This is a genomic window from Lacimonas salitolerans, from assembly GCF_042677865.1.
In the GTDB taxonomy this organism is placed as follows: domain Bacteria; phylum Pseudomonadota; class Alphaproteobacteria; order Rhodobacterales; family Rhodobacteraceae; genus Lutimaribacter; species Lutimaribacter salitolerans.
On record NZ_JBHUDD010000002.1, the window covers coordinates 1 to 54387 of the forward strand.

General features: G+C 66.3%; 58 protein-coding genes and 1 tRNA gene (1 of these 59 only partly in view). 32 read left to right on the forward strand and 27 right to left on the reverse strand.

What is annotated here, in order from left to right; all coding sequences use genetic code 11:
• Positions 1-152 precede the first annotated feature (152 nt).
• Positions 153-1079, reverse strand: coding sequence for an ornithine carbamoyltransferase (gene argF / locus ACFTOW_RS00385; protein ID WP_379911932.1), 927 nt, complete (start codon positions 1077-1079; stop codon positions 153-155).
• A 95-nt stretch (positions 1080-1174) separates the two neighbouring features.
• Positions 1175-2350 (reverse strand): aspartate aminotransferase family protein, encoded by a 1176-nt coding sequence (locus ACFTOW_RS00390; RefSeq protein ID WP_379911934.1) that lies wholly within the window; start codon positions 2348-2350, stop codon positions 1175-1177.
• A gap of 254 nt (positions 2351-2604) precedes the next feature.
• Here ACFTOW_RS00390 and ACFTOW_RS00395 point away from each other — a divergent pair, with 254 nt between their 5' ends.
• Positions 2605-3525: a DMT family transporter gene (locus ACFTOW_RS00395; protein ID WP_379911936.1), complete on the forward strand. Its 921-nt coding sequence runs from the start codon at positions 2605-2607 to the stop codon at positions 3523-3525.
• Positions 3526-3530: 5 nt separating this feature from the next.
• On the opposite strand, the gene ACFTOW_RS00400 is transcribed toward ACFTOW_RS00395, so the two are convergent.
• Positions 3531-4331, reverse strand: coding sequence for an ABC transporter permease (locus ACFTOW_RS00400; protein WP_379911938.1), 801 nt, complete (start codon positions 4329-4331; stop codon positions 3531-3533).
• Between the two features lie 130 nt (positions 4332-4461).
• Here ACFTOW_RS00400 and ACFTOW_RS00405 point away from each other — a divergent pair, with 130 nt between their 5' ends.
• Positions 4462-5055, forward strand: a complete 594-nt coding sequence (locus ACFTOW_RS00405) for a GcrA family cell cycle regulator (protein WP_379911940.1) — start codon at positions 4462-4464, stop codon at positions 5053-5055.
• A 96-nt stretch (positions 5056-5151) separates the two neighbouring features.
• On the opposite strand, the gene ACFTOW_RS00410 is transcribed toward ACFTOW_RS00405, so the two are convergent.
• Together ACFTOW_RS00410 and hrpB are read right to left on the reverse strand one after the other, a co-directional pair.
• On the reverse strand, positions 5152-6222 hold the full coding sequence (locus ACFTOW_RS00410; RefSeq protein WP_379911942.1) for a site-2 protease family protein: 1071 nt from the start codon (positions 6220-6222) through the stop codon (positions 5152-5154).
• 53 nt (positions 6223-6275) lie between these two features.
• Complete coding sequence (gene hrpB, locus ACFTOW_RS00415) at positions 6276-8726, reverse strand: ATP-dependent helicase HrpB (protein WP_379911944.1); 2451 nt, start codon at positions 8724-8726, stop codon at positions 6276-6278.
• A gap of 190 nt (positions 8727-8916) precedes the next feature.
• On the opposite strand from hrpB, the gene meaB reads away from it, so the two are divergent.
• The 5 genes from meaB (at position 8917) to ACFTOW_RS00440 (ending at position 13339) form a co-directional block, all read left to right on the forward strand.
• Positions 8917-9897, forward strand: a complete 981-nt coding sequence (gene meaB, locus ACFTOW_RS00420; protein ID WP_379911946.1) for a methylmalonyl Co-A mutase-associated GTPase MeaB — start codon at positions 8917-8919, stop codon at positions 9895-9897.
• 187 nt (positions 9898-10084) lie between these two features.
• Positions 10085-11914: an ABC transporter ATP-binding protein gene (locus tag ACFTOW_RS00425; protein ID WP_379911948.1), complete on the forward strand. Its 1830-nt coding sequence runs from the start codon at positions 10085-10087 to the stop codon at positions 11912-11914.
• A 148-nt stretch (positions 11915-12062) separates the two neighbouring features.
• Positions 12063-12353: a 50S ribosomal protein L28 gene (gene rpmB, locus ACFTOW_RS00430; RefSeq protein ID WP_379912054.1), complete on the forward strand. Its 291-nt coding sequence runs from the start codon at positions 12063-12065 to the stop codon at positions 12351-12353.
• A gap of 100 nt (positions 12354-12453) precedes the next feature.
• On the forward strand, positions 12454-12804 hold the full coding sequence (locus ACFTOW_RS00435) for a hypothetical protein (RefSeq protein ID WP_379911950.1): 351 nt from the start codon (positions 12454-12456) through the stop codon (positions 12802-12804).
• A gap of 43 nt (positions 12805-12847) precedes the next feature.
• Positions 12848-13339 carry a copper chaperone PCu(A)C gene (locus tag ACFTOW_RS00440; RefSeq protein WP_379911952.1) on the forward strand — a complete coding sequence of 164 codons (492 nt, stop codon included), beginning with the start codon at positions 12848-12850 and terminating at the stop codon, positions 13337-13339.
• Positions 13340-13390: 51 nt separating this feature from the next.
• Here ACFTOW_RS00440 and ACFTOW_RS00445 read toward each other — a convergent pair whose 3' ends face one another.
• Positions 13391-14089, reverse strand: coding sequence for an NAD-dependent deacylase (locus ACFTOW_RS00445; RefSeq protein ID WP_379911954.1), 699 nt, complete (start codon positions 14087-14089; stop codon positions 13391-13393).
• Between the two features lie 39 nt (positions 14090-14128).
• Here ACFTOW_RS00445 and ACFTOW_RS00450 point away from each other — a divergent pair, with 39 nt between their 5' ends.
• Positions 14129-14566, forward strand: coding sequence for a low molecular weight protein-tyrosine-phosphatase (locus ACFTOW_RS00450; RefSeq protein ID WP_379911956.1), 438 nt, complete (start codon positions 14129-14131; stop codon positions 14564-14566).
• A gap of 4 nt (positions 14567-14570) precedes the next feature.
• Here ACFTOW_RS00450 and ACFTOW_RS00455 read toward each other — a convergent pair whose 3' ends face one another.
• Both ACFTOW_RS00455 and ACFTOW_RS00460 read right to left on the reverse strand, forming a co-directional pair.
• A complete protein-coding gene (locus ACFTOW_RS00455; RefSeq protein WP_379911958.1) occupies positions 14571-14882 on the reverse strand; it encodes a hypothetical protein in 312 nt (103 codons plus the stop codon).
• 125 nt (positions 14883-15007) lie between these two features.
• Positions 15008-15082: transfer RNA gene (locus ACFTOW_RS00460), tRNA-Thr, on the reverse strand.
• Between the two features lie 88 nt (positions 15083-15170).
• Between ACFTOW_RS00460 and ACFTOW_RS00465 the strand changes: the two genes are divergently transcribed.
• The 6 genes from ACFTOW_RS00465 to ACFTOW_RS00490 all read left to right on the forward strand — a co-directional run bounded on the left by ACFTOW_RS00465 (position 15171) and on the right by ACFTOW_RS00490 (position 19636).
• Entirely contained in the window at positions 15171-15353 is a 183-nt protein-coding gene (locus tag ACFTOW_RS00465; RefSeq protein WP_379911960.1) for a hypothetical protein, read from the forward strand.
• Positions 15353-16621 (forward strand): UDP-N-acetylglucosamine 1-carboxyvinyltransferase, encoded by a 1269-nt coding sequence (gene murA / locus ACFTOW_RS00470; protein ID WP_379911962.1) that lies wholly within the window; start codon positions 15353-15355, stop codon positions 16619-16621. Before ACFTOW_RS00465 ends, murA begins: the two co-directional genes overlap by 1 nt.
• Positions 16618-17094, forward strand: coding sequence for a DUF2948 family protein (locus ACFTOW_RS00475; protein WP_379911965.1), 477 nt, complete (start codon positions 16618-16620; stop codon positions 17092-17094). Before murA ends, ACFTOW_RS00475 begins: the two co-directional genes overlap by 4 nt.
• A gap of 221 nt (positions 17095-17315) precedes the next feature.
• Complete coding sequence (gene hisD / locus ACFTOW_RS00480) at positions 17316-18620, forward strand: histidinol dehydrogenase (protein ID WP_379911967.1); 1305 nt, start codon at positions 17316-17318, stop codon at positions 18618-18620.
• A 74-nt stretch (positions 18621-18694) separates the two neighbouring features.
• A complete protein-coding gene (locus ACFTOW_RS00485; RefSeq protein WP_379911969.1) occupies positions 18695-19174 on the forward strand; it encodes a UPF0262 family protein in 480 nt (159 codons plus the stop codon).
• Positions 19175-19177: 3 nt separating this feature from the next.
• The gene (locus tag ACFTOW_RS00490) at positions 19178-19636 is read left to right on the forward strand and encodes an arsenate-mycothiol transferase ArsC (RefSeq protein ID WP_379911971.1); all 459 of its coding nucleotides are present in this window, start codon (positions 19178-19180) and stop codon (positions 19634-19636) included.
• 6 nt (positions 19637-19642) lie between these two features.
• Here the strand turns inward: ACFTOW_RS00490 and ACFTOW_RS00495 are convergent, their stop codons facing one another.
• On the reverse strand, positions 19643-20194 hold the full coding sequence (locus tag ACFTOW_RS00495; RefSeq protein WP_379911973.1) for a 2OG-Fe(II) oxygenase: 552 nt from the start codon (positions 20192-20194) through the stop codon (positions 19643-19645).
• A gap of 127 nt (positions 20195-20321) precedes the next feature.
• Here ACFTOW_RS00495 and ACFTOW_RS00500 point away from each other — a divergent pair, with 127 nt between their 5' ends.
• Positions 20322-20714 (forward strand): metallopeptidase family protein, encoded by a 393-nt coding sequence (locus ACFTOW_RS00500; RefSeq protein ID WP_379912056.1) that lies wholly within the window; start codon positions 20322-20324, stop codon positions 20712-20714.
• On the opposite strand, the gene ACFTOW_RS00505 is transcribed toward ACFTOW_RS00500, so the two are convergent.
• On the reverse strand, positions 20715-21230 hold the full coding sequence (locus ACFTOW_RS00505; RefSeq protein WP_379911976.1) for a hypothetical protein: 516 nt from the start codon (positions 21228-21230) through the stop codon (positions 20715-20717). It abuts the gene before it with no gap.
• Entirely contained in the window at positions 21227-22885 is a 1659-nt protein-coding gene (locus ACFTOW_RS00510) for an NAD+ synthase (RefSeq protein ID WP_379911978.1), read from the reverse strand. Before ACFTOW_RS00510 ends, ACFTOW_RS00505 begins: the two co-directional genes overlap by 4 nt.
• 179 nt (positions 22886-23064) lie before the next feature.
• Between ACFTOW_RS00510 and ACFTOW_RS00515 the strand changes: the two genes are divergently transcribed.
• Positions 23065-24465 carry an MORN repeat-containing protein gene (locus ACFTOW_RS00515; RefSeq protein ID WP_379911980.1) on the forward strand — a complete coding sequence of 467 codons (1401 nt, stop codon included), beginning with the start codon at positions 23065-23067 and terminating at the stop codon, positions 24463-24465.
• Between the two features lie 148 nt (positions 24466-24613).
• On the opposite strand, the gene truA is transcribed toward ACFTOW_RS00515, so the two are convergent.
• The 3 genes from truA to ACFTOW_RS00530 form a co-directional block, all read right to left on the reverse strand.
• Positions 24614-25381, reverse strand: coding sequence for a tRNA pseudouridine(38-40) synthase TruA (truA, locus tag ACFTOW_RS00520; RefSeq protein WP_379911982.1), 768 nt, complete (start codon positions 25379-25381; stop codon positions 24614-24616).
• 71 nt (positions 25382-25452) lie between these two features.
• Positions 25453-27222, reverse strand: coding sequence for a carboxyl transferase domain-containing protein (locus tag ACFTOW_RS00525; RefSeq protein WP_379911984.1), 1770 nt, complete (start codon positions 27220-27222; stop codon positions 25453-25455).
• Between the two features lie 21 nt (positions 27223-27243).
• On the reverse strand, positions 27244-28869 hold the full coding sequence (locus tag ACFTOW_RS00530; protein WP_379911986.1) for an AMP-binding protein: 1626 nt from the start codon (positions 28867-28869) through the stop codon (positions 27244-27246).
• Between the two features lie 87 nt (positions 28870-28956).
• Here ACFTOW_RS00530 and ACFTOW_RS00535 point away from each other — a divergent pair, with 87 nt between their 5' ends.
• Positions 28957-29874 (forward strand): DMT family transporter, encoded by a 918-nt coding sequence (locus tag ACFTOW_RS00535; protein WP_379911988.1) that lies wholly within the window; start codon positions 28957-28959, stop codon positions 29872-29874.
• A 42-nt stretch (positions 29875-29916) separates the two neighbouring features.
• Positions 29917-30567: a Type II secretory pathway, pullulanase PulA gene (locus tag ACFTOW_RS00540; protein ID WP_379911990.1), complete on the forward strand. Its 651-nt coding sequence runs from the start codon at positions 29917-29919 to the stop codon at positions 30565-30567.
• Positions 30568-30714: 147 nt separating this feature from the next.
• Here the strand turns inward: ACFTOW_RS00540 and ACFTOW_RS00545 are convergent, their stop codons facing one another.
• The 8 genes from ACFTOW_RS00545 to ACFTOW_RS00580 form a co-directional block, all read right to left on the reverse strand.
• On the reverse strand, positions 30715-32913 hold the full coding sequence (locus tag ACFTOW_RS00545) for a 3-hydroxyacyl-CoA dehydrogenase NAD-binding domain-containing protein (RefSeq protein ID WP_379911992.1): 2199 nt from the start codon (positions 32911-32913) through the stop codon (positions 30715-30717).
• A 22-nt stretch (positions 32914-32935) separates the two neighbouring features.
• On the reverse strand, positions 32936-33376 hold the full coding sequence (locus ACFTOW_RS00550; protein ID WP_379911994.1) for a hypothetical protein: 441 nt from the start codon (positions 33374-33376) through the stop codon (positions 32936-32938).
• A gap of 5 nt (positions 33377-33381) precedes the next feature.
• A complete protein-coding gene (locus tag ACFTOW_RS00555; RefSeq protein ID WP_379911996.1) occupies positions 33382-34593 on the reverse strand; it encodes an acetyl-CoA C-acetyltransferase in 1212 nt (403 codons plus the stop codon).
• A 14-nt stretch (positions 34594-34607) separates the two neighbouring features.
• A complete protein-coding gene (locus ACFTOW_RS00560; RefSeq protein ID WP_379911998.1) occupies positions 34608-35240 on the reverse strand; it encodes a glutathione S-transferase family protein in 633 nt (210 codons plus the stop codon).
• A gap of 283 nt (positions 35241-35523) precedes the next feature.
• Positions 35524-35736 (reverse strand): hypothetical protein, encoded by a 213-nt coding sequence (locus ACFTOW_RS00565; RefSeq protein WP_379912000.1) that lies wholly within the window; start codon positions 35734-35736, stop codon positions 35524-35526.
• A 50-nt stretch (positions 35737-35786) separates the two neighbouring features.
• Entirely contained in the window at positions 35787-37565 is a 1779-nt protein-coding gene (locus ACFTOW_RS00570) for an acyl-CoA dehydrogenase C-terminal domain-containing protein (RefSeq protein WP_379912002.1), read from the reverse strand.
• A gap of 33 nt (positions 37566-37598) precedes the next feature.
• A complete protein-coding gene (locus ACFTOW_RS00575) occupies positions 37599-38000 on the reverse strand; it encodes a MerR family transcriptional regulator (RefSeq protein WP_379912004.1) in 402 nt (133 codons plus the stop codon).
• A 230-nt stretch (positions 38001-38230) separates the two neighbouring features.
• A complete protein-coding gene (locus tag ACFTOW_RS00580) occupies positions 38231-38605 on the reverse strand; it encodes a MerR family transcriptional regulator (RefSeq protein WP_379912006.1) in 375 nt (124 codons plus the stop codon).
• 267 nt (positions 38606-38872) lie between these two features.
• Here ACFTOW_RS00580 and ACFTOW_RS00585 point away from each other — a divergent pair, with 267 nt between their 5' ends.
• From ACFTOW_RS00585 to ACFTOW_RS00595, 3 genes are read left to right on the forward strand one after another with little or no spacing between them, the layout of a single operon-like run.
• Positions 38873-39292 carry a PaaI family thioesterase gene (locus tag ACFTOW_RS00585; RefSeq protein ID WP_379912008.1) on the forward strand — a complete coding sequence of 140 codons (420 nt, stop codon included), beginning with the start codon at positions 38873-38875 and terminating at the stop codon, positions 39290-39292.
• Complete coding sequence (locus ACFTOW_RS00590) at positions 39289-39798, forward strand: PaaI family thioesterase (protein WP_379912010.1); 510 nt, start codon at positions 39289-39291, stop codon at positions 39796-39798. Before ACFTOW_RS00585 ends, ACFTOW_RS00590 begins: the two co-directional genes overlap by 4 nt.
• On the forward strand, positions 39791-41113 hold the full coding sequence (locus tag ACFTOW_RS00595; protein ID WP_379912012.1) for an MATE family efflux transporter: 1323 nt from the start codon (positions 39791-39793) through the stop codon (positions 41111-41113). Before ACFTOW_RS00590 ends, ACFTOW_RS00595 begins: the two co-directional genes overlap by 8 nt.
• Before the next feature lie 133 nt (positions 41114-41246).
• Here ACFTOW_RS00595 and arsC read toward each other — a convergent pair whose 3' ends face one another.
• The 3 genes from arsC to ACFTOW_RS00610 are packed head-to-tail and all read right to left on the reverse strand — an operon-like array spanning position 41247 to position 42972.
• A complete protein-coding gene (gene arsC, locus ACFTOW_RS00600) occupies positions 41247-41588 on the reverse strand; it encodes an arsenate reductase (glutaredoxin) (protein WP_379912058.1) in 342 nt (113 codons plus the stop codon).
• Entirely contained in the window at positions 41579-42637 is a 1059-nt protein-coding gene (locus ACFTOW_RS00605; protein WP_379912014.1) for a quinone-dependent dihydroorotate dehydrogenase, read from the reverse strand. Before ACFTOW_RS00605 ends, arsC begins: the two co-directional genes overlap by 10 nt.
• A complete protein-coding gene (locus tag ACFTOW_RS00610; RefSeq protein WP_379912016.1) occupies positions 42634-42972 on the reverse strand; it encodes a DUF952 domain-containing protein in 339 nt (112 codons plus the stop codon). Before ACFTOW_RS00610 ends, ACFTOW_RS00605 begins: the two co-directional genes overlap by 4 nt.
• A gap of 125 nt (positions 42973-43097) precedes the next feature.
• On the opposite strand from ACFTOW_RS00610, the gene ACFTOW_RS00615 reads away from it, so the two are divergent.
• Together ACFTOW_RS00615 and ACFTOW_RS00620 are read left to right on the forward strand one after the other, a co-directional pair.
• Positions 43098-44669 carry a bifunctional metallophosphatase/5'-nucleotidase gene (locus ACFTOW_RS00615; protein ID WP_379912018.1) on the forward strand — a complete coding sequence of 524 codons (1572 nt, stop codon included), beginning with the start codon at positions 43098-43100 and terminating at the stop codon, positions 44667-44669.
• Positions 44670-44733: 64 nt separating this feature from the next.
• Positions 44734-45720 (forward strand): NADPH:quinone reductase, encoded by a 987-nt coding sequence (locus ACFTOW_RS00620; RefSeq protein WP_379912020.1) that lies wholly within the window; start codon positions 44734-44736, stop codon positions 45718-45720.
• A 112-nt stretch (positions 45721-45832) separates the two neighbouring features.
• Here the strand turns inward: ACFTOW_RS00620 and ACFTOW_RS00625 are convergent, their stop codons facing one another.
• Positions 45833-46261: an FKBP-type peptidyl-prolyl cis-trans isomerase gene (locus ACFTOW_RS00625; RefSeq protein WP_379912022.1), complete on the reverse strand. Its 429-nt coding sequence runs from the start codon at positions 46259-46261 to the stop codon at positions 45833-45835.
• A 186-nt stretch (positions 46262-46447) separates the two neighbouring features.
• Between ACFTOW_RS00625 and ACFTOW_RS00630 the strand changes: the two genes are divergently transcribed.
• The 4 genes from ACFTOW_RS00630 to ACFTOW_RS00645 all read left to right on the forward strand — a co-directional run bounded on the left by ACFTOW_RS00630 (position 46448) and on the right by ACFTOW_RS00645 (position 49410).
• Positions 46448-47134 (forward strand): haloacid dehalogenase type II, encoded by a 687-nt coding sequence (locus ACFTOW_RS00630; protein ID WP_379912024.1) that lies wholly within the window; start codon positions 46448-46450, stop codon positions 47132-47134.
• Positions 47134-47958 (forward strand): alpha/beta fold hydrolase, encoded by an 825-nt coding sequence (locus ACFTOW_RS00635; RefSeq protein ID WP_379912026.1) that lies wholly within the window; start codon positions 47134-47136, stop codon positions 47956-47958. The genes ACFTOW_RS00630 and ACFTOW_RS00635 overlap by 1 nt, the downstream gene beginning before the upstream one ends.
• Positions 47955-48926, forward strand: a complete 972-nt coding sequence (locus ACFTOW_RS00640) for a threonine ammonia-lyase (protein WP_379912028.1) — start codon at positions 47955-47957, stop codon at positions 48924-48926. Before ACFTOW_RS00635 ends, ACFTOW_RS00640 begins: the two co-directional genes overlap by 4 nt.
• A gap of 154 nt (positions 48927-49080) precedes the next feature.
• Positions 49081-49410 (forward strand): 5-aminolevulinate synthase, encoded by a 330-nt coding sequence (locus ACFTOW_RS00645; protein ID WP_379912030.1) that lies wholly within the window; start codon positions 49081-49083, stop codon positions 49408-49410.
• A 68-nt stretch (positions 49411-49478) separates the two neighbouring features.
• Here the strand turns inward: ACFTOW_RS00645 and irrA are convergent, their stop codons facing one another.
• Positions 49479-49901, reverse strand: coding sequence for an iron response transcriptional regulator IrrA (gene irrA, locus ACFTOW_RS00650; protein ID WP_379912032.1), 423 nt, complete (start codon positions 49899-49901; stop codon positions 49479-49481).
• Positions 49902-50060: 159 nt separating this feature from the next.
• On the opposite strand from irrA, the gene fabA reads away from it, so the two are divergent.
• The 5 genes from fabA to ACFTOW_RS00675 all read left to right on the forward strand — a co-directional run.
• A complete protein-coding gene (gene fabA, locus ACFTOW_RS00655) occupies positions 50061-50570 on the forward strand; it encodes a bifunctional 3-hydroxydecanoyl-ACP dehydratase/trans-2-decenoyl-ACP isomerase (RefSeq protein ID WP_379912034.1) in 510 nt (169 codons plus the stop codon).
• Between the two features lie 91 nt (positions 50571-50661).
• Entirely contained in the window at positions 50662-51891 is a 1230-nt protein-coding gene (gene fabB, locus ACFTOW_RS00660) for a beta-ketoacyl-ACP synthase I (protein WP_379912036.1), read from the forward strand.
• Between the two features lie 6 nt (positions 51892-51897).
• The gene (locus tag ACFTOW_RS00665) at positions 51898-52689 is read left to right on the forward strand and encodes an enoyl-ACP reductase FabI (RefSeq protein ID WP_379912038.1); all 792 of its coding nucleotides are present in this window, start codon (positions 51898-51900) and stop codon (positions 52687-52689) included.
• A 141-nt stretch (positions 52690-52830) separates the two neighbouring features.
• Positions 52831-53643, forward strand: a complete 813-nt coding sequence (locus ACFTOW_RS00670) for a TIGR00282 family metallophosphoesterase (RefSeq protein ID WP_379912040.1) — start codon at positions 52831-52833, stop codon at positions 53641-53643.
• A gap of 129 nt (positions 53644-53772) precedes the next feature.
• Positions 53773-54387: the start of an SLC13 family permease gene (locus ACFTOW_RS00675; RefSeq protein ID WP_379912042.1), read on the forward strand. Its footprint extends 1164 nt past the window's final position; 615 of the gene's 1779 nt are visible here — the first part of the coding sequence; the start codon lies at positions 53773-53775; its stop codon lies off the right edge, out of view.

The window sequence follows — 54387 nt, forward strand, 5'->3', positions numbered from 1 at the left end:
GGCGGCATCTTCTCAAGCGTCGCGACCAAGGATTCTCATCCTGATTGACGCGCTCTTCTCATCAAGTTTGTCGCGCTACAGGCTGCTGCGGCTGTTCGAATAATGGCGCCTGTCGGCCCGTTTTCAGGGCCGACTGATGTGCGTTTTGCGGGTCAGACCCCCAAGCACCAGCGCATGATCGCCTTTTGCGCATGCAAGCGGTTCTCGGCCTCGTCGAAGATCACAGAATGGGGGCCGTCCATCACCTCGGATGTGGCCTCGTCATCGCGATGCGCGGGCAGGCAGTGCATGAACAGCGCGTCGGGCTTGGCGTGGCGCATCAGTTCGGCATTGACCTGATAGGGGCGCAGCTGGTTGTGGCGACGCTCGCGCGCGCTTTGCGGGTCATGCATTGACACCCAGGTGTCGGTGACCACCAGATCCGCGCCCTGGACCGCGGCCACCGGATCGCGCACGATCTCGACCCTGGCGCCCTTGTCGCGGGCCTCTTGCACGAAGGCCATTTCAGGGTCGAGTGGCGGCGGGCCGGTGAAGGTCAGATCGAACCCGAACTGCCCGGCGGCATGGGCAAAGCTGGCAAAGACGTTGTTGCCATCGCCCGACCACACCACCTTGCGCCCGGCGATGGGGCCGCGATGTTCCTCGAACGTCAGGATGTCGGCCATGATCTGGCAGGGGTGGCTGCGGTTGGTCAGCCCGTTGATCACCGGAACGGTGGCGTGCTCGGCCATTTCCAGCAGGGTCTGTTCCTCGAATGTGCGGATCATGATCATGTCGACATAGCGCGACAGCACGCGGGCGGTGTCGGCGATGGTTTCGCCATGGCCCAGCTGCATGTCGGTGCCCGACAGCACCATGGTCTGCCCGCCCATCTGGCGCACGCCGATGTCGAAGCTGACACGGGTGCGGGTTGAGGGCTTTTCGAATATCAGCGCGACCATCTGCCCCGCCAGCGGCTGCGCGTCGTCGGGCGTGCCCTTGGGGCGACCGTTGCGGGCCAGCTTCATGGCGCGGGCCCCGTCGATCATGGCGCGCAGGTCGGCCGGTTCAGTCCTGTTGATATCCAGAAAATGCTGCATGTCGGGTCTTTCTTATTGGTGCGGGGGAAGGGGGCGCTGCCCCCTCTTGGCCCGTCGGGCCAATTCACCCCCGGGATATTTGGGGAGAGAGGAAATCAGGATGGGACAAGTGCACTGGCGGCGCGGTCCAGCCGGGCCAGCGCCTCGGTTGCTTCGTCCTCGGTCAGGGTCAGGGGCGGCAGCAGGCGGATCACGTTGTCGGCGGCGGGCACGGTGATCAGGTCGTTGTCATAGCCCGCCTTGACCACATCCGCATTCGGGGCCACGCATTTCAGCCCCAGCATCAGGCCGGTGCCGCGCACTTCGGCGAAAACACCCGGATGACTGGCCACCAGCCCCTCAAGCCCCTGTCGCAACTGGCCTGCGACGCGGTTCACATTGGCCAGAAACGCCGGATCGGCCACATGATCCATCACCGCGCAGCCGACCGCACAGGCCAAAGGGTTGCCGCCATAGGTCGAGCCGTGGCTGCCCGAGGTCATGCCTGCGGCGGCGGCTTCGGTCGCCAGCACCGCGCCAAGGGGAAAGCCGCCGCCGATGCCCTTTGCCACCATCATGATGTCAGGCTCGACCCCTGCCCATTCATGGGCAAACAGCTTGCCGGTGCGGCCCATGCCGCATTGCACCTCGTCCAGGATCAGCAGCGCGCCGGTCTCATCGCACAGGTCGCGCAACCCCTTGAGGCACTGATCGGGCAAGGGGCGGATGCCGCCTTCGCCCTGAACGGGTTCGATCAGGATGGCCGCCGTGCGGTCGGTCACGGCGGCGCGCAGGGCGTCGTGATCGCCCCAGTCCAGGTGGGTGAACCCCGGCATCAAGGGGCCAAAGCCCTTGGTCATCTTTTCCGATCCGGCGGCGGCGATCGCCGCCGTGGACCGGCCATGGAACGATCCGGCGAAGGTGACGATCTCGATACGCTCGGGGTCGCCTGCCTCGTACCAGTATTTGCGGGCCATCTTGACCGCCAGTTCGCAGGACTCCGTGCCGGAATTGGTAAAGAACACCGTGTCGGCAAAGCTGTGCTCGACCAGCTTGTCGGCCAGCGCCTGCTGCTGCGGGATCTGGTAAAGGTTCGAGACATGCCACAGCTTTTCCGCCTGATCGGTCAGCGCCTTGACCAGCGCGGGATGCGCGTGCCCCAGCGCATTGACCGCGATGCCGGCCCCCATGTCCAGCAGGCGTCGCCCGTCCGCCGTGATCAGCCAGGCCCCTTCGCCCTTGACGAATTCAAGGGAGGCACGGGAATAGGTCGGCAGAATGCTGGGGATCATGGCGATCATCCTTTGGCAAAGAAACCGTATCGGTGCATCACACCGGTGGTTTCGTCAAGTTCAAGAAGAGTTTGCGCAATCCAGCGCGGGTGACAACGGCAAAAAGACGTCAGGCGCGGGTGCGTCGGCGTCGGATCGCGGGGATATGGGCGTCGGTTGTCATGCCATGGCGGATAAGCGGTTTTGCGGGTTTTGCCAAGAGGGTATCGCGCCGGGGCTTGCCAGCGCAGCCAAAGACGCGGATAGCAGGGCGCATGTTTATCCCGCGCGCGCAAAACCCCGGCCTTACGGTCGCCTTCATGCTGGCGGCCAGCGGATTCATTGCGGGCAGCACTCTGTTCGCCAAGGCGGTTGGGGCGGGGCATCTGGGCGAGGGGCTGCATCCGCTTCAGGTCAGTCACGGGCGGTTCGTGTTTGCCTTCATGGCGCTGTCGGCGGTGATGGCGGTGGTGCGCCCGCGGCTGACGCGGGTGCACTGGCGGCTGCATCTGGGGCGCACCGGGCTTGGCTGGGCCGGCGTGTCGCTGATGTTCGCGGCGGTGGCGTTCATCCCGCTGGGCGATGCCACGGCGATCAGTTTCCTGAACCCGGTCTTTGCCATGGTGCTGGCGATCCCGCTGCTGGGCGAGACGGTCGGGCGCATCCGCTGGGCGGCGGCGGCCATCGCCATGGCGGGCGCGCTGATCCTGCTGCGCCCCGGCAGCGAGGCGTTTCAGCCCGCCGCATTGCTGGCGCTGGCGGCGGCGCTGATGATGGGGTTCGAGCTGATCTTCATCAAGAAGCTGTCGGGCCGCGAGGGGCCCTTGCAGATCCTCTTCGTCAACAATGCCATCGGCCTGTGCATCGCCAGCGCCGCGGTCTGGCCGGTCTGGACCCCGCCCACGGGGGCGGAATGGCTGGGGCTGGCGGGGGTGGGCCTGTGCATGGCCTGCGCGCAGGCCTGTTTCGTCAACGCCATGGCGCGGGCGGATGCGTCCTTCGTGACGCCCTTCAGCTATGTGACACTGGTGTTCGCGGGCTGCTATGATTTCGCGGCCTTTGGCGTGGTGCCGGATGCGGTCTCGGTGCTGGGCGCGGGCGTGATCGTGGCGGGGGCGGCCCTGTTGGCCTGGCGGCAGGCCCGCGCGGGCAGCGTGCGCCCGGCGGTGCCGCCGACCGGCGGGGGCGTGGGCTAGGTGCTTCAGGCCTTCAGGCGATAGCCGCGGCGGAACATCGACCAGGCGACCCAGATCACCAGCAGCGTGCAGACGGTCACCACCGCCAGACCCAGCCAGGGCGAGCTGTCGGACACGCCCAGCATGCCATAGCGCCCGCCGTCGATGATGTAGAACACCGGGTTCACATGGGTGATCTGGCGCAGCACCGGCGGCATCGCATGCACCGAGTAGAAGGTGCCCGACAGGAACGCCAGGGGCGTGACCACGAAATTGGTGATCGCGGCCATCTGGTCGAATTTCTGCGCAAAGACGCCCGCGACCACGCCGATCGCCCCCATCAGCGCCGATCCCAGCACAATAAAGGCCAGCATCATCACCGGATGCTGCGGCACGATACCCAGGAACACCCAGACCCCCAGCGCGATCGGCACCGCCACGAACAAGCCGCGTCCGACACCGCCCGCGATGTAGCCCAGCACCAGTTCCAGCGGTGACAACGGCGGCATCAGCGTGTCGACGATGTTGCCCTGCACCTTGGATGCGATCAGCGAGGACGAGGTGTTGCCGAACGAGTTCTGGATCACCGTCATCATCATCAGCCCCGGCGCGATGAAGGTGGTGAAGGCCACGCCCATCACATCGCTGCGCGACGGGCCGATGGCGATGGTGAAGATCACCAGGAACAGCCCGGCGGTCACCAGCGGCGCCACCAGCGTCTGCATCCAGATCGCGGTGAACCGCTGCACCTCGCGCCCGGCGAGGGTATAGAGCCCCAGCCAGTTGACGCGGCCAAACCGCCGCGTGCCCATGCCTGTGATGTTCATCCTGCGCGCCCCTTTGATTCGGTGCCTTGTAACTCTGTGTGGGATGCTTAGAATATGCGCAGTCGAATTTGAACAGGGCGGTCGGCAGATGCGGACCGCCCTTTGACCCTTGATAGACCGGATGAACCTGATGTCCTGGACCGATGAACGTGTCGAATTGCTGAAGAAAATGTGGGGCGAGGGCCAGTCGGCCAGCCAGATCGCCAAGGAACTGGGCGGTGTGACGCGCAATGCGGTGATCGGCAAGGTGCATCGGCTGGGGCTGTCCAACCGTGCCGGCGGGGCAGCCCCGGCGGCGGCGGCGGCGGACAAGCCCGAAGCCAAGCCAAAGCCCGAGACCAAGGTGAAACCGGCGCCAAAACCCGCTCCCAAGCCCGAGGTCGAGCCCGAAGACCAGCCCGAACCCGTGGTCGAGGTGCGCGCGCCCGCGCCCTTGCCGGCGCGAAAGGCGATCATCCCCGCCGGTCAGCCCCTGCCGCCGCAACCCTCGGCAAACGAGATCGACCCGGCCGCGCTGGCCAAGGTCAGCGAGATCGAGAAGAAGGCCAAGAAACTGACGCTGATGGAGCTGACCGAAAAGACCTGCAAATGGCCCGTGGGCGATCCGGCCACGCCGGATTTCTGGTTCTGCGGTCTGCCGGTCCAGCAGGGCAAGCCCTATTGCGAGGCGCATGTCGGCGTGGCCTTCCAACCCATGAGCAGCCGCCGCGACCGCCGCCGCTGATATCGGTCGCGCCTGTGGCAAAAGCGCCAAGCGATTTCCTGAGAAGGAAATCGGGCCGGAAACTTTATTCAAGTTTCCGGGGGCGGTGGCCAGAGGTCAGTGCCGCGACAGGATCAGCCATTCTCCGATGTTCTCGCGGGTGATGTAGCCCACGAAATGCCCGGTCCGGTCGGTGACGGCCACGCCTGGCGGGCTGTCTTGCATGGCACGCAGAACCGCCTCCATCGGGGTGGTCAGCTGCACGCCGGGAATGTCGGTGGTCATCGCCGTCTCGACCCGTGCGGTGCGGCGGTCGGCCTGCACCTCGGTGATGATGCTGGCGCGGGTCAGGATACCCACCAGCCGCCCGTCTGCCCCGATCACCGGAAACTCGGCCTGCGTGCTGCGCAGCACCGCCTGCGCGGCGGTGTCCACCGTGTCATGGGGCGACAGCGCCTCGTAGGCGGTGATCATCGCGTCGCGCGCCATCGCCCCCTTGGCGCGGTCCTGAAGCGCGGTGTCCGAGCTTTCGGCCCCGGCGGCGAAAAAGATGAACACCGCGATCAGCACCAGCCACGGGTTGCCGCTGGTCAGTCCCAGAAAGCCAAAGCCGAAGGCCAGCGCCTGCCCGGTGCGCGCGGCGATCCGTGTTGCGCGGACCCGGTCGGTGAATAGCGCCAGAACCGCCCGGAACACCCGGCCGCCATCCATGGGAAAGGCCGGGATCATGTTGAACAGCACAAGGATAAGGTTGACCATCGCCAGCCGCTGGACAAAGCCCTGATCGGGGTCTTCCAGCGTTTCGATCGCATCGGTCTGGACGGTCGCGCCCAGCACCAGCGTCAGGATCAGCCAGATCACCACGTTCACCGCAGGCCCGGCCAGTGCGACGGCGATCTCCTGCTTTGGGTCTTCGGGCATGCGCTCCAGCCGGGCCAGACCGCCGATCGGCAGCAGCGTGATATCCGGCGTGCGGATGCCATAACGGCGGGCCATGAAGACATGGCCCAGCTCGTGCAGTACGACGCAGGCGAACAGCGCAAGGATGAACACAAGGTTCTCGACCGCCGCAGCCGCACCGCCCGCCATGCCGGCCACGGCCACGATCCAGGCCAGCAGCAGGAAAAACGTGGCATGGATGCGGATTTCGGTGCCGCGAATCGTGCCGATGGGAAAGGACCAACTCATGTGTCTATCCTGTGCGTGCCTGCCGGATTTGCAAGTGTGATGCGCGGCAGGCTCTAGCCCTGTCCCCGGCGCTTGGCGCGCAGGGTGGGGTCGGCCTGTGTCGGATCCTCGGGCCAGGGATGGCGGGGATAGCGCGCGCGCATGTCCTTGCGCACATCGGCATAAGAGCCCGACCAGAAGCCCGGCAGGTCCATCGTGGTCTGCACGGGGCGACCCGCAGGCGACAGCAGCGTGACGCGCAGCGGCTGGCCCGCGACCGCCGGGTGGGTGGTCTGGCCGAACATCTCTTGCAGGCGCAACTGGATTTCCGGGGCCTCGCCCGCGTAATCGATCGGGATGCGACGGCCCAGCGGGGTGGTGAAATGGCCGGGCACCGCGCGGTCCAGCGCCTGCATCTGGTCCCAGCTCAGCATCGCGCGCAGGGCGTCGTGGATGTCAAAGCGTTTCCAGTCCTCGGCGGATTTCACGCCCGCCAGATGCGGCAGCAGCCAGTCGTCAAGGGTGTCCATCAGGGCAGACGCGGACATATCCGGCAGGTCATGCCTGTCTGCCCGCGCCAAGGCCACGCGCGCGATGAACCGCCGCGCAGCAGCCGAGGGGGCAAGCCCCAGATCGCGCACCCCGTCCAGCATGGCGCGGGCGATGGCCTCGGGGGCTGCGTCCTTCCATGTCCGGTCGTCCAGCACGACCGCGCCCAGCCGCTCCTGCCGTCGTGCGATCACGCGGCGGTCGCGTTTGGACCATTCGCAGATGTCCTCCCACGCGATCCGGTCGGGGAACAGCCCGCGCAGTTCGGCCTCGGAAATCGCGATGGCCTGCCGGATGCGGGCCTCGCGCGGGTTGCCGTCGGTGTCGGTGACGACGATCAGCCGCGCATTGGCCAGCGGGTCGGAATCGTCCAGCACGGCGCCCTTGCCACCCGACAGCACAAAGCGCGGCGCATCGCCGCTGCGGCGCTGGCCGATACGGTCGGGATAGGCCAGTGCGGCCATCTCGGCCACGCCGAGACTGCCCTGGCGGGCGCTTTTGGCGGCTTTCGACAGGCGCTTTGCCTCGGTCCGGATGCGCTCGGTCACGCCACGGTTGGCCGCGTGGGGGCGGGTTTCGGCGTAGCGGCGGGGATCTGTCACCGCCTCGATCCGCAGGGTCAGATCGACGGGTGCTGCGCGCGGCAGCGGGTCGCGTTCGGACAGCAACGCCGCCAGCGGCGCGGCCTGCGGGCCTGCAAGGGTCAGCATGTGGCCCAGACGCGGATGCAAGGGCAGGGCGGCCAGCGCGCGGCCATGATCGGTGATCAGCCCGCGATCGTCCAGCGCGCCCAGCATCGCCAGCAGCGCCTGCGCCTCGGCATAGGCACCGGGGTTGGGCGGGGTCAGGAATGGCAGATCGGCGGGCGCGGCCCCCCAGAGCGCCAGTTCCAGCGCCAGCGCGGCCAGATCCGCCGCCTCGATCTCGGCCGGGGGAAAGGCGGCCATTGCGCCATCCTCGCCCCTGGTCCACAGCCGGTAACAGGTGCCTGCCGCGACCCGGCCCGCGCGGCCCGCGCGCTGCGTCGCCTCGGCCCGGGTCACCCGTTCGGTCACCAGCCGCGACATGCCCGCACCGGGATCGAACCGCGCGCGGCGGGCGCGTCCTGCATCGACGACCACGCGGATATCCTCGATCGTCAGCGAGGTTTCCGCGATGGCCGTTGCCAGCACCACCTTGCGCCCCTGCGCCACAGGGGCGATGGCGGCGCGCTGCTCGGCAAAGGGCATCGCGCCGAACAGGGGCCGGATCGTGCAATCCGGCGGCAGGCGCGATTGCAGCAACGATTGCGTGCGGCGGATCTCGCCCTCGCCCGGCAGAAACACCAGCACGCCGCCCGTTGTCTCGGCCACCGCCTGCGTCACCAGATCGGCGGTGGCCGGTTCCAGCCGCGCGCCCTTGGGCAGCGGGCGGTCCAGCCAGCGGGTATCGACGTCAAAGGCGCGCCCCTGCGAGGTCAAGATGGGGGCGGCCATCAGATCGGCCACCGGCTGCGCGTCCAGCGTGGCGGACATCGCCAGCAGGATCAGGTCGTCACGCAGCGCGCCCGTCACTTCAAGACACAGGGCCAGCCCCAGATCGGCGTTGAGAGAACGCTCGTGGAATTCGTCAAAGATCACCGCACCCACGCCGGGCAGGTCGGGGGCCGATTGCAGCATCCGGGTCAGGATGCCTTCGGTCACCACCTCGATCCGGGTGGCAGCATTGCTGCGCGCCTCGCCGCGCATGCGGTAGCCGACGGTCTGGCCCACGGGTTCGCCCAGGGTTTCGGCCATCCGCTCGGCCGCGGCGCGCGCGGCCAGGCGGCGCGGCTCCAGCATGACTATGCGGCCCGGTGTCAGCCCGGCGCGCAGGATTTCCAGCGGCACCACGGTGGTCTTGCCCGCGCCGGGGGGCGCTTGCAGCACGGCGCGACCTGATTGGCGCAGGGCAGCCAGCAAGTCGGGGATGACATCGTGGATGGGCAGGCGGGTCATGGCCGTGTTATCGCGCGCTTTTGGCGGGCGGGAAAGGGGGGCTGTCTGCCCCCCTCTTGGCCCGATGGGCCAATTCACTCCNCCCGATGGGCCAATTCACCCCCCGAGGATATTTCCAGAGAGAGGAAGCCCGGGCTGGACTTTGACGGGCGTGCTGGGCATCACGTCGCCCAAGGCAAGGAGGTTGGGCATGGAGATCGCGGAACTGGCAGGCAGGATCGTGGCAGGCGACCGGCGGGCGCTGGCGCGGGCGATCACGCTGGTGGAAAGCCGCCGGGCGGATCACCGGGCACAGGCGGCGGAGCTGATCGAGGATCTGCGCGTGCGCAGCGACGCGCAGGCCATACGGATCGGGCTGTCAGGCACGCCGGGGGTGGGCAAATCGACCTTTATCGAAAGCTTCGGCATGATGTTGCTGGCGCAGGGGTTGCGCGTGGCGGTTCTGGCGGTCGACCCCAGTTCGGCCCGATCGGGCGGGTCCATCCTGGGCGACAAGACCCGGATGGAACGGCTGAGCCGCGAGCCCGGCGCGTTCATCCGCCCCTCGCCCAGCCAGACCCATCTGGGCGGTGTCGCCCGGCGCACCCGCGAGGCGGTGGCCCTGTGCGAGGCGGCGGGCTTTGACGTGGTGCTGATCGAAACCGTGGGCGTGGGGCAATCCGAAACCGTGGTGGCCGAGATGTCGGACCTGTTCGTTCTGCTGCTGGCCCCGGCGGGCGGCGACGAGTTGCAGGGCGTCAAGCGCGGCATCATGGAGATGGCCGACCTGATCCTTGTCAACAAGGCCGATGGCGATCTGAAGCCCGCCGCGATGCGCACGCAGGCCGATTACGCCGGGGCGCTGCGGCTGTTGCGCAAGCGACCGCAGGATCCCGAGGGCTATCCAAAGGCGGTCTGCGTCTCGGCCTTGCAGGAGGACGGTCTGGCCAAGGCTTGGGAAGACATGCGCCATCTGGTCGACTGGCGGCGCGAGACCGGGCATTTCGAGGGCCGCCGCGCGGAACAGGCGCGCTACTGGTTCGCGCAGGAGGTGCGCCACGCCCTGCTGGCGCAGCTTGAGACTCCGCAGGCCCGCGCGCAGATGGACGATCTGGCGCGGGCGGTGGCCGAGGGGCAGATCACCCCGACGGTGGCGGCAACGCGGATGATGGAGGACCTGCGCGGTGACTAGGCCAATCCACAGGGTGACAGCCCGGTTCGCCCGCGCTATCATCCTCGCGCAACATGGAGGATGCAGAATGTATCGTGGGGTCTGGCTGATCTGATCCGATCCCGCCCGAAGGGGTCGGGTGCGCGCCGGTGGTGCGACCTGTTCCCGTGCGATATGCCCAGCGATGCAGCCTGTGAAAGCCCAGACCATGTTCCGTTACTTCGAAAACCTCGTCGATCCCTACACGTCCTATGCCCGCACCGATCACCCGCCGCAAACCCTGTGGCGGTTCATGTGGGACTACTCGCAGCCGTTCAAGAGCGTGTTCGCGCTGACCGCCTTCATGTCGGTGCTGGTGGCGGGGGTCGAGATTGCGCTGATCTACTACATGGGCTGGATCGTTGACATCCTTCAGGGCGATCCCGCGCAGGTCTGGGAACGCCACGGCACCGCGCTGATTGCGTTGGCGCTGTTCATCCTGCTGCTGCGCCCGGCGATTCAGGCGTTTGACGTGCTGCTGCTGAACAACACGATCATGCCGAATTTCGCCACGCTGATCCGCTGGCGGGCGCATGCCCACGTGCTGCGGCAATCGGTGGGCTGGTTCGAGAACGATTTTGCCGGCCGCATCGCCAACCGGATCGTCCAGACGCCCCCGGCGGCGGGCGAGGCGGTGTTTCAGGTGTTCGACGCGGTCACCTTCTCGCTGGCCTATGCGGCGGGGGCGGTGATCGTGCTGGGCGGGGCGGACGCGCGTCTGATGCTGCCGCTGCTGGCCTGGATGCTGGCTTATGGCCTGCTGATGCGCTGGGCGATCACCCGGGTCAGCCCGGCCAGTCAGGCCGCAGCGGACGCGCGCAGCGCGGTGACGGGGCGCGTGGTGGACAGCTATACCAACATCCATTCGGTCAAGATGTTCGCGCGCCACGAACAGGAACTGGCCTTTGCGCAAGAGGCGATCGAGGATGCGCGCCGCACCTTTCAGGCGGAAATGCGGCTGTATACGAAGATGGATTTCGGGCTGGTGCTGCTGAACGGTCTGCTGATCGTGGCGGTGGTCGGCTGGGCCGTCTGGCTGTGGATGCAGGGACAGGCCAGCGTGGGTGCGGTGGCGGCGGCGACGGCGCTGACCCTGCGGCTGAACGCGATGACCGGCTGGATCATGTGGGCGCTGACCACGCTGTTCCGGCAGTTGGGCGTGGTGTCCGAAGGGATGGAGACGATTGCCCAGCCCATCACCCTGCCGGATGCGCCGGAAGCTGGAGCCTTGCAGGTTACGCGTGGCGAGATCAGTTTCGAGAACCTGCACCACAGCTATGGCCGCGACAGCGGCGGGCTGGAGGGTCTGGATCTGGCCGTGGCACCGGGCGAAAAGGTCGGGCTGGTGGGCCGGTCGGGTGCCGGCAAATCCACGCTGATGAAGCTGCTGCTGCGGTTCTATGCGGCCGAAGGCGGTCGCATCGTGATCGACGGGCAGGACATCGCCGATGTGGCGCAGGACAGCCTGCGCCGCCAGATCGGCATGGTCAGCCAGGACACGGCCTTGCTGCACCGTTCGGTGCGCGACAACCTGGCCTATGGTCGTCCCGATGCAACCGAAGAGCAGATGATCCGCGCTGTCGAACAGGCGCAGGCGCTGGAGTTCATCGCCGATCTGCAGGACCCGCAGGGGCGGCGGGGCCTTGATGCCCATGTGGGCGAGCGTGGCGTGAAACTGTCGGGCGGGCAGCGGCAACGCATCGCGCTGGCCCGGGTGATCCTGAAGAATGCGCCGATCTTGTTGCTGGACGAGGCGACAAGCGCGCTGGATTCCGAGGTCGAGGCGGCGGTGCAGGACACGCTGTACACGATGATGGAGGGCAAGACCGTGATCGCCATCGCGCACCGCCTGTCCACCATCGCGCGGATGGACCGGATCGTGGTGCTGGATCAGGGCCGCATCGTCGAGCAGGGCAGCCACGCCGGGTTGCTGGCGCAGGGCGGGCTGTATGCCACGCTTTGGGCGCATCAGTCGGGCGGGTTTCTGGGCGAAGGCTGATAGGGGGCGATCCGGGCAAATCCCCCTTGACGCCCCCGGTGATTCCGCCTAATCACCCACAACGATTTTCAGGGCGCTGCCCATGGCAGTGCCCTTATATGTTGCAGGGGCCGGACACGGTCCCCCGATCCAGAACGAGGTAACAGATATGTCGCGCCGCTGCGAACTGACCGGGAAAGGCCCGATGACTGGCAACAACGTCAGCCATGCCAACAACAAGACACGGCGTCGCTTTCTGCCGAACCTGAACGACACCACGCTGCAATCCGAAGCGTTGAACCGTGGCGTCAAGCTGCGCATTTCCGCCTCGGCGCTGCGGTCCGTCGATCACCGCGGTGGTCTGGACGCGTTCCTGATCAAGGCCAAGGATGCCGAGCTGTCGACCAACGCGCTGAAGCTGAAGAAAGAGATCATGAAGGCGCAGGCCGACAACGCCTGATCCTTTTCGACCGAGTGTCACGCAGCCCCGTCGGCATACCGGCGGGGCTGTTTCGTTTTGCCGCTTTCCGCCGCCGCGCCGCAAAGCTATATCCGGTGGCATGATCGCGTTTCGTCATCCCCTGCTGAGTGCCGTTCTGGTGCTGGTTCTGGCCCTGACGGGCCAGTCCATGGCGATCGCGCGCGGGATGCCCGGCCCGGCCGGGCAGATGGTGCTGTGCACCGGATCGGGGCCCGTCACCGTTCTGGTCGATGAGGATGGCCAGCCCACCAGCCCGCCGCATATCTGCCCCGAGTGCACGCAGTCGCTGTTTGCCGCGCATTGGGATGCACCCGCGCCACAGTCCCACGCAGCGCCCCGGCTGATCGCCCTGAGCCCCGGCGCGCAGGCTGCCATCGCCTGCGCTCTGGCCCCGCTGCCACAGGCGCGTGGCCCGCCTGTGCTGTCCTGACCCAACCTACGGATCACGACAGATACAGGAAAGGACCATTCAGATGTCGATCAAATCCAGCCTTCTGGCCGCCGCCGCCGCGGTCGCCCTTGCCATGCCTGCTTTTGCAGCCGATATCGAGGTGCAAGACCCCTACGCGCGGGTGTCCTCGATGATGTCCAGCTCGGGCGCGGCCTTCATGATCATCCGCAATCACGGCGACACCGATGATCACCTTGTCAGTGCCACATCCGACGTGGCCGAAAAGGTCGAACTGCACACCCATGACGAGGACGCCAACGGTGTCATGCGCATGATCCACATCGAGGAAGGGCTTGCCCTGCCTGCGGATGGAGAGATCGAAATGGTGCGCGGGGGCAATCACGTGATGTTCCTGGGCCTGAACCGGGAACTGGCGCAGGGCGACATGGTGACCGTGACGCTGCAATTCGAAAAGGCGGGCGCCATCACGGTCGAGGTGCCGGTGGACATGGAGCGCAAGCCGGCGCATGGCCACGCAGGGCACGGCCACGGCCAGATGAAAAAGGCCGACTGAGCCGGTTTTGAATACCGAAAGGCCGCCCCGAAACGGGCGGTCTTGTCCGCTTCAGGCGCGGCGCGACAGCACGGTCTCGACCCAGTCGGGCACGATCTGAGTGGCCGCGCCGAACCGCGTCTCGGCGAAGTCCGACACGGTGGCCGAGGGTTCGAGGTTCAGCTCGACCGTGTGCGCGCCGGCCTGTGCGGCCTCCTGCACGAACCCGGCGGCTGGATAGACATTGCCCGAGGTGCCGATGGCCGCAAACAGCCCGGCCCCGGCCAGATGGTCGGCGATGTCCTCCATGTGATAGGGAAACTCGCCGAACCACACCACGTCCGGCCGGGTGGCAGGGGCGTGACAGGCCGGGCAGGGATCGTCGGGTGCCATCACCGCAGCTGCGTCCCAGCGGTGATCGCAGGCGTCGCACAGTGCGCGCGCCAGTTGCCCGTGCATGTGGATGACATCGCGCGCGCCCGCCGCCTCGTGCAGGTGGTCGACGTTCTGGGTGACGATCACCACCGTGCCCGCATATTCGGCCTGCAACCGCGCCAAGGCGTCATGCGCCGCATTGGGCGTGGCCTGTGCGGCATGGGCGCGGCGCTGGTTGTAGAAATCATGCACCAGCGCGGGGTTGCGCGCGAATCCTTCGGGCGTCGCCACATCCTCGATCGGATAGCGGGTCCACAACCCGTCCTTGTCCCGAAACGTGCCCAGCCCGCTTTCGGCGGAAATGCCGGCACCTGTCAGGATCACGATCTTGTCCATGGCTTGCCCTTCGTTCCGTTTCGCGCAACACCTGCGTACATGACCCAGCGTATTCTCTTTGTCTGCATTGGCAACATCTGCCGCTCACCCTCGGCCCATGCCGTGTTGCGCGCGTTGCGGCCCGACTGGCAGATCGACAGCGCGGGCACGTCGGACTGGCACGCGGGCGAGGCACCCTATGCGCCGATGCAGACCGCGGCAAAGGCGCGCGGCATCTCAATGGCCGACCTGCGCGCGCGGCAGGTCGCGTCCGCCGATTTTGACCGTTTCGACCTGATCCTTGCGATGGATGCGCAGAACCTGACCCGGACCGAGGCGCTGCGCCCCACGGGCAATGACACGCCGGTGCATCTGTTCACAGACTATGAGGGAATTGCGGACGATCATGTGCCCGACCCGTATTACACTCGCGATTTCGAGGGCTGTCTGGACCTGATCGAGGCCTGCGCCAAGGGGCTGGTCGCGCGGCTGGGATGACCCGTCAGCTACAACGCTGCTCGGCCTGTGCACCGAAGGCGCGATAGCGCAGCCAGAAACGCTTGTTGTCTGCACTGCTGGATTGCCGCATTTCCTGCGCGCGATGGGGATCGCGAAAGAACCTGGCCGCCTGCCGTTGCTCCCGTCGCGTCAGGGACTGATCGGCCACCGCCTGAATGCAGGCGCACAGGGCGGGTGATTTCTGCTTGCGCGGGGACGAGTTGCAGGCCCGGTCGATGGGACCGGCCAAAACGGCTGCCGGGGCCAAGGATACCAGAAAACCCGCGAGGATCGAGCCGATGACTGCCTGTCTCATGTCTGTTCTGCCTGATCTGCCGCGCGTTCCGCGCTGATTATGGCTCCGATCATGACGCAGATGACGGCAGTTTTCAATCGTGCCTTGGGCGCAAGGCGCCTCACATTCCGGTCATTCGGGGATAATGGTGCTGCTGGACAGGATTGAACTGTCGACCTCTCCCTTACCAAGGGAGTGCTCTACCACTGAGCTACAGCAGCGCCTTGCGTGGGCGGCTGATTAGACGCAATTGCAAACAGGCGCAAGCGCAATCTGGACGGTTTTTTCGCCCTACTGTAGACAGGGGGCATGACCAGCAAGAGCATCGGCAAAAATCAGGCCAAAAAGGACGCCGAGCGAGACGCGCGGTTGAAGGCGGCGCTGAAGGCCAATATGGCAAGGCGCAAGGCACAGGCCCGCGCCCGCGCAGGGCAGGACGCGGACAACAAGACCGACACAGGCACAGATACAGGCGAAAAGGGGCAGGGCTGATGGATTCGATTATCGTGCGCGGAAATGGCGCGCTGAACGGGCAGATCCCGATCGCAGGGGCCAAGAACGCCTGCCTGACGCTGATGCCCGCCACCTTGCTAAGCGACGAGCCGTTGACGCTGACCAACGCGCCGCGCCTGTCGGACATCCGCACCATGACCACCCTGCTGCAATCGCTGGGTGCCGAAGTGGTGTCGATGCAGGACGGGCAGGTACTGGCGCTGTCCAGCCACAAGCTGGCCAGCACGCGGGCCGAATATGACATCGTGCGCAAGATGCGGGCGTCGATCCTTGTGCTGGGCCCGTTGCTGGCGCGCGAGGGACAGGCGCAGGTGTCGCTGCCCGGTGGCTGTGCCATCGGCGCACGGCCCGTGGACCTGCATCTGCGCGCGATGGAGGCGCTGGGTGCCGAGATGGAACTGCGCGACGGCTATGTTCATGCCCGCGCGCCGGGCGGGCTGAAAGGCGGGGCGTTCGAGTTTCCGCTGGTGTCGGTCGGGGCCACGGAAAACGCGCTGATGGCGGCGACACTGGCGCGCGGCACCACGGTGCTGAAGAACGCCGCGCGTGAGCCTGAAATCGTGGATCTGGCGCAATGCCTGCGCCGCATGGGCGCGCAGATCGAGGGTGAGGGCACCGGCACGATCACCATTCAGGGCGTCGATCGCCTGGGCGGTGCCACGCATCCGGTCGTGACCGACCGGATCGAACTGGGCACCTACATGCTGGCCCCGGCAATCTGCGGCGGCGAGGTCGAGTTGCTGGGCGGGCGGATCGACCTTGTGGGCGCGTTCTGCGAAAAGCTGGACGCGGCGGGAATCTCGGTGGAACAGACCAACGTGGGGCTGAAGGTTGCGCGCAAGAATGGCCGCGTGCGGGCGGTCGATGTCACGACCGAGCCGTTTCCGGGCTTTCCCACCGATCTGCAGGCGCAGATGATGGCGCTGCTGTGCACCGCCGAGGGCACCAGCGTGCTGCAGGAGCGGATTTTCGAGAACCGGTTCATGCATGCGCCGGAGCTGATGCGCATGGGGGCACGGATCGAGGTGTCGGGCGGCACGGCCACGGTGCACGGGGTCGAGCGGCTGAAAGGCGCGCCGGTGATGGCGACCGATCTGCGCGCCAGCGTGTCGCTGATCCTTGCGGGTCTGGCCGCCGAGGGCGAGACCATCGTGAACCGCGTCTACCATCTGGATCGCGGCTACGAGCGGGTCGAGGACAAGCTGAGCGCGGTGGGGGCCCATATCGAACGGGTGACCGGCCAGTGACCAGCGATGCGCGATTCGAGGACGGGCGCGAGGGGCCGTTGAACCTGGGCGCGCTGGACGCGGATGATCTGCGTGTGATCTCGGCGCTTGTGCAGGACGCAGTGTTCCCGGCCTCGGAAATGACGTGGCGGGGCAAGGACCGGCGCTTTGCGCTGCTGCTGAACCGGTTTCGCTGGGAGGATCGCGGCCGTGACCGGCACGGGCCGGAACGGGTGCGCTCGCTGCTGGTGTTCGGCAACGTGCAGCGCGTGGCCAGCCAGGGCGTGCCGCGCGGCGATGCAGAAACCGTGCTTTCGCTGCTGGCGCTGGACTGGCAACCGGGCGACGCCCCGGGCGGTGTGCTGGAGCTGCAGCTTGCCGGGGATGGCGCGATCCGGCTGGAGGTCGAGGCGCTGGAAGTGAACCTGCGCGATGTGACGCGGCCTTACCGCGCGCCTTCGGGACGGGTGCCTGGGCATCCTGACGATCTGTGATCAGATGGAACGCGGCTGCGCCGCGTGCTGATACCTCGGCCCGTGGCTTGCGCCACGAACCTCGGGCCGCGTGTGGCGATCGTGGTGGGTCAGGTCCTGTGGCGTGCCTGTGGTGCGGACGGGAGCCTCCGGCGGGAGTTTATCTGGCAAGATGAAGCAGGGGCGGCTTGAGCACCGCACGCCGGGGCGCTATGTGGCAGGCCAGCCCTGAAGGATGAATGATGCCCCAGTTTCTTGACGCCACCGCCCCGGATTTCGACGCTGCCTTTGCCGCGCTGCTGAGCGCCAAGCGCGAGGACAACGTGGATGTCGATGACGTGGTCGCGGGCATCATCGCCGATGTGCGCAACCGGGGCGACCAGGCAGTGATCGAGCTGACGGCGCGGTTTGACCGGCTGGAGCTGACGCCCGAAACCCTGCGGTTTTCGCAAGACGAGATCGAGGCGCTGATCGCGCAGGTGCCCGCGCATGAGCGCGACGCGCTGGAACTGGCGGCGGCGCGAATCCGCGACTATCACGCGCGGCAGATGCCGCAGGATCAAAGCTGGACCGATGCGCAGGGGGCAACACTGGGCTGGCGGTGGACGCCTGTTTCCGCAGCGGGGCTGTATGTGCCCGGTGGGCTGGCGTCTTACCCGTCCTCGGTGCTGATGAACGCGATTCCGGCCAAGGTGGCCGGGGTGGAGCGTCTGGCCATCGTGGTGCCGACGCCCGACGGGGTGGCCAATCCGCTGGTGCTGCTGGCGGCCCGCATCGCCGGTGTCGACGAGATCTATCGCATCGGCGGCGCGCAGGCGATTGCGGCGCTGGCCTATGGCACTGAAACCATCTCCCCGGTGGACAAGATCACCGGGCCGGGCAACGCCTTTGTCGCGGCGGCCAAGCGGCGGGTGTTCGGCAAGGTCGGCATCGACATGATCGCCGGGCCGTCGGAGATCCTGGTGATCGCGGATGGCGACAACGATCCCGACTGGCTGGCGCTGGATCTGCTGAGCCAGGCCGAGCATGATGAAAGCGCGCAGTCCATCCTGATCACCGACAGCCCGGCCATGGCGCGAGCGGTGGCGGCGGCGGTCGAGAGGTATCTGACCACGCTGGAGCGGCGCGAGATTGCTGCCGCAAGCTGGCGTGATTTTGGCGCGATCATCACCGTGCCTGATCTGGACACCGCCGCCGCCCTGTCGAACCGCGTGGCGCCCGAGCACCTGGAACTGTGCGTGGCCGATGCCGATGCGCTGTCCGACAAGATCACCCATGCGGGGGCGATCTTCCTGGGGGCGTGGACGCCCGAGGCAATCGGCGATTACGTCGGCGGGCCGAACCATGTGCTGCCCACCGCGCGCTCGGCCCGGTTTTCATCCGGCCTGTCGGTGATGGATTTCGTCAAGCGCACGACGCTGGCGCGGATGACGCCGGGCGCGCTGGCCGCGATCGGTGCGGCGGCGGAGACGCTGGCGATATCCGAGGGGCTGGAAGCGCATGGCCTGTCCGTGCGCGCGCGTCTGAACCGTCTGAACGAAGGGTAAGCCGGCAACTGGCGCATTGCCCAATGCCCGTTGCTGCGCTAGGCACGTCGCAGACCACTGCGAAGAGATGCCACATGTCCCATATCAGCCATATCGAGCTGGACGACGCCAATCTGCCGCCGCCCACACCGGAAATCGAACAGGAACGGCAGGTCGCCATGTTCGATCTGCTGGAAGCCAACAGCTTTTCCCTGCCCAGGCGCGATGACCGCGTGGTACCCGATGGCCCCTACAAGGTGGGCCTGTCGATCCGCGAAAAGCGGCTGGTGTTCGACGTGCTGACGGACAGCGGCGAAAAGGCGGCCGAGTTCCATCTGTCGCTGTCGCCCTTCCGGCAGGTGGTCAAGGATTACTGGGCGATCTGCGAAAGTTATTACGACGCGGTCAAGAACTCGGCCCCCAGCCAGATCGAGACGATCGACATGGCGCGGCGGGGCATCCACAACGAAGGCGCGCGCATTTTGGCGGAACGGCTGGAGGGCAAGGCCGATATCGACAATGACACCGCGCGCCGCCTGTTCACCCTGATCTGCGTCCTGCACTTCGGGGGCTGATGCGTGCCGCAGACATTGCCCCAATCGGTGCTGTATTGCTGCGATCACAACGCGGTCCGGTCCCCCATGGCCGAGGGGATCATGAAAAAGTTCTATGGCTCGGACACCTATGTGCAGTCGGTCGGCGTGAAAAGCGATCTTGAGATCGACGGCTTTGCCATCGCGGTCTGCGCCGAGATCGGGGTAGAGCTGGCGCGCCACCGCAGCCGCAGTTTCGAGCAGTTGCAGGAATGGGGCGACGACCTGTCGGCGTTCGATCTGGTGGTGGCGCTGTCGCCGGCCAGCCAGCGGCAGGCGCTGGAACTGACGCGGGTGTATCACCTCGAGGTCGAGTACTGGCCGATCATGGACCCGACGGGCCTGGGCGAGACGCGCGAGGCCAAGCTGGCCGCCTATCGCCAGAGCCGTGACCAGATCGTGGCGCATCTGACCCGGCGCTGGGGCCCGCCGCGTCTGGGCTGATCCGGTTCAGCGAAACGCGGGCCCGTGCGCCCAGACCGTCAGCGAATGGCGCGCGCCTCGGGTGACCGGGGTGACACGGTGCAGCAAATAGCTGCCGAACAGCGTGGCGCTGCCCTGCGTGCGCTTGGCGGTTGCGACATTGGCCGAGGGCATCACCTCGAGCGCGCCGCCGTCGTAGGCATCGGCGGGCGACAGTTGCACCACGAAGGTCAGCTTGCGTTTGCGCGCCAGCATCGCGTCGCCAATGTCGGCGTGCCAGTCGAAATGCCCCTCTCGCTCGGCTCCGTAGCGGGCGACCTGCGGGCTTTCGGCGAATTCCGTCAGGTCGAAACCGAAGGCATCGCGATTGGCCGAGCGCACCACGTCGATGATCCGGTCCATCACCCAGCCGGTGCCCGGCACATCGTCCAGCCAGACCAAGTCGGCGCGGCGCAGGTTGTGATCGCGCATCTGCCCCACCAGCCGGGCATCCTGTGCGCTGTGCCCCGATGCTGCCGCGACGATGGCGGCGCATTCGGCGGGTGTGAAGGCCGCTGTGACGGTGTGGATGTGGATCACGTGTGCTGCCCTGACATTCCTGCGATAGACGGGCTTAGCGCGAGGCGCAGGCCGTTGCTTGCCCGTTTTCGCCGTGCGCGTCGCTTTCGGGCTTTTCGTCGCGCGCGCCGGGGCCCATATCGGCGGGATGGAACAGGTGCTGGACATCGGCGGTTTTGAACAGGTGGCGCGCGAAACGGTTGCGGGCCTGCCTGCGCCCTTTGCGGCGTTGGCGCAGGATGTGGCGCTGCGCGTGGCCGACTGGCCGCCCGACGACATGTTGCGCGAGATGGAGATCGACGATCGGCTGGACCTGACCGGGCTGTATGATGGCATCCCGGTGACGGAAAAATCGGTCTGGGATCAGCCGATGGGGCCGGATGTGGTGTGGCTGTTCCGGCAGCCCATTCTGGCGGAATGGCGCGATCGGGGGGATGTGACGCTGGAGCGGTTGATCGCCCATGTCACCGTGCACGAATTCGCGCATCATTTCGGTTGGTCCGATGATGATATCGCCACCATCGACCGTTGGTGGGAGTGATCAAGCGCGGATGACCCAGCGTTTGTCGACCCAAAGGCCGCGAAAGTGCCGTGTAGGTGTCGATGCGCGCGAGAGCCCTTGTTCGGCCAGTGCCGTATCCACGGCCTCGAGAACGGCCTCGACGCGCTGGTCGATGTGGCGGGGCGCGATGAGCGCCGCCCAGCCGTCTTGAGGATGAAACAGCACCAAATCAAGCGGGCCATAGCCTGCAAGCATCGTCCGATGGCTGACCGCTGTCAGCGCGTCCCAGGGGATGGTGCGGTCGCGCAGCGTAACGCCCGCGCCATCAAAGTGAAGAACAGGCGGCTTTGCCTGCAACTCCCGCCAACCCCATACCCCGATCAGCAGCGCCAGCAGCAGGGGCGCGCCAATCGGTATCAAGGCTGCGGGGTGCCAAAGCTGCTCGATCCCGAAGCGCGCGATGGCAATAGTTGCGAACAGCGCCAGCGCCGCAAAAACCGCGGCGATCCCCAGCAGAATCCAGGCTGCCGCACGATAACGCCGAAGTGCCGTCATGACCGGTCGCGCCAGCCGTTGACGATGGGATAGCGCCGGTCCAGCCAGAACGCCTTTTTCGACAGGCGCGCGCCGGGGGCGGACTGGAACCGCTTGTATTCGCTGATATAGAGCAGGGTCTCGACCTTTTCGACGGTGGCGCGGTCGAACCCTTCGGCCACGCAATCGGCCACGCTGGCATCCTCGTCCACCAGAAGTTCCAGTATCCGGTCCAGCACGTCATAGGGCGGCAGGCTGTCGTCGTCGCGCTGATCGGGGCGCAGCTCGGCCGAAGGGGGCTTGTCGATCACGCGCGGGGGGATCACGGTGCCCGCAGGCCCCATCATCCAGTCGCGGTGCGTGTCATTGCGCCAGCGGCACAGGGCGAACACGCGTGTCTTGTAGACATCCTTGATCGGGTTGTAGCCGCCCGCCATGTCGCCATAGATCGTGGCATAGCCCACCGCGACCTCGGACTTGTTGCCGGTGGTCAGCAGTATTTCACCGAACTTGTTGGACAGCGCCATCAACAGCAGCCCGCGCAGGCGCGACTGAATGTTTTCCTCGGTCAGGTCGGGACTGGTGCCCTGAAACAGCGGGGCCAGCGTGTTGGTGATCGCCTGCCGCCCTTCGGCAATGGGCACGAAATCATAGCGGCAGCCCAAGTTTTCGGCCACGGCCCTGGCATCGTCAAGCGAGGCTTCCGAAGTGTATTCCGATGGCAGCATGACGCAGCGCACGTTCTGCGGCCCCAGCGCATCGGCGGCGATGGTCGCGACGATGGCACTGTCGATGCCGCCCGACAGGCCCAGCAGCACCTTTTTGAACCCGGTCTTGGCCATGTAGTCGCGCAGGGCCAGCACCATGACGTGGTAATCCTGCTCCATCGTGTCGGGAATATGTGCCAGCGGGCCCTGCTCGATCCGCCAGCCATCGGGGGTGCGGGTCAGGTCGAGATGCTGAATCGCCTCGGCCATCACGGGCATCTGCAGCGCCAGCGCCCCGCCGGGGTTCAGCGCAAAAGAGCCGCCATCGAACACCTGGTCATCCTGCCCACCCACAAGGTTGAGGTAGATTGCCGGCAGACCCGTCTCCACCACGCGTGACACCATCACGTTCTGCCGCATCTCCATCTTGTTGCGGAAATAGGGCGAGCCGTTGGGCACCAGCAGGATCTCGGCGCCCGTCTCGGCCAGGGTTTCGGAGACATCCTCGTACCAGGCATCCTCGCACACCGGGCTGCCGATGCGCACGCCGTTGATCACGTAAGGGCCGGTCACATCGCCGGCCTCGAACGTGCGTTCCTCGTCGAAGACGTTGAAATTGGGCAGGTGGTGCTTCAGCACCTCGGCCTTGATCTGACCGTCTTGCAGGATGTAATAGGCGTTGTGCAGGCGCACACCGTCCAGAGTGGGGCCGCCGATGGCCATGGCGGGGCCGTCCGCGCACTCGACCGCCAACTGCCGGATGCGGGTGATCGCGGTCTGATGGAACACCGGTTTCAGGATCAGATCCTGCATGTTGTAGCCGGTGATGAACATCTCGGGCAGGGCCACCAGATCGGCCCCTGCGTCGCGCGCTGCACGCCAGGCGGTCAGTGCCTTCTGGGCATTGCCCTCGATATCGCCCACGGTGGCGTTCAACTGGGCCAAAGTGATACGAAACCGGTCGGCCATCTGCTGCATTCCCCTGCCTGTTCTGAAGGTGATGTAACAGATCGCGGACAAAGGAAAAGGGCAAGCGCCCGCGCCAAGTCGCCCACCGGGCCAAAAGGCGTTGCGACACACCGGTGGCTTCTTTAGATTTCCGCCAAGCGCAACAGGCAGGCGCCGGGGGCAAGGCAGGAATGCAGACCATGACGATCAGCACCGCGAAATTGGCATATCTGGCATTGGGCATCGCACTGGCGACGGCCCAACCCGCCCTGGCGCAGGATGACAGCCAGACCAAGGAATATGACGATGGCGGCGTCTACGAGGGCGAATTCCGCAACGGGGTACAGCACGGGCAGGGCACCTATCGCCTGCCAAACGGCTACGAATACACCGGCGAGTGGGTCGATGGCGAGATTCGCGGCAAGGGCGTGGCGCGGTTTCCCAACGGCTCGGTCTATGAGGGCGAGTTCGAAAAGGGCAAGCCGCATGGCGTCGGCCGGATCGTGTTCTCTGATGGCGGCACCTTCGAGGGCGACTGGGTCGAGGGGCAGATCACCGGACGCGGCGTGGCGGTCTATGCCAACGGCGTGCGCTACGAAGGCGGGTTTCGCAACGCCATGCATCACGGTCAGGGCACGATGGAATCGCCCGGCGGCTATGTCTACGAGGGTGACTGGGTCAATGGCGTCAAGGACGGGCGCGGCACGATCACCTATCCCGACGGCTCGGTCTATGACGGCGAGATGGTGCGCGGCGCCCGCGAGGGGCGCGGCACCCTGACCCTGCCCGACGGTCTGATCTACGAGGGCGACTGGCGCGGCGGGCAGATGACCGGGCAGGGCAAGCTGACCCAGCCCAATGGCGATGTCTATGAAGGGGCTTTCGTGTCGGGCCGGCGCGAGGGGCTGGGCAAGCTGACCTATGCCAACAGCGATGTCTACGAGGGCGAGTTCGACGACGATCGCCGCCACGGGCAGGGTGTGTTCACCGGGACCGACGGGTACCGCTACGAGGGCAACTGGGTCGCGGGCCAGATCGAGGGGCAGGGCAAGGTCACCTATCCCGACGGCTCGGTCTACGAGGGTCAGTTCCGCAACGATCTGGCCGATGGCGAGGGCAAGATCACCTATCCCGACGGCTCGACCTACGAAGGCCAGTGGCGCGCGGGCGTGATCGAGGGGCAGGGCAAGGCGGTCTATGCCAACGGTCTGGTCTATGAGGGCGCCTATCGCGAGGCCAAGAACCATGGGTTCGGCGTGATGACCTATCCCGACGGCTACCGCTACGAGGGCGAGTGGCGCGAGGGCCAGCGCCACGGCGAGGGCCGCGCGATCTATCCTGACGGCACGATCTACGAGGGGCAGTTCGCAGATGGACAGCGCGCCGGGATGGGCACGATCACCATGCCGGACGGGTTCAAGTACGTAGGCGAGTGGCAGGCGGGCGAGATCGCCGGGCAAGGCGTGGCCACCTATGCCAATGGCGATGTCTACGAGGGCAATTTCAGCGCGGGCAAGCGGCAGGGCGAGGGCACCATGCGCTATGCCAGCGGTGAAGAGGAAAGCGGCACCTGGGAAAACGGCGCGCTGACGCAGCAGTGAGCTGCGGGTGCGCGCCTGGCCGTTGCAGCATGGAAAAATGAGCGCGGCGTTGCCGCGCGCCCNGCGGCGGTTTTCGGGCCGGTCACGTGTTTGGCGCGGCGGGTGCCTCCGGCGGGAGTTTACCTGGCAAGATGAAGCAGCGGACCGGTCAGGAAAACGGATCGTCGTGATAGCTGACACCTGACAGGTAGAGCCCCTGCGGCGGGCAGACCGGGCCGCAGGCGGCGCGGTCGCGGGCGGCAAGGGCGTGTTTGACATCCTCTGGCTGCCAGTGGCCTGTACCCACCCGTTCCAGCGTGCCGACGATGGAGCGGACCTGGTTGTGCAGGAAGGACCGCGCGCGCAGGCGAAAGTGGATTTCCGGGCCGTTGAGTCCCGGGGCGGTTTCGATCGTGATGTCGTCGAGCGTTTTCACCGGGCTGTTGGCCTGACAAATGGTGGAACGGAAGGTGGTGAAATCATGATGCCCGATCAGATGCGCGGCACCGGCGCGCATCGCGTCGAGATCGAGCGGGGATTTGACCTGCCAGACGCGCCCGGCCTCGTGCGTGGCGGGGGCGCGGCGGGCCAGCAGGCGGAACAGGTAGCGCCGTTCGGTGGCCGAAAAGCGCGCGTGCCAGTCCTCGGCCACCTCTGCGGCGGCGGTGATCGCGACAGGCAGGGGTTTGAGGTGGTAGTTGAGCGCCTCGGACAGGCGGTACGCCCCCCAGTCGCGGGAGGTGTCGCAATGGGCCACCTGCGCCAGCGCATGCACGCCGGCATCTGTGCGCCCGGCCCCCTGAATGCGGTGCGGCCCCGGCTCCAGCCGGGCAAGGGCGGATTCGATGGCTCCCTGCACCGAGGGGTGATCGGTCTGCCGTTGCCAGCCCGCGAAGGGCGCGCCGTCATATTCGATTTTCAGGGCATAGCGGGGCATTGCGCGATCCTGTGGGCGGTCGTGTTTTCGCGCCTTATGCAACAGGGTCGGGCAGGGGTCCAGCCTGTGGTCTAGAACGCATCGACATAGCGGGGACCGGGTTTGGCGGGGCCTGCGGTGGCCAGCACGCGGTCGATCGCATCGGCTGTGTCGGCAGGGTCGATCACCGCGTCGAACTCCAGCAGGCTGGCGGCGTTGAGGGCGCGGCCGCGGGCGTAAAGCTGATCGACGAGGCGGTGGAACTCGGCCTCGCGCTCCTGCGGGTCGGTGATGGCGGCCAGATGATCGCGGTGGCCCAGCCGGACCGCGCCTTCAAGGCCCATCGCGCCAACCTCGCCCGTGGGCCAGGCGCAGCACAGTTGCGGGCGGTCGAACCCGCCGCCGGCCATGGCCATCGCGCCCAGGCCATAGGCCTTGCGCAGGATCACCGTGACGAGGGGTTGGCTGAAATGCGCGCCTGCCAGAAACAACCGCGAGACATGGGCGACCTGACCTGCCGCCTCGACCTGCGGACCGACCATGAAGCCCGGCGTGTCGCAGAGCGTGACCATGGGCAGGCCCCAGGCATCGCAGAGTTGCAGGAACCGCGCGCCCTTGTCGGCGGCGGAGGGATCGATGGCCCCACCCAGATGCAGCGGGTTGTTTGCCATCAGCCCAACGGCGCGGCCCCGGATGCGCGCGACCCCGGTGATCAGCCCCGCCCCGAAGTCGCGGCGCAATTCCTGAAACGTGTCGGGATCGGCCAGCGTGGCGATGGCCGCGCGCATGTCATAGGCGCGGGTGCGGTCGGGCGGGACGGCGTGGCGCAGGGCATCTGCATCCGTTTGGGGGGCGTCGGCGGGCTGTGGCAGGGCCAGCAGGGTCTTGGTGGCGGCAACCGCCGCGGCCTCGTCCGCAACAGCCAGGTCGATCACGCCATTGGCGGTCTGCACCTCTGCGGGGCCGATTTCGGTGGCGGCAACCGTGCCCAGCCCGCCGCCTTCGATCATCGCGGGGCCGCCCATGCCGATATGGCTGTCCGTCGTGGCGATGCGCAGGTCGCACACCCCGAAGAGGGCCGCGTTGCCGGCAAAGCAATATCCCGTCACGATGCCGATCTTTTGCCCCCTGTGGGCGGCGAAATGGCGAAACGAGGTGACGTTGAGCCAGGCCGCCATGATGTCGGCCACATCGGTATCGTTGGGCCGCCCGCCGCCGCCTTCGGCAAAGAGCACGATGGGCAGGTTGGCGCGCGCGGCGACCTCGATCAGGCGGTCCATCTTGCGGTGATGGTTGAACCCCTGGGTGCCCGCCAGAACGGTGTAATCCACCGCCATGGCGGCGACTGGCCGCCCGCCCACGGTGCCGGTGCCGCAGATGATGCCATCGCCCGGTGTGCGCGCCTGAAGATCGGCCAGAGGCCGCGTGCCGCGTTGCGCGGCCACGGCCAGCGCGCCGTATTCGGTAAAGCTGTCGTCGTCGAACAGATCCGCGATATTCTCGCGCGCGCTGCGCTGGCCGCGTGCGTGGCGCCGGGCCATCGCGTCAGGCCGGGCCGCGTCGTCCAGCAGGGCCATGCGGGCGGTGAATTCGGCCATGTCGGGGCGGGCGGTGTCGTCCGTGCCGGCGGCAGCCGCAGCCACATCGGCCGGCTCCAGCGTCATCAGCGGTGTTCCCGGCCCCACCTCGTCGCCCGGGCTGACATGCACCGTGACAACGCGTGCCCCGAACGGCGCGCGGATGTCGTGGCGCATCTTCATCAACTCGGTGGTCAGCAGCACGGCACCTTGGGCCACGGTGTCGCCCGGTGCGGCGTGCAGGTCCGCGATGATCGCGGCCCCGTCGGCGGTGATCGTGGTCATGGGTGTCTCCGGCGGGTCAGGTTACAGGTCGCGGGCGATGGCGCGCAGCTGGAACTTCTGGATCTTGCCGGTCGATGTCTTGGGCAATTCCTGAAACACCACCTTTTTCGGGGTCTTGAAGCCCGCCAGCCGCTCGCGCGCATAGGCGATCAGCGCGGCCTCGTCGCCGGTGCGCCCGTCCTTGAGTTCGACAAAGGCGCAGGGCACTTCGCCCCATTTTTCATCGGGCTTGGCCACCACGGCGCAGAGCAGCACATCGGCATGGCCCATCAGCACGCCCTCGACCTCGACGCTGCTGATGTTCTCGCCGCCCGAGATGATGATGTCCTTGGCCCGGTCGGCGATCTGCACATAGGTGTTGGGGTGCTGCACGGCGAGATCGCCGGAATGGTAGTAGTCGCCGGCAAAGGCCTCGGCGGTGGCGGTGGGGTTCTTGAGATACCCTTTCATCACGCCGTTGCCGCGAAACACGATTTCGCCCTGCGTGGTGCCATCCATCGGCACCGGCTGGTTGCGGTCGTCCCAGACCTGCACCGGCTCCATGAAGGGCATGGCCACGCCCTGCCGGGATTTTACCGCCGCGCGGTCGGCCCCCTGCAACCCGTCCCATTCGGATTGCCATGTGCATTCGGTGGCGGGGCCATAGGTTTCGGTCAGGCCATACACGTGCGTCACGTTGAAGCCCATCGGTTCGATCGCGGCCAGCGTTGCGGGGGCCGGGGGGGCGCCTGCGGTGAACACCTCGACCAAGTGATCGAAATCGCGGCGCTGGTTGGCGGGCGCATTGATCAGCGTGTTCAGCACGATGGGCGCGCCGCCGAAATGCGTGGCCTTTTCATCGGCGATGGCGTCGAAGATGGGTTTGGCCGCGATGTCGCGACAGCAGATCAGCGTGCCGCCGACCACGGGCATCATCCATGTGTGGCACCAGCCGTTGCAGTGAAACAGCGGCACGATGGTCAGGTAGCGCGGATGCAGCGTGATGCGCCAGCTTATCACCTGTCCCATGGCGTTCAGATGCGCGCCGCGGTGGTGATAGACCACGCCCTTGGGCCGCCCCGTGGTGCCCGAGGTATAGTTGAGCGCGATGCTTTCCCATTCGTCCTGCGGCATGATCCAGGCGAAGTCGGGATCGCCGGTGTCCAGCAGCGCCTCGTACTCCATGTAATGGCCGTGGGCATGGACGCCCGCGTGATCGTCGGCCACCTCGATCACGATGGGGGCGGCCCCCTCCATCCGGTCGATGGCTTCGGCGGCCATGGGCAGGAATTGCGGATCGCACAGCAGCACGCGCGCCTCGCCATGGTCGAGGATATAGGTCACGGTGTCGGCCTCGAGCCGGGTGTTGATCGTGTTCAGGACCGCGCCGCAGGCGGGTACGCCGAAATGCGCTTCGGCCTGGGCGGGGATGTTGGGCAGCAGGGTCGCCACCACGTCGCCCGGACGCACCCCCAGCTTGACCAGCGCCGAGGCCAGCCGGGTGACGCGGGTGTGATACTCGGCATAGGTCATGCGGTGGGGGCCATAGACCACCGCCTCGTGCCCGGCAAAGACCTGGGCCGCGCGATGCAGAAAGGACAGCGGCGTGAGCGGCACGTAATTCGCCGCGCATTTGTCCAATCCTGTCTCGTCCCTCATCCAGCCCATGGTTTTTCCCCCTCGCAAGAATATTTCACTGGCTTGCCGCCCAAGGCGCAGAGTATTGCGCGTTGTGGGCAAATGAAAAGGGCCGGAATGACGGAAAATCAAAATGCCCCGGTGGCGTCGGCGCTGTGGATGCTGGGGGCGATGGTCATCATCGGCTTCATCGACAATTTCGTCAGCGTCATCGCGCGCGAAATGGGGCTGTGGCAGTTCCTGATCCTGCGCGGGCTGATCGCGGTGCCGCTGGTCTGTGCGCTGTCATGGACGGGGCTGGGCACGGTCTGGCCGCGCCGCTGGCGGCCGGTTCTGGGGCGCGGGGTGGTCCTGACGCTGGCGATGCTGTGCTACTTCGGGGCGCTGGGGATCATGCCGATCGCCCAGGGGCTGGCGGGGATGTACACCGCGCCTATCTTTGTGCTGCTGCTGGGCTGGGCCTTTCAGGGGCAGGGGTTCGGCGCGTGGCGCGCGATGGCCGTGCTGTTGGGCTTTGGCGGCGTGCTGCTGGTGCTGCAACCCGATGGCGGGGGCCTGTCGGGCTGGCTGATCCTGCCGGTGGCGGGGGGTGCGTTCTATGCCATGGCGGCGCTGGCCACGCGGGCCTATTGCACGGGCGAAAGCACCATGTGCCTGCTGGTCTGGATGCTGGTGATCCAGATCATCGCCTCGGGTGCGGTGCTGTGGGGGTTGAGCCTTGGCGGGGTGACCGAAGGCAGTTTCCTGACGCGCGGCTGGGTCTGGCCCGTGACCGAGAGCTGGGGGCTGATCTGGTTGCAGGCCGTGGGGTCGGTGGCGGGCGTGTTCGGCATCATCCGGGCGTATCAACTGGCCGAGGCCAGCCATGCCTCGGTCTTCGAGTATTCGGTGATGATCTGGGGGCCGCTGTTCGGCTGGCTGCTGTTCGGGCAGGTGTTGGGGCCGTGGCAGGGCCTTGGCATTGCGCTGATCATCCTGGCGGGGCTGCTGATCGCGTGGCGCGGGCACCGGCTGGTGGTGCCCGATCCGGTGTAGCGCGGACTTGTGGCGCGCGCGGGCGGGTCTATGGTGGCGGGCATGATCCTGTCGCGTGGCCGCAAGTACCTGTTCATCCACATCCCCAAGACCGGGGGCACCGCGCTGGCGCTGGCGCTGGAGGCCCGCGCGATGAAGGATGACATCATGCTGGGCGACACGCCCAAGGCGCGGCGGCGGCGCGGGCGACTGAAGGATGTGCAGGCGGCGGGGCGGTTGTGGAAACACGCGACACTGGCCGATCTGGATGGGTTGGTGACCCGCGAGGAACTGCCGGGGCTGTTCGTCTTTACGCTGGTGCGCAATCCCTGGGACCGGATGGTCAGCTATTACCACTGGCTGCGCGGGCAGGGGTTCGATCACCCGGCGGTGCGGCTGGCCAAGAGCCTCGATTTCGCGGCGTTCCTGGCGCATCCGCAGACGCAGGCCAGCATCCGCGCCAATCCCGCGCGCGCCTATGTCACCGATGCCGCCGGCGTGGAGCGGTGCGATGCCTTTGTCCGGCTGGAGCATTTCGAGGCGGATGCCGCCCCGCTGGTGGCGCACCTGGGCTTTCCGCTGGTGCTGGACCGGGTGAACGAAAGCGCGCGCGCCCGCGACTGGCGCGGGTTCTATGACGATGCCACGGCAGCACTGGTGGCCGATCTGTGCGCCGAGGATATCGCGCGGTTCGGCTATACCTTCGACCCCTGAGCACAAGGAAACCGCCCCCAAGGGGGCGGTTGCAGGGTTCGCACGGGCCGTTGGCCCGTGCGGTTTTGGGGGCGCTGCCCCCCCTTGGGCCTTGCGGCCCAATTCCCCCCCGGAGTTTATCCGGCAAGATGAAGGGGGACCGGCGCCTTATGCGGCCTTGTCGGCCTGTGTGCCGAAGCGGCCATAGAAGGTTTCGCCCTTGTCGGCCATCTCGCGCAGCAGCGGCGGGCAGGTGAAACGGTCGCCAAAGGCGGCCTGCAACTGGTCGCACCGCTCGGCGGCGTATTCCGCGCCCAGGATGTCGAGCCAGCTGAACGGACCGCCCGACCACGGCGCAAAGCCCCAGGCGAGGATCGCGCCGACGTCGCCTTCGCGGATGTCCATCAGCACGCCCTCTTCCAGCGCGCGCACCGCTTCGAGCACCTGCGCGAACATCAGGCGGTGCTGCACCTCGGTCAGGTCGGGCTGGGTGTCGAGCGGCGGGTACTTGTCGGCCAGACCGGGCCAGTAGCCCTGCCGCTTGCCGGCATCGTCATAGGTGAAGAAGCCGGCGTTGGCCTTGCGTCCCATGCGGCCCTCGCCCTCCATCCAGAAGATGATCTCGTCGACCTCGGCATCGGGATAGGCGTTGCCCATCGCGGCCTTGGTGGCGCGGGCGATCTTGGCGCCGAGGTCGATCGAGGTTTCATCGACCAGTTGCAGCGGCCCGACCGGAAAGCCCAGCATGCGCGCGGCCTGATCGATCATCGCGGGGGCGACGCCCTCCTGCACCATGCGCATGCCTTCGTTGATGTAGGGAATGATGCAGCGGTTGCAGTAGAAGAACCGCGCGTCGTTCACCACGATCGGCGTCTTGCGGATTTGCCGCACGTAATCCAGCGCCTTGGCGGTGGCGCGGTCGCCGGTCTGGTCGCCCTTGATGATCTCGACCAGCAGCATCTTTTCGACGGGCGAGAAGAAGTGGATGCCGATGAACTGCTCTGGTTTGTCGGATGCCTTGGCCAGTTCGGTGATCGGCAGGGTCGAGGTGTTGGAGGCATAGATGCAGTCGGGGCCGACGGCGGCCAGCGCCTTTTTGGTGACCTCGGCCTTGACGCCGATATCCTCGAACACGGCCTCGATGATCAGGTCGCAGCCGTCCAGCGCGGCATAATCGGTGGTGGGGGTGATCAGGCCCAGCATCTGTGCCTTCTTGTCCTCGGTCACCTTGCCGCGCTTGATGCCCTTGTCGAGATAGGTTTCGGTATAGGCCTTGCCCTTGTCCGCCGCCTCTTGCCTGGCGTCGATCAGCACCACCTCGATGCCGGCCTGCGCGCTGACCAGCGCGATGCCCGCGCCCATCATGCCGGCGCCCAGAACGCCCAGTTTCCTGACGCGCTGATCGGGGGCCTCGGGGCGGTTGGCACCTTTCTCAAGCGCCTCCTTGTTGAGAAACAGCGAGCGGATCATCGCCGAGGAGCTTGGGTTCATCAGCACGTTGGTAAACCAGCGCGCCTCGATCTTGAGTGCTGTGTCAAACGGCACCAGCGCGCCTTCGTAGACGGCCGACAGCAGCGCCTTGGCGGCAGGAAACGCGCCCTTGGTCTTGCCATGCACCATCGCCGATGCGCCGACGAAGGTCATGAAACCCGCCGGATGGTAGGGCGCGCCGCCGGGCATCTTGTAGCCCTTGGCATCCCAGGGCTTGACCAGATCGGCCTCCCTGGCGGCCAGCACCCAGTCGCGCGCGGCGGCCACGGGGTCAGCGACCACCTCGTCGATGATGCCTGCACCCTTGGCTTTTTTCGGATCCAGCAGCTTGCCCTCGAGCAGATAGGGGCTGGCGGCCATCGCCCCCAGCTTGCGCACCATCCGCGTGGTGCCGCCAGCACCGGGGAAGATGCCGACCATGATTTCGGGCAGGCCGATCTTGGCCTTTGGATTGTCGGCGGCAAAGATGCGGTGCGTGGCCAGCGGCAGTTCCAGACCGATGCCCACGGCGGTGCCCGGCAGGGCGGCGGCGATCGGCTTGCCGCCCTTCTTGGTCTTGAAGTCCATGCCTGCCAGCTCGATCTTGCGCAGCAGGGCGTGCATCTGCATGATCCCGTCGAACAGGCCCTGTGCCGGGCTGTCGCCGGCCTGCGCCTTCATTTCCGCCAGCACGTTCAGGTCCATCCCGCCTGCGAAATCGGGCTTGGCCGAGGTGATCACGATGCCCTTGACGGCATCATCGGCGAGTGCGTCGTCGATACAGCTGTTCAGCTCTTCCAGCGCCTCGCCGGTCATCACGTTCATCGACTTGTCCGGGCAATCCCAGGTGATGGTGGCAATGCCGTCGGCATCCTTTGCAATGGTAAAATCGGTCATGGTTGTCATCCTGTTGACGGGGTCAGCGGTCGTGAAAACGGTCATCCACGATGTCCGCGCGCCCCAAGGTCCAGTTGATATGCCCCAGCGACGAGCGCAGGATGGCGATGCGCCACTCTGCCCCCTCGGGCTGGAGCACGAATTGCGTCTTGAACGGATCGACGATGCGCTGGGCGTGGCGCAGCATGTTGGTTTCCACCGTCACCTCGATCCGGTCAGGCTCGATCTCGGCGATGCCAAGAACCTCGCGCACGATATCGGTGACACCCTGGATCAGGATCGCATCGCGATACAGCTGCCAGTCCTTGCGCAGCGCGTCGTCATCGGCCAGCACATAGGGCACCCCGCCGCGCGGCTCGACCCGCAGGGGCAGCAGGAAAGCCGACCTGTAGGTGTCGTACTTTCCCTCCAGCAACCCGCTGGTGATGCGTTCGGCGATCTGCTCGAAACCGGCCTGATCCATGGGGCCTATACCCGCTCGATGATCGTGGCGGCCCCCATGCCCGAGGCGATGCAGAGCGTGGCCAATCCGGTGCTTTTGCCGGTCCGCTCAAGCTCGTCCAGCAGGGTGCCGATGATGATGGCCCCGGTGGCACCCAGCGGGTGGCCCATGGCGATTGAACCGCCGTTGACGTTGACGCGGTCGGTGTCCACGTCGAACGCCTGACAGAACCGCAGCACGACGCTGGCAAAGGCCTCGTTCACCTCGAACAGGTCGATGTCGCCGATGGACATGCCGCTGTCGCGCAGGATCTTTTCGGTGGCAGGCACCGGGCCGGTCAGCATGATCGTGGGGTCGGTGCCGATCTTGGCGGTCTGCACGATGCGCGCGCGAGGGGTCAGCCCGTATTTCTCGCCGAACGCCTTCGAGCCGACCAGAACCCCGGCCGAGCCATCGACGATCCCGCTGGAATTGCCCGCGTGATGGATGTGGTTGATCCGCTCCAGATGCGGGTACTTCATCAGCGCGATCGCATCGAAGCCAGGCATGGTCTCGCCCATGTCCTTGAAGGCAGGCTTGAGCGCGCCCAAGCTTTGCATGTCGGTGCCCGGGCGCATGTATTCGTCGTGATCCAGGATGCTCAGGCCGTTCTGGTCCCGGACCTCGATGATGGATTTTCCGAACCTCTTGTCGGCCCAGGCGGCGGCGGCGCGTTTCTGCGATTCGACCGCCAGCGCATCCGCCTGATCGCGGGTAAAGCCGTATTCGGTGGCGATGATGTCGGCGCTGATGCCCTGCGGCACGAAATAGCTGTCCATCGCGACGGTCGGATCGACGGCCATCGCCGCCCCGTCGCTGCCCATGGCCACGCGGCCCATCATTTCGACCCCGCCGGCGATATAGGCATCGCCCGCTCCGCCGCGCACCTGGTTGGCGGCAAGGTTCACCGCCTCCATGCCCGAGGCGCAAAAGCGGTTGATTGCCAGACCGGGGATCGATTCATCCAGATCCGAGGCCAGAACGGCGGTGCGCGCAAGGCAACCGCCCTGTTCCATCACCTGTGTGACATTGCCCCAGATCACGTCCTCGACCGCGTGGCCATCCAGCCCGTTGCGGTTCTTCAGCGCGTTCAGCACCTGCGCGGACAGCCGCACCGATGTGACCTCGTGCATGCTGCCGTCGGGGCGGCCCTTGCCGCGCGGGGTGCGCACGGCGTCATAGATATAGGCTTCGGTCATCGTTGTCTCCTTTGTCAGGCCCGATCCGACGGCTTGCCGGGCATCAGGTCATAGGGGTGTTTCCAGCCGTTCAGCGCTTCGATGTTGGACATCCAGCGATCGATATTGGCCCAGTCGGCGCGCACGAACCCGAACGGCTCGGGGTAGAAGAGGTAGCCGCAGCAGGAAAAATCGGCGTTGGTGGCCCCGTCGCCCACGATCCAGTCGCGCCCCGCAAGGTGGGTGTCCAGCGTCTGGTAGGCAGATTTCAACCGGCCCTGGTTAAAGCCGATCACCTCTTTGGGCTGCCTGTCCTCGGGCAGGAAATTTATCAGGAACCGCGTCATCCCGGCCATCGAGGACAGCTTGTGATTGTCCCACAGGACCCAGCGCAGAACCTCGTACTTCTGATCCGGCATGCCACCGAACTTGCCCGATTTCTCGGTGACATAGGCCTGGATCGCGCCCGATTGTGTCAGGCGCATGTCGCCGTCGATCAGCACCGGCGCCTCGCCCATCACGTTGATCGCGCGGTATTCGGGGCTGCGGGTGGTGCCGCCGAAAAAGTCGACAAAGACCGGCTCCCACTCCAGCCCCGACAGTTCCAGCGACAGCGCCGCCTTGTAGGCGTTGCCCGATTCCCCGAAGCAATGCAGCTTGATCGTCATTTCGTTCCTCCCTTTGGCTGAGGGCGGAATGGGGGTTTTGCACCCCCACACCCCCGCAGAGTTTACCTGGCAAGATGAAGTTGGACGCCTTTACCCACCATTAACCTTAACCACCCTATCCTGACCTTGCATGGCAGACTGGAGAGTTGCGCCATGTGCAAGGTGACGCCCCGTTCCCGGCCGGATGCGAAGTCGCCAGTGCCGGGGGCGGGGTGGACCCCCTGCTTCATCTTGCCAGATAAACTCCCGCCGGAGGCTCCCGCACTCTCGGCCCGCACGTTCATCAGCGTTTTCTCCCGTCCAGTTCGGAATTGAACAGCCGCAGGCGATGGCTGAACGTGTCCTCGTCGATCACGCTGTCGAAATGCTCGAACAGGAACGACAAAGCCTCGCCCTCGTCCAGACCGGCCTCGCGGGCAAAGCGTTTCAGGCGGCGATAGCCATCTTCGGTCATGGCAACCGGAAACCGGCGGGTCAGGCGGAAACGTTTGGGCATCGGACCTCTCGGGGCAGCAGGTGTAGGGTGGGTGCCAACCCACCCTGCGCTCAGAAATTCGCGGCCTCAAGCTCCATCACGGTATCCGCGCCGGAATTGATCCGGGCGAGGTGCAGCGCGGTGGCGGGCAGGCGGCGGGCCATGTAGTAGCGCCCGGTGGCCACCTTGGTGCGGTAGAACGCCTCGTCCTGCGTGCCGGCCTCCAGCGCGGCATGGGCGGCCTTGGCCATCTCGGCCCACATCAGCCCAAGGCAGACGTGCCCGAACAGGTGCATGAAGTCATACGATCCGGCCAGCGCCGCATTGGGGTTCTTCATCCCGTTCTGCATGAAGAACATGCCGGCTGCCTGAAGATCCTTTGACGCCGCTTTCAGCGGATCAAGGAAATCGGCTTTCAGCGCCTCGTTGCCCTCGTTGTCCTTGAGGAAGGTCTTGACCAGGTCAAAGAACGCCATCACGTGCTTGCCACCGTCCTGCGCCAGTTTGCGGCCCACAAGGTCGAGCGCCTGCACGCCGTTGGCGCCTTCGTATATCATCGCGATCCGGGCGTCGCGGGCGTATTGCGACATGCCCCATTCCTCGATGTAGCCATGCCCGCCATAGACCTGCTGGGCGAGAATGGTCATGTCAAAGCCTTCGTCGGTCAGAAAGCCCTTGATCACCGGGGTCATCAGGCTGATCAGCCCGTCGGCATCCGCGTCCGTGTTGCGATGCGCCCGGTCGATCAGGTACGCGCCCCACAGCATGAAGGCGCGCGCGCCTTCGGCAAAGCTTTTCTGGTCCATCAGCGAGCGGCGGATGTCGGGATGCACGATCAGCGGATCGGCCGGGCCATCGGGGTTTTTCGTGCCGGTCACGTCGCGGCCCTGCAGGCGGTCCTTGGCATAGTCCAATGCGTTCTGATACGCCACGTCGGCCTGCGCCAGACCCTGCATGCCCACGCCGATCCGCGCCTCGTTCATCATGGTGAACATCGCGCGCATGCCCTTGTGCTCTGCGCCCAGCAGATACCCGGTGGCCCCGTCATAGTTCATCACGCAGGTCGAGTTGCCGTGGATGCCCATCTTTTCCTCGATCTTGCCGCAGGTGACGCCGTTGCGCGCGCCAAGGCTGCCATCCTCGTTGACCAGGAACTTGGGCACGATGAACAGCGACACGCCCTTGATGCCCTCGGGGCCGCCGGGAATTTTTGCCAGCACCAGGTGGATGATGTTGTCGGCCATGTCATGCTCGCCGGCCGAGATGAAGATCTTCTGCCCGGTGATGCTGTAGCTGCCATCGTCCTGCGGTTCGGCCTTGGTGCGCATCATGCCCAGATCGGTGCCGCAATGCGGCTCGGTCAGGTTCATCGTGCCGGTCCAGTCGCAGCTGACCATCTTGGGCAGATAGGTGTCTTTCTGTTGCTCTGTACCATGCGCCAGGATGGCCGAGGCCGCGCCATGGGTCAGGCCCTGATACATGGTGAACGCCTGATTGGCGGCGGAAAAGAACTCGCCCACCGCCGTGCCGATCACATAGGGCATGCCCTGACCGCCGTATTGCTCGGGCATGTCCAGCCCCGGCCAGCCGCCTTCGCGGACCTGATCGAACGCCGCCTTGAACCCGGTGGGGGTGCGCACGACGCCGTTTTCCATGTAGCAGCCCTCGGTATCGCCGACTTGGTTCAGAGGCGCCAGCACGCTCGAGGCCAGCTTGCCCGCCTCTTCCAGAATGGCCGAGGTGAAATCGGCCTCAAGCTCGGAATATCCGGGCACGTCCTGCGAGGTGATCTTCAACACGTCATGCAGAATGAACTGCATGTCCTTCACGGGGGCGGTATAGCTTGGCATCTGTCTCTCCCTAAGGTCGGTGACGCGCCGCGATCACTCGGCGGCGCGGGTCTGGTTCTTTTGCGAGGCGATGATCTTTTCGCCCCACTTCATCTGTTCCTGCAAATCCGCGATCGCGGTGTCCAGCTCGTCGCGCTGGCGGATCAGGTCATCCAGCCGCTGCTGGGCAATTTCATAGGTGCGCGACAGCTGCGTCTGCTGCTGGTCGCCCACGTGATACAGGTCCAGCAACTGCCGGATCTCTTCAAGGCTGAAGCCAAAGCGCTTGCCGCGCAGGATCAGTTTCAGTCGCGCCCGGTCGCGCCGGGTGAACAGCCGTTTCTGGCCGTCCCGGATCGGGAACAGCAGTTCCTTGGCTTCGTAGAACCGCAAGGTGCGGGGCGTCACGTCAAAGGCGTCGCACATCTCGCGGATGGTCATGGTCTTGTCGGTCATTTCAATCACTCTCGGGGCTGATGTCATGACGCTCACCTGTTCTGGTTGCAGCAGCGTTACAACAGGGAATCAAGTTGACGTAAGCGGTACGTCACGTCACTTTCATGCTTGACGTAAGATCAGGTCGCGTCAACCGGTCTGCCGCGCAACTTCGTTACCCTTGCGTCAGGCGCGCGCGGATGTCCGGGTCAGGGAAACCTGACCCTTTGGGCGTCTCAGAAGGATGTGGATCAGCCCAGCCCCAACGCGCGGGCCGTTTCGCCGCGCAGGGCGCGCAGCTCTTCCAGCGCCTCTTCCAACTGGGCCTTCTGCTCGGCCAGTTCCACCAGTTGCCGGTCGGCCATGTCGATCCAGGCGTGCATCTGCGCCTCCGTGCCCTCTTTTTCACGGATCAGCAGCCATTGGCGGATATCTTCCAGCGGAAAGCCGAACCTGCGACCGCGCAGAATCAGGGTCATGCGTGCGCATTCCTTGGCACCATAAACGCGCGACCTGCCTTCGCGTTCGGGCGACAGCAGTTCGATGTATTCGTAATAGCGAAGGGTGCGCGGCGTCACATCGAACTTCGCGCACATTTCCTTGAATGTCAGTCGGATCTCGGACATCTGGCCTCCCCTCCGCGTCGGGGCGACATTACTCCCGTGAACCGTGGCGTCAATGCCGCAGCGTCAGTTCCGAATACACCCCGTCCCGGGGACGCCGGATGCGGCGTGCCGATCCACCTTTCAGGCGCCAAGGCGTCGGGTCTGCGCGATCCTCCGGGGTGGGTCATGCAATTGCAAGTGGCTATCACTTGCACAGATTGCCCTTGCAGCGCGGCGTCCAAGCCCGAATAACGCAAGGGTTACACAGACACCGAAGGGGCAGGGCAGATGGACAAGGTCAGGATGGCGCGCCAGTTCACCGAGGCGATCCCCCATGCCAAGGCGCTGGGGATGCAATTCACCGATATCGGCGATGGCACGGCGGAAATGCGCATGCCCTATGATGAACGCTTCGTCGGCGATCCCGAAACGCGGGTCATTCACGGCGGCGCGGTCTATGCGCTGCTGGATACCACCTGCGGGGCGGCGGTGATCTCGCATCCCGCCAACCCCGGGGCCACCGCCACCATCGGCCTGCGCATCGACTACATGCGCGCCGCCACGCCGGGGCAGGCGATCCGCACGCGTGCCACCTGCTATCACCTGACGCGCACAGTAGCCTTTGTGCGCGCCGAGGCGCTGGATGACGACGATGAGAACCCGGTCGCCACCGCCACCGGCACCTTTACCGTGGAGGGCGTGAAATGAGCCGTAGACGCCCCGACCCCGTGCAGGTTGTCAAGCAACGCCGCGACGACGCGCTGGCCGCGCTGGTGAACGGTGTGCCCTACAGCAAGTTCCTGGGCATCTCCTTCGATCGGCGGGGGGATGAGCTGACCGGCGTGCTGTCCTATGACGACAAGCTGATCGGCAACCCGCTGCTGCCCGCGCTGCATGGCGGTGTGACGGCGGCGTTTCTCGAGGTGACGGCGGTGATCGGCCTCAGCTGGTCAGTGCTGTGGGAAGAGCTGGAGCGTGGCGAGCTTGACCCCGACGAGCTGATCTCGGGCCACCTGCCGCGCCTGCCCAAGACGATCGATTTCACCGTCGATTACCTGCGCTCGGGTCTGCCGCGCGACGCCTATGCGCGGGCCAAGGTCAACCGTTCGGGGCGGCGCTATGCCTCGGTGCATGTCGAGGCATGGCAGGACAACCGCGCACGCACGTATGCGCAGGCCACGGGCCATTTCCTGATGCCCCGCCGGGATGGATGAGGCCGCCCGACCGCTGACCCATGGCCGCGTGCTCAGGATCGCGGTGCCGATCCTGCTGGCCAATGTCACCGTGCCGATCCTGGGCGCGGTGGACACCGCCGTCGTGGGCCAGCTGGGGCAGGCCGCCCCGATCGGGGCCGTCGGCGTGGGGGCGGTGATCCTGTCCGCTGTCTACTGGATCTTCGGCTTCCTGCGCATGGGCACCACCGGGCTGACCGCGCAGGCGCTGGGGCAGGACAACGCACCCGAGGTCGCGGCCCTGCTGACCCGCGCGCTGGCCATCGGGTTTGCGGGGGGCGCGCTGCTGATTGTGCTGCACCCGGCGATCCTGCTGGGCGGGTTCGCCGCCGCGCCGGCCAGTGCCGAGGTCGAGGATCTGGCCGCCACCTACATGCGCATCCGCATCTGGTCGGCCCCCGCGGCCATCGCCGTCTTCGGCATCACCGGCTGGCTGATCGCGCAGGAGCGCACCGCCGCGGTGCTGGTGCTGCAACTGTGGATGAACGGGCTGAACGTGGGGCTGGACCTGTGGTTCGTGCTGGGCCTTGGCTGGGGCGTGGGCGGCGTGGCCACCGCCACCGCGCTGGCCGAATGGTCGGGCCTTGCGCTGGGGCTCTGGCTGTGCCGCGCGGCCTTCGGCGTGCCCGCCTGGCGCGACTGGGCGCGTGTGTTCGACGGTGCGAAACTCAAACACATGGCGGCGGTGAACGGCGACATCCTGATCCGCTCGGCCCTGTTGCAGGCCATCGTCGTGTCGTTTCTGCTGCTGGGCGCGCGGTTCGGCGATGTGACGCTGGCCGCCAATCAGGTATTGCTGCAGTTCCTGAACATCACCAGCTACGCCATGGACGGCTTCGCTTTTGCCGCCGAGGCGCTGGTGGGCCACGCGGTCGGTCGGCGCTGCGTGGCGCTGGTGCGCCGGGCGTCGCTGATGGCCAGCTTCTGGGGCGTGGTCACGGCGCTGCTGATGGCGGCCGGCTTTGCGCTGCTCGGTCCCGTCCTGATCGACACCATGACCACGGCCCCGCTGGTCCGGGCCGAGGCGCGCGCCTTTCTGCCCTGGCTGGTGGCCGCCCCGCTGCTCAGCCTGTGGCCCTTCATGCTCGACGGTATCTTCATCGGGGCCACCCGCACCGCCGACATGCGCAACATGATGGCGCTGTCGGCCGTGGTCTATGCTGCTGCCGTTGCGCTTCTGATCGGGCCGCTGGGCAACCATGGCCTGTGGCTGGCGCTGCTGATCTCCTTCGCGGCGCGCGGCGTGACCCTCGGGCTGCGCTACCCCGCGCTGGAGCGCGCGACGGGCAGGGCATAGCACACCCCGGTCCCCTTCATCTTGCCAGGTAAACTCTGGGGGGTCGTCATTGTCGCGCCATTGGTCCGAGAGACATTGACGGCGGGGCAACGGCCCCCAGCCGGTCGGATCGGCAACGCCGATCCGAAACCCCTTACAAAAGCGCCAGCACCGCCTCGGGCGGGCGACCGATCACGGCACGGCCCGCCGCTATGGCGACCGGTCGCTCGATCAGCCGGGGATGCGCGGCCATGGCGGCAAACAGCGCGTCATCATTGGCCCCGGCCAGTGCCAGATCGCGAAACTCGGCCTTGCCCCGGCGCAGCATCTCGGCCACCGGGCGAGTCAGCAGGGCATGAACCCGGCGCAGTTCCGCCTCGTCCGGCGCGTCCTCCAGATAGCGGCGCACCTGCACCTCGGCCCGGCCTTCCAGCAGCGCCAGCGCCGCGCGCGATTTCGCGCAGCGCGGATTGTGCCACAGCGTGATCACAGCCAGTCCTCGCGCCCCGTGCCCACCGCATCCGCCACGGTGGCAAACCCGTCCCGCGCCAGCAGATCATCCAGCCCGCGCGCGATGCGCCCGGCCAGCGACAGCCCTTCAAAGACCAGCGCGGTGTAAAGCTGCACCGCCGATGCGCCTGCCCGGATCTTGGCATAGGCCTGCTCTGCCGATCCCACGCCGCCCACGCCGATCAGCGGCATCTGCCCGTCGGTCAGCACGCTCAGCCGTGCCAGAACGCGGGTCGAGCGGTCGAACAGCGGCGCGCCCGACAGCCCGCCGGCCTGATCCTTTTGCGCGTCGGTCAGCCCCTCGCGCGACAGGGTGGTATTGGTGGAGATGATCGCATCCACCCCGTTCGCGCGGGCCACATCGGCCACCTCCGACAGTTCGGCATCCGACAAATCCGGCGCGATCTTCAGGAACACCGGGATGCGGCGCGGCAGCCAGTCGCGCGCCTCCATCACGCCGGCCAGCAGCGCGGCCAGCGCCTCGGCCCCCTGCAATTCGCGCAGGCGTTCGGTATTGGGCGAGGACACGTTGACCGTGGCAAAGTCCAGATGCTTGCCGCAATGGGCCAGCACACGGGCGAAATCCTCGGCCCGGTCGGCGCTGTCCTTGTTCGCCCCAAGGTTCAGCCCCAGCACCATGCCCCTGGGGCGCTGTGCCAGACGGGCGGCAATCGCCTCCATCCCGTCGTTGTTGAAGCCGAAACGGTTGATCGCGGCGCGATCGGGCACCAGCCGGAACAGGCGCGGGCGCGGATTGCCTGCCTGCGGGCGCGGCGTGGCTGCCCCCACCTCGACAAAGCCGAAACCAGACCGCGCCAGGGGCGCCAGCGCGACCGCGTTCTTGTCAAACCCGGCGGCCAGCCCCACGGGGTTCGGCAGCTCCAGCCCCGCTACAACAGTTTTCAAGCGAGGTGAGGTCACAACACCCGGCAGCGGTACCAGCCCTGCGCGCAAGCCCGCCAGCGCCAGACCATGCGCGCGCTCGGGATCGACCCGGCGCAGGGCGGCCAGCCCCAGCCGTTCCAGCGTGCTCATGCCACGCCCGCGGGAAACTGGTGCACCCCGTCATGCAGGGGCAAAGGCGCCGACCATGCCACATCGTCAAATTGCATTTCGCGGTACAAATGCGGGAACAGCGCGCCACCGCGTGACGGCTCCCATACCAGCGCCTCGCCCATGGTGTCGGCCTCGCAGGCGACCAGCACCAGCGCATCTTCTCCGGCGAAGTGTTTTGCCGCGGTCTCGGCCACTGTCGCGGCGGTCGAGAAATGCACGAAGCCATCGGCCAGATCGACCGGCGCGCCACGGGTCTTGCCCGCCTCGGCCAGCTCTGCCCATTCATCGGCGCGGAATATCTTGTAAATCAGCATGCGCGCTTGTTGCCCGCCCTTGCCCGCGCGGTCAAGCCACCATGACGGACCTTGCAACAGGCTTTGACAGGTGGCCTTGGGCGCGGCACCATGACTGTCATTCAATTTTTCCAGTAGGATCTGATATGCGCACTTCATTTCTCTTTGCTGCCATTCTGGCGCTGACCGCCGGGATTTCGCAGGCCGACACCACGTTGACCATCCTGCATACCAACGACATGCACGCCCGGTTCGAGCCGATCAACCGTTTTGACAGCACCTGCCCGCCCGAGGACAACGCCGCAGGCGAATGCTTCGGCGGCATCGCCCGGCTGGCCACCGCCATCGCGCAGGCGCGGGCCGAACAGGGCGCAACGCTGCTGGTCGATGCGGGCGATCCGTTTCAGGGCACGCTGTTCTACACCTACTACAAGGGCCAGATGGCCGCCGAGATGATGACCGGGCTGGGATACGAGGCGATGGCTGTCGGCAACCATGAATTCGACGACGGCCCTGCGGTGCTGCGCGACTTCGCCGATGCCGTGCCCTTTCCGCTGCTGATGGCCAATGCCGATACCGGGGCCGAGGCCGATCTGGACGGGGCCACCCGCAAATCCGTGGTCATCGAAAAGGACGGCATGCGGCTGGGCCTGATCGGGCTGACCCCCCAGAACAACGGTGAACTGGCCAGCCCGGGGCCCAACATCGTCTTCACCGACCCGGTTCAGGCCACCCAGGCCGAGATCGACCGGCTGACCGCCGACGGCGTGACCCGGATCATCCTGCTGTCGCATTCGGGGATCGAGGTTGACCGCCGCGTCGCGCGCGAAACCGCCGGGCTGGACGTGATCGTGGGCGGGCACAGCCACACGTTCCTGTCCAACACGGACGACAGCGCCGATGGTCCCTATCCGCTGATGGAGAACGGCGTCGCGCTGGTGCAGGCCTATGCCTATGGCAAGTATCTGGGCCAACTGACCGTCACCTTTGACGATGCGGGCCGGGTGACGCAGGCCACGGGCGATCCGATCCTGCTGGATGCGACGGTGGCCGAAGACCCGGACTATGTTGCGCGCGTGGCAGAACTGGCCGAACCGCTGGAAGAAATCCGCAACCGCGTGGTGGCCGAAACCGCCGAGGCGATAGACGGCGACCGTGGTGCCTGCCGTGCGGGCGAATGCCTGATGGGCAATCTGGTGGCCGATGCGATGCTGGCGCGGGTGCGGGATCAGGGCATTCAGGTCGCGCTCCAGAACGGGGGTGGCTTGCGCGCCTCGATCGACGCAGGCGCGGTGACGATGGGCGAGGTGCTGACGGTGCTGCCGTTCCAGAACACGCTGTCCACCTTTCGGGTGACGGGGGCGACCCTGCTGGCCGCGCTGGAAAACGGGTTCAGCCAGATCGAGGATGGCGCGGGCCGCTTCCCGCAGGTGGCCGGGCTGCGCGTGGTCTTTGATCCGCATGCCGCACCGGGCAGCCGTGTCGTGTCGGTCGAGGTGGCGGGCGAGGACGGGTTCGCCCCGCTCGATCCCGACGCGGTCTATGGCATGGTGTCCAACAACTATGTGCGGGGCGGCGGCGACGGCTATGCCATGTTCGCTACGCAAGCGCGCGATGTCTATGATTTCGGCCCGGATCTGGCGGATGTGCTGGCCGAGTATCTGGCCGAAAACACGCCCTATCAGCCATACCTCGACGGGCGCATCGCGGCGCGGTAGGTGTGGCGGGACAGGCGGGCACCCCTGCAGGCCTCCGCCACCCACATATAGACAGGACGCACCCATGAAAGCCATCAGCTACACCCGTTTCGGCCCCGCAAGCGAGGTGCTGGAGCTGACCGATCTGCCGACCCCCGATCCCGCCCCCGGCGAGGTGCTGGTGCGTTTGACGTATTCCGGGGCCAACCCGTCGGATGTCAAGTCGCGCGCGGGTGGCCGGCCCGGGGTGACCCGGCTGGCCTTCGACCGCATCGTGCCCCATTCCGATGGCGCGGGCGAGGTGGTGGCCGTGGGGCAGGGGGTGGACCCGCTGCGCGTGGGCCAGCCTGTCTGGATATGGAATGGCCAATGGCGGCGGGCCTTGGGCACGGCGGCGGAATACATCGCGCTGCCTGCGGCACAGGCCGTGCCGCGCCCCGACTGGATCGGCGCCGAGGCCGGTGCCACGCTGGGCATTCCCGGCCTGACGGCGGCCCATGCGGTGCTGGGCGGCGGTGATGTGGCAGGCCAGACCTTGCTGATTTCCGGCGGTGGCGGCGCGGTGGGTCACAACGCGGTGCAACTGGCCGCATGGGCCGGGGCGCGGGTGATCGCCACCTGTTCGCCCCGCGACACCGACCGCGTGCGCGCAGCGGGGGCCGCCGAGGTGCTGGATTACCGCGATCCCGACCTGTCGGGCAAGCTGCTGGACCTGACCCAAGGCCGCGGCATCGACCGCGTGATAGAGACCGAGTTCGGCGTGAACGCCGCGCTGCTGGCCGAGGTGATGGCCGAGAACAGCACCATTGCCGCCTATGGCTCGGCGCTGGACATGAAGCCTGTGCTGCCTTTTGGACCCTATCTGTTCAAGGCGATCACCATCGACATCGTGTTGATCTATCTGCTGGGTGACGCTGCGCGCGTGGTGGCCATCGACGCGCTGCACAAGGCCAGCGCCGAGGGCGCGCTGCGCCCGGCGATCCATGCGACCTATCCGCTGGCCGATTGCGTGGTTGCCCATGAATGCATCGAGGCCGGGGGGCGCGCCGGGGCGGTCCTGCTGGAAATGTGAGACGCAGCAAGACGGAATGGTTGGCCGCGATTCCGGCAACAGAGCACGGTGACGAGAAAGGGCGCGCAGATCGACTCTGCGCGCCCTGATTTTTGTCCGACCCTTTGGAGGCTCACCCGATTTCAACGACCTCGATCGCGAATTTCAGGTCACGACCCGCCAGCGGGTGATTGGCGTCCAGCGTCACCTCGGTTTCCGAGACCTCGGCCACGGTGACCGGCATAACCTGCCCCTGCGGTGTCTGCACCTGCAGTTGCGTGCCGATATCCAGCGGGATTTCCGCCGGGATCTCGGTGCGGGGCACGGCCTGGCGCGCGCTTGGATCGGGCTGGCCATAGGCCTCGTCGCAGGGCACTTCGACGACTTTCTTTTCGCCGACAGCCATGCCCGGCACGGCCTTGTCCAGACCCGGGATGATCTGGCCCGAGCCCACGGTGAATTCCAGCGGATCGCGGCCTTCGGAGCTGTCGAAGGTTGATCCGTCTGCCAGCGTTCCGGTATAGTGAATACGGACGGTGTCGCCCGTTTTGACCTGCGTCATCGGTATATCCTGTCATGTGGAGGGGGTGAATTCAGAGGCCGCGTATCTGCGCGGGTGCTCTTGCGTATCGATTCATCATAACCCAGCCGCATCCAAGTCGCAAACACCTCGCTTTTTGCGCGCTTTTGCGCTTTTCCCGCGTCTGTGCCCGTGCTTACCTGCGCAGGCGAACGGGAAAGGGGCAGCATGGCCATCACCACATGCATCTTTGACGCCTATGGCACGTTGTTCGATGTCGCTGCCGCTGCCCGGCAGGCGGCGGGCGAACCGGGCGGCGAGAGACTGGCCGCGCATTGGCCGCAACTGGCCGCAGACTGGCGCGCCAAGCAGCTGCAATACAGCTGGCTGCGTGCGATCACTGGCGATCATGTCGATTTCTGGACCGTTACGCAAAACGGTCTGGACTGGGCGCTGGACGCGCAGGGATTGGCAGGTGACAGCGCCCTGCGCGACCGTTTGCTTGCGCTCTACTGGCAATTGCAGGCCTATCCCGAGGTGCCCGCGATGCTGACCGCGCTGAAATCGGCCGGGATGAACACCGCGATCCTGTCCAACGGCAGCCCCGACATGCTGTCGGGCGCGGTGCAGTCGGCGGCCCTGACCGAACTGCTGGATGACGTGCTGTCGGTCGAAAGCGTGGGCATCTTCAAGCCCGCGCCGCAGGTCTATGACATGGTGCTGCAACGCTTTGGCGTCGCCAAGGAACATGTGCTGTTCGTGTCGTCCAACGGCTGGGATGCCGGGGCGGCGGCGGCCTATGGCTTTGTCACCGCATGGGTCAACCGCGACGGCGCGCCGGTGGATCGCCTGCCGGGCGTGCCCGATCATATCCTGCCCGACCTGTCCACCATTCCCGACATCGCGAGGGGCTGATGCCGCATTTCACCACGTCCGACGGGCTGCGCCTGTATTTCGAGGATCAGGGCGATGGCCTGCCCCTGCTGTGCCTGTCGGGGCTGACGCGCAACGCGCGCGATTTCGATTTCGTGGCCCCGCATCTGACGGGGGTACGCCTGATCCGGCTGGATTACCGGGGCCGGGGGCAGTCGGGCTGGGCCGATCCCGCCACCTACACCGTCCCGCGCGAGGCGCAGGATGCGGTCGAGCTGCTGGACCATCTGGGGCTGTCTCGGGCGGCGGTGCTGGGCACCTCGCGCGGGGGGCTGATCGGGATTTTCCTGGCGGCCACGGCCAAAGCCCGGCTGCTGGGCGTGGCGATGAACGACATCGGCCCGGTGCTGGAGCCTGCCGGTCTGGAGACGATCATGGGCTATCTGGGCCGCGATCCCGGCTTTGGCGATTTCGACAGCATGGCGCAGGCGCGGCTGGCCGCCATGGCCGACACGTTTCCGGGCGTGCCGTCCGAACGCTGGCGGCAGGAGGTGACGCACACCCACACCGAAACGCCGCAGGGGATCGCCATCAACTACGACCCACGGCTGCGCGACGCGGTGGAACAGGCCGGCGCGACAGGTGCGCCAGATCTCTGGCCGCTGTATGATGCCATCGCCCCGCTGCCTGCGGCGGTGATCCACGGGGCCAATTCCGACATCCTGAGCGCGGAAACCGTGACCGAAATGGCCCGGCGCAATCCGGCGCTGATCGTCGGGCGCGTGCCCGACCGTGCGCATATCCCGTTTCTCGATGAACCTGCGGCACTGGCCGCCCTGACCGCGTGGATCGCTGCAATGCAATGAATATCGACATGATCCGCGCCGCTGATGCGCGGCTGGCAGGCCAGAAACGCATCACGCCCCTGCTGTCGGCCCCGCTGCTGGACCAGATCGCGGGACGTCGCCTGCTGGTCAAGGCCGAGTGCCTGCAACTGACCGGAAGCTTCAAGTTTCGCGGCGGGTTTTCCGCCGTCTCGGCGCTGGACGCGGCGACGCGCGAACGGGGCGTTCTGGCGTTTTCCAGCGGCAATCACGCGCAGGGCGTGGCGCTGGCGGCGGCGATGCACGGCGCCCCCGCCACCATCATCATGCCCGCCGACGCCCCCGAGATGAAGATCGCCAACACCCGCGCCTATGGCGCGCAGGTGGTGCTCTATGACCGCGCGGGCGGCGAAAGCCGCGAGGAACTGGGCGATGCCTTGCAGGCCCGGCATGGCCTGACCCTGATCAAACCCTATGACGAGCCGCAGGTGATCGCGGGTCAGGGCACCACGGGGCTGGAAATCGCCGAACAGGCCGCGCAGGCCGGGGTGGAGCAAGCGGATGTGCTGGTCTGCTGCGGTGGCGGCGGGCTGACATCGGGGATCGCGCTGGCGCTGGCGGCCGAGGCCCCGGGTCTGCGCGCCCGCCCCTGCGAGCCCGAAGGGTTCGACGATGCCACCCGCTCGCTGGCCACGGGCACGATCCAGCGCAACGCGCGACCCTCGGGCAGCATCTGCGACGCCATCGTGACGCCGGAACCGGGGCAGATCACCTTCCCGATCATGCAGGCGCTGTGCGGGCCGGGGCTGGTGGTCAGCGATGAACAGGTGCTGCGCGCCATGGCGCTGGCCTGGCAACATCTGAAGATCGTGGTGGAACCGGGCGGTGCCGCAGCCCTTGCCGCAGCCCTGTTTCATCCCGACCAGATCGAGGGTGAGGCGGTGATTGCTGTTGCCACCGGCGGAAACGTCGATGCGGCCATGTTCACCCGCGCGCTGTCGCTGGGGTAGGGTGAGCCATATTGCCGGTCAGGCATGCCGCTTGAAACAGCATCCCCAGCCCTGTGGTAAGGTTTTTCCTACTATGCGGATAGGCGAACTCGTGTCATCCTGATGTCATATTTGCAATGACGAGGGGCAGTTTTTGCCCCGAAAAGGATAGACCATGGACCTTTTTGACTCTCCCTCACGGGTGCTGCTTATTCTGTTGGCTGCGGCAGGATATGCTTTTGCCGCGATCGCCATGAAACTGATCGCCCAGTCGGGCACGACACAGCCGGTGCTCTTCTTGCTGGCTGCGTTTTTCATCGTGATCGTTCTGACCGAGGTGCAGTTGCTGCGGCATATGGAACTGTCGAACGTCTATATCGCCATTCTTGCCGCCGAAACGCTGATGATCCTGGCCTATGCGGTCTGGGCAGGCGAGGATCTGAGCACGCGCGAACTTGCCGGGGGCGGTCTGGTGCTGGTCGGCATCGCGCTGGCCGGGGCCTGACCGCTATTTTGTAGGGTAGGGTGGGTGCCAACCCACCGCCCACCGCCCCCTATCATGAACAAAAGAAATCAGGTCCGGCGCAGGCGGATCACCACGTCGACCGCCGCCACCTCGGCCCCGTCGGGGGCCTTGGGCAGACGCCTTATTTCCAGTTCTTCGCTTGGGGCGTCCTGCAGTGTGCCGCTGTCTTCCCAGAAAAAATGCGGGTGATCATGGGTGTTCGTGTCGAAATAGCTCTTGGTGCCATCCACGGTGATCTCGTGCAGCAGACCAACCTCGCAAAACGCGCGCAGGGTGTTGTAAACAGTTGCCAATGATACCTTTTCGCCACTTTTTCGCACATCGGCGAACAGGCTTTCGGCGGTCACATGCCGATGCTGGCCATCACCCACAAGCAGGGCTGCCAGCGCCACGCGCTGCCGCGTGGGCCGCAGGCCCCCGCCCGACAGCCAGTCGGCGCCACGTTCGGTATGCTTGGTCGTCACCTTCATCGATATTTCCCTTGCTGCTTGGCTATATAATGGGTCTGGCGGGGAAATTTCAAACGAAAACACCCAAACGCCGCATGCAGCCTTCACAGGCTTGCAGCGTCGCAGGGCAGGGTGATAGAGGGGATGAACCCAAAATTCACGGCAGAAGGACACACCTGCATGGCCCAGTACCCGAGCAGCTTTGACAAGGAAGACCTCTTGAAATGCGCGCGGGGCGAGTTGTTTGGTCCCGGCAATGCCCAGCTGCCCGAACCGCCGATGCTGATGATGGACCGGATCACCGATGTGTCGGGCGATGGCGGGCTGCATGGCAAGGGGCATGTCGTGGCCGAGTTCGACATCATTCCCGAGCTGTGGTTCTTTGACTGCCACTTTCCGGGTAACCCGATCATGCCGGGCTGTCTGGGGCTGGACGGGCTGTGGCAGCTGACGGGCTTCAACCTGGGCTGGCGCGGCTGGCAGGGGCGCGGCTATGCCCTGGGCGTGGGCGAGGTCAAGCTCAAGGGCATGGTGCGCCCGGACCGCAAGATGCTGACCTACAAGGTGGATTTCACCAAGGCCGTGCAGACCCGCCGCCTGACAATGGGCGTGGCGGATGGCATCGTCGAGGCCGATGGCGAGGTGATCTACGAGGTCAAGGACATGAAAGTGGCGCTCAGCGAAAGCTAGGTGGCCCTTCGCGCGAAGGTCGCGATGCGCCACCTTGCACGTCCCCTTGCGCATGGCCTACATAGGGCGGGACACCAATCAAGGAGGCTGCATGCGCCGCGTCGTCGTCACAGGGCTCGGGATCGTATCGAGCATCGGGAACAACGCCACCGAGGTTCTGGCCAGCCTGAAGGCAGGCAAGTCCGGCATCACCGCCAACGAGGCCATGAAGGAGCACGGGTTCCGCAGCCAGATCGCGGGTGATGTCAAGCTGGACATCACCGAGCATGTGGACAAGCGCGCCCTGCGGTTCATGGGGCCGGGGGCGGCCTATGCCTACATCGCCATGGGGCAGGCCATTGCCGATGCCGGGCTTGAGGAAAGCGATGTGGTGAACCCGCGCACTGGGCTGGTGGCCGGGTCCGGCGGGCCCTCGACCAGCGCCATGCTGGTGGCGCATCAGACCGTTCTGGAAAAGGGCAGCCCCAAGCGGATCGGTCCCTTCGCGGTGCCCAAGTGCATGTCCTCGACCATCAGCGCGAACCTGTCGACCGCCTACAAGATCAAGGGCATCAACTATTCCATCACATCGGCCTGTTCGACCAGCCTGCATTGCATCGGCAACGCGGCAGAGAAGATCATGCTGGGCAAGCAGGACGTCATGTTTGCCGGTGGCGGCGAGGAGCTGGACTGGACCCTGTCATGCCTGTTCGACGCGATGGGCGCGATGAGCAGCAAGTTCAACGACACGCCCGAGCGCGCCAGCCGGGCCTTTGACGCAGACCGCGACGGCTTTGTCATCGGCGGCGGCGGCGGGATTCTGGTTCTGGAAGAGCTGGAGCATGCCCGCGCGCGCGGTGCAAAGATCTATGCCGAGGTGACGGGCTATGCCGCCACCAGCGACGGCCATGACATGGTCGCTCCCAGCGGCGAGGGCGGCGAGCGCGCGATGCGGCTGGCCCTGCAGACCCTGCCCGAGGACCGGCGTGTCAGCTATATCAACGCGCACGGCACCTCGACGCCTGTGGGCGACGTGGGCGAGATCGAGGCGGTGCGCCGGGTCTTTGGCGACGGATCGACGCCGCCGGTCAGTTCGACCAAATCCATGACCGGCCACAGCCAGGGCGCCACCGGCGCACAGGAGGCGATCTATTGCCTGCTGGCGCTGGAGCATGATTTCATCATTCCGTCGATCAATGTCGAGACATTGGACCCCGCGCTGAAACCTGCGGAAATCGCCACGGCGCTGGTGGAAAACGCGGGGCTGGATTCTGTGATGACCAATTCATTCGGTTTTGGCGGCACCAACGGGTCGATGATCCTGTCTAGATTTCTTGGGTAGAACATCATGAGCATTTCACTGGCGGGCAAGCGCGGCCTGATCATGGGCGTCGCCAACGACCGGTCGATCGCCTGGGGCATTGCCAAGGCGATGCACGCGGCGGGCGCACAACTGGCCTTTACCTTTCAGGGCGAGGCATTCGGCAAGCGGCTGGAGCCGCTGGCGGCCAGCGTGGACAGCGATTTCATGGTCGATTGCGACGTGGCCGACGATGCCACGCTGGACCGGGCCTTTGGCGATCTGGCGGAACGCTGGCCGACCATCGACTTTCTGGTGCACGCCATCGCCTATTCCGACAAGTCCGAACTGACGGGGCGGTTCATCAATACCAGCCGCACGAATTTCAAGCATTCGCTGGATATCTCGGCCTATTCCTTTATCGAGGTGGCGCGCCGCGCCTATCCGATGATGCGCGACAATGGCGGTACGATGATGACCCTGACCTATCAGGGATCGAACCGGGTCGTGCCCAACTACAACGTGATGGGCGTGGCCAAGGCGGCGCTGGAGGCGACGACGCGCTATCTGGCCAATGATCTTGGCCCCGACGGCATCCGCGTGAACGCCATCAGCCCCGGCCCGATGAAGACGCTGGCCGGTGCCGCCATAGGCGGGGCGCGCAAGACCTACAAGCACACCGAGGCCAATGCGCCGCTGCGGTCCAACGCGACGCTGGAAGCGGTGGGCGGTACGGCGGTCTGGCTGGCCTCGGATGCAGGCAGCTTTACCTCGGGCGAGGTGATCCATGTCGATGGCGGCTATCACGTGCTGGGGATGCCGCAGGCGGAAAACCTGTGACCGCAATGAGCGCGGCCAGAGGCCGCGCGCTGCATATCTCGGCCCTTGCAGGCCTCGGGGATGAGGGGCGCTGCCCCTCTGGCCCGTGCCGGGCCATTCACCCCGGAGTTTGCCGGGCAAGATGAAGGGGGACCTGGGCGCGTGAAAATCCTGTTTCTGGGCGATGTGATGGGCCGGGCGGGCCGGGCGGCGGTGACCGAGCGGTTGCCGGGGCTGCGCGCGCGATGGGGCGTCGATTTCGTGGTGGTGAATGGCGAGAATGCCAGCAACGGGGCCGGGTTGAGCGGGGAACACGCCAAGGCGCTGTTTGCCGCCGGGGCCGATTGCGTGACGCTGGGCGATCACGCGTTTGACCAGAAGGACATGATGCAGGCGATCGAGGGCGATCCGCGCATCCTGCGGCCGCTGAACTATGCCAAGCAGGCACCGGGGCGGGGCGCGCGTGTGTTTTCGGACGCGCGCGGGCGCAAGGTGCTGGTGGCGCAGGTGCTGGGTCAGGTGTTCATGAAACGCGCCTTTGACGATCCGTTCTCGGCCATCGACACGGTGTTGCGCCAGCATCCGCTGGGCGGCGCGGTGCAGGCCTGCGTGGTGGACATGCATTGCGAGGCGACCAGCGAGAAGATGGGCATGGGCCATTTCTGCGACGGGCGCGCCAGCCTTGTGGTGGGCACGCACACCCATGTGCCCACGGCGGATGCGCAGATATTGCCCGGCGGCACGGCGTTGTTGTCGGATGCCGGCATGTGCGGCGATTACAACTCGGTCATCGGGATGGAAAAGGAGGAACCGATGCGGCGGTTCGTCACCGGCATGGGCAAGGGGCGGTTCACCCCGGCCCTGGGCGAGGCGACCCTGTCGGGCGTCTATATCGAGACCGATGACCGCACCGGCCGCGCCACGCGGATCGAGATGGTGCGCCAGGGCGGGCATCTGCCGCAGGCAGGCCCGTGACAGGGCGCGACCGGCTGGTGCCGTTTGCCGGGCTGGGGCTGATGAGGTCGCGGCGGAGCCTGCCCCTTGCCCCTGCTTCGGGCATCGGCGAAACTGGCGCGATGTAAGGGCGGGGCACAGGGCGCAGCAATGGAGGTTTTGCAATTTTCCCAGACGGTACAGGCGGTTCTGGCGATTGTCGTCGTGCTGTCGATGTTGGTCTTTTTCGTCAAGGAGTGGTATCCGGCGGAGGTTGTCGCGATCGGTGGCGCCGCGACCATGCTGCTGCTGGGGCTTGTACCTTACGAGGCGGCGCTGGATGTTCTGTCGAACTCGGCACCCTGGACGATTGCCGCGATGTTCATCGTCATGGGGGCGCTGGTGCGCACCGGGGCGCTGGATCTGCTGACGGGATTTGCCGACCGGCTGGCGCGCACGAGTCCGCGCATGGCGATTGCCGTGCTGATGGCCGCGGTGGTTCTGGCATCGGCGGTCATGAACAACACGCCCGTGGTGGTGGTGATGATCCCTGTCTTCGTGCAATTGTCCAAGACGCTGGGTCAGAGCGCAAGCAAGCTGCTGATCCCGCTCAGCTATGCGGCGATCATGGGCGGCACGCTGACGCTGGTGGGGACCTCGACCAACCTGCTGGTCGACGGGGTGGCGCGCGGTTCCGGGATGACGCCCTTTGGCATATTCGAGGTGACACCGCTGGCGGCGATCATCGTGCTGTGGGGGCTCCTGTATCTGTGGATCATTGCCCCT

Coding starts and splice junctions, on each gene's coding strand:
- ACFTOW_RS00605 (WP_379912014.1), bottom strand. CDS start 42,637: ATGAGCACGCTGGAACGGCTGGGGCTGGCCGCCCTGCGCCGGGTCGAT.
- hisD (WP_379911967.1), top strand. CDS start 17,316: ATGCCCCAGTTTCTTGACGCCACCGCCCCGGATTTCGACGCTGCCTTT.
- ACFTOW_RS00435 (WP_379911950.1), top strand. CDS start 12,454: ATGATCGCGTTTCGTCATCCCCTGCTGAGTGCCGTTCTGGTGCTGGTT.
- ACFTOW_RS00645 (WP_379912030.1), top strand. CDS start 49,081: ATGGACCTTTTTGACTCTCCCTCACGGGTGCTGCTTATTCTGTTGGCT.
- ACFTOW_RS00405 (WP_379911940.1), top strand. CDS start 4,462: ATGTCCTGGACCGATGAACGTGTCGAATTGCTGAAGAAAATGTGGGGC.
- ACFTOW_RS00590 (WP_379912010.1), top strand. CDS start 39,289: ATGAGCCGTAGACGCCCCGACCCCGTGCAGGTTGTCAAGCAACGCCGC.
- meaB (WP_379911946.1), top strand. CDS start 8,917: ATGGAGATCGCGGAACTGGCAGGCAGGATCGTGGCAGGCGACCGGCGG.
- fabB (WP_379912036.1), top strand. CDS start 50,662: ATGCGCCGCGTCGTCGTCACAGGGCTCGGGATCGTATCGAGCATCGGG.
- ACFTOW_RS00540 (WP_379911990.1), top strand. CDS start 29,917: ATGATCCTGTCGCGTGGCCGCAAGTACCTGTTCATCCACATCCCCAAG.
- ACFTOW_RS00440 (WP_379911952.1), top strand. CDS start 12,848: ATGTCGATCAAATCCAGCCTTCTGGCCGCCGCCGCCGCGGTCGCCCTT.
- ACFTOW_RS00455 (WP_379911958.1), bottom strand. CDS start 14,882: ATGAGACAGGCAGTCATCGGCTCGATCCTCGCGGGTTTTCTGGTATCC.
- ACFTOW_RS00505 (WP_379911976.1), bottom strand. CDS start 21,230: ATGACGGCACTTCGGCGTTATCGTGCGGCAGCCTGGATTCTGCTGGGG.
- ACFTOW_RS00485 (WP_379911969.1), top strand. CDS start 18,695: ATGTCCCATATCAGCCATATCGAGCTGGACGACGCCAATCTGCCGCCG.
- ACFTOW_RS00555 (WP_379911996.1), bottom strand. CDS start 34,593: ATGACCGAAGCCTATATCTATGACGCCGTGCGCACCCCGCGCGGCAAG.
- ACFTOW_RS00615 (WP_379912018.1), top strand. CDS start 43,098: ATGCGCACTTCATTTCTCTTTGCTGCCATTCTGGCGCTGACCGCCGGG.
- ACFTOW_RS00390 (WP_379911934.1), bottom strand. CDS start 2,350: ATGATCCCCAGCATTCTGCCGACCTATTCCCGTGCCTCCCTTGAATTC.
- ACFTOW_RS00550 (WP_379911994.1), bottom strand. CDS start 33,376: ATGGATCAGGCCGGTTTCGAGCAGATCGCCGAACGCATCACCAGCGGG.
- ACFTOW_RS00410 (WP_379911942.1), bottom strand. CDS start 6,222: ATGAGTTGGTCCTTTCCCATCGGCACGATTCGCGGCACCGAAATCCGC.
- ACFTOW_RS00565 (WP_379912000.1), bottom strand. CDS start 35,736: ATGCCCAAACGTTTCCGCCTGACCCGCCGGTTTCCGGTTGCCATGACC.
- ACFTOW_RS00625 (WP_379912022.1), bottom strand. CDS start 46,261: ATGACGCAGGTCAAAACGGGCGACACCGTCCGTATTCACTATACCGGA.
- ACFTOW_RS00575 (WP_379912004.1), bottom strand. CDS start 38,000: ATGACCGACAAGACCATGACCATCCGCGAGATGTGCGACGCCTTTGAC.
- ACFTOW_RS00395 (WP_379911936.1), top strand. CDS start 2,605: ATGTTTATCCCGCGCGCGCAAAACCCCGGCCTTACGGTCGCCTTCATG.
- ACFTOW_RS00580 (WP_379912006.1), bottom strand. CDS start 38,605: ATGTCCGAGATCCGACTGACATTCAAGGAAATGTGCGCGAAGTTCGAT.
- ACFTOW_RS00620 (WP_379912020.1), top strand. CDS start 44,734: ATGAAAGCCATCAGCTACACCCGTTTCGGCCCCGCAAGCGAGGTGCTG.
- ACFTOW_RS00630 (WP_379912024.1), top strand. CDS start 46,448: ATGGCCATCACCACATGCATCTTTGACGCCTATGGCACGTTGTTCGAT.
- ACFTOW_RS00610 (WP_379912016.1), bottom strand. CDS start 42,972: ATGCTGATTTACAAGATATTCCGCGCCGATGAATGGGCAGAGCTGGCC.
- ACFTOW_RS00635 (WP_379912026.1), top strand. CDS start 47,134: ATGCCGCATTTCACCACGTCCGACGGGCTGCGCCTGTATTTCGAGGAT.
- hrpB (WP_379911944.1), bottom strand. CDS start 8,726: ATGACCCGCCTGCCCATCCACGATGTCATCCCCGACTTGCTGGCTGCC.
- rpmB (WP_379912054.1), top strand. CDS start 12,063: ATGTCGCGCCGCTGCGAACTGACCGGGAAAGGCCCGATGACTGGCAAC.
- fabA (WP_379912034.1), top strand. CDS start 50,061: ATGGCCCAGTACCCGAGCAGCTTTGACAAGGAAGACCTCTTGAAATGC.
- ACFTOW_RS00570 (WP_379912002.1), bottom strand. CDS start 37,565: ATGCCAAGCTATACCGCCCCCGTGAAGGACATGCAGTTCATTCTGCAT.
- ACFTOW_RS00545 (WP_379911992.1), bottom strand. CDS start 32,913: ATGACCGATTTTACCATTGCAAAGGATGCCGACGGCATTGCCACCATC.
- irrA (WP_379912032.1), bottom strand. CDS start 49,901: ATGAAGGTGACGACCAAGCATACCGAACGTGGCGCCGACTGGCTGTCG.
- ACFTOW_RS00585 (WP_379912008.1), top strand. CDS start 38,873: ATGGACAAGGTCAGGATGGCGCGCCAGTTCACCGAGGCGATCCCCCAT.
- ACFTOW_RS00560 (WP_379911998.1), bottom strand. CDS start 35,240: ATGACGATCAAGCTGCATTGCTTCGGGGAATCGGGCAACGCCTACAAG.
- ACFTOW_RS00515 (WP_379911980.1), top strand. CDS start 23,065: ATGACGATCAGCACCGCGAAATTGGCATATCTGGCATTGGGCATCGCA.
- ACFTOW_RS00400 (WP_379911938.1), bottom strand. CDS start 4,331: ATGAACATCACAGGCATGGGCACGCGGCGGTTTGGCCGCGTCAACTGG.
- argF (WP_379911932.1), bottom strand. CDS start 1,079: ATGCAGCATTTTCTGGATATCAACAGGACTGAACCGGCCGACCTGCGC.
- ACFTOW_RS00510 (WP_379911978.1), bottom strand. CDS start 22,885: ATGGCCGACCGGTTTCGTATCACTTTGGCCCAGTTGAACGCCACCGTG.
- ACFTOW_RS00535 (WP_379911988.1), top strand. CDS start 28,957: ATGACGGAAAATCAAAATGCCCCGGTGGCGTCGGCGCTGTGGATGCTG.
- ACFTOW_RS00450 (WP_379911956.1), top strand. CDS start 14,129: ATGACCCAGCGTATTCTCTTTGTCTGCATTGGCAACATCTGCCGCTCA.
- ACFTOW_RS00500 (WP_379912056.1), top strand. CDS start 20,322: ATGGAACAGGTGCTGGACATCGGCGGTTTTGAACAGGTGGCGCGCGAA.
- ACFTOW_RS00465 (WP_379911960.1), top strand. CDS start 15,171: ATGACCAGCAAGAGCATCGGCAAAAATCAGGCCAAAAAGGACGCCGAG.
- ACFTOW_RS00445 (WP_379911954.1), bottom strand. CDS start 14,089: ATGGACAAGATCGTGATCCTGACAGGTGCCGGCATTTCCGCCGAAAGC.
- murA (WP_379911962.1), top strand. CDS start 15,353: ATGGATTCGATTATCGTGCGCGGAAATGGCGCGCTGAACGGGCAGATC.
- ACFTOW_RS00425 (WP_379911948.1), top strand. CDS start 10,085: ATGTTCCGTTACTTCGAAAACCTCGTCGATCCCTACACGTCCTATGCC.
- ACFTOW_RS00595 (WP_379912012.1), top strand. CDS start 39,791: ATGGATGAGGCCGCCCGACCGCTGACCCATGGCCGCGTGCTCAGGATC.
- ACFTOW_RS00665 (WP_379912038.1), top strand. CDS start 51,898: ATGAGCATTTCACTGGCGGGCAAGCGCGGCCTGATCATGGGCGTCGCC.
- ACFTOW_RS00525 (WP_379911984.1), bottom strand. CDS start 27,222: ATGACCACGATCACCGCCGACGGGGCCGCGATCATCGCGGACCTGCAC.
- truA (WP_379911982.1), bottom strand. CDS start 25,381: ATGCCCCGCTATGCCCTGAAAATCGAATATGACGGCGCGCCCTTCGCG.
- ACFTOW_RS00530 (WP_379911986.1), bottom strand. CDS start 28,869: ATGGGCTGGATGAGGGACGAGACAGGATTGGACAAATGCGCGGCGAAT.
- ACFTOW_RS00640 (WP_379912028.1), top strand. CDS start 47,955: ATGAATATCGACATGATCCGCGCCGCTGATGCGCGGCTGGCAGGCCAG.